The sequence below is a fragment of the Algoriphagus marincola DSM 16067 genome (genome assembly GCF_000429405.1).
GTDB classification, from domain to species: domain Bacteria; phylum Bacteroidota; class Bacteroidia; order Cytophagales; family Cyclobacteriaceae; genus Algoriphagus; species Algoriphagus marincola.
In genome coordinates this window covers 1-57,671 of sequence record NZ_AUBU01000002.1, presented here as the reverse complement: position 1 = coordinate 57,671, position 57,671 = coordinate 1, and the positions used below count along the sequence as shown (strand labels likewise).

At 43.0% G+C, this 57,671-nt stretch carries 40 protein-coding genes, 1 tRNA gene and 1 pseudogene; 23 read left to right on the top strand and 19 right to left on the bottom strand.

The annotated features are described in order from the left end of the window. Nucleotides 1–56: 56 nt before the first annotated feature. Together G457_RS0103215 and G457_RS0103210 are read right to left on the bottom strand one after the other, a co-directional pair. Nucleotides 57–139, bottom strand: a tRNA-Tyr gene (locus tag G457_RS0103215). A 143-nt stretch (nucleotides 140–282) separates the two neighbouring features. Continuing rightward, nucleotides 283–2,913 carry a M1 family metallopeptidase gene (locus G457_RS0103210; RefSeq protein WP_051260688.1) on the bottom strand — a complete coding sequence of 877 codons (2,631 nt, stop codon included), beginning with the start codon at nucleotides 2,911–2,913 and terminating at the stop codon, nucleotides 283–285. A 64-nt stretch (nucleotides 2,914–2,977) separates the two neighbouring features. Between G457_RS0103210 and G457_RS0103205 the strand changes: the two genes are divergently transcribed. The 3 genes from G457_RS0103205 (at nucleotide 2,978) to frr (ending at nucleotide 4,950) form a co-directional block, all read left to right on the top strand. Further along, on the top strand, nucleotides 2,978–3,472 hold the full coding sequence (locus G457_RS0103205) for an acetyl-CoA carboxylase biotin carboxyl carrier protein subunit (RefSeq protein WP_026945192.1): 495 nt from the start codon (nucleotides 2,978–2,980) through the stop codon (nucleotides 3,470–3,472). Nucleotides 3,473–3,670: 198 nt separating this feature from the next. Further along, nucleotides 3,671–4,381, top strand: a complete 711-nt coding sequence (pyrH, locus tag G457_RS0103195) for a UMP kinase (RefSeq protein WP_024284751.1) — start codon at nucleotides 3,671–3,673, stop codon at nucleotides 4,379–4,381. Between the two features lie 8 nt (nucleotides 4,382–4,389). Then, nucleotides 4,390–4,950 carry a ribosome recycling factor gene (gene frr / locus G457_RS0103190; protein WP_026945191.1) on the top strand — a complete coding sequence of 187 codons (561 nt, stop codon included), beginning with the start codon at nucleotides 4,390–4,392 and terminating at the stop codon, nucleotides 4,948–4,950. A 264-nt stretch (nucleotides 4,951–5,214) separates the two neighbouring features. Here frr and G457_RS0103180 read toward each other — a convergent pair whose 3' ends face one another. Further along, nucleotides 5,215–7,863, bottom strand: coding sequence for a DUF5686 and carboxypeptidase regulatory-like domain-containing protein (locus G457_RS0103180; RefSeq protein WP_026945189.1), 2,649 nt, complete (start codon nucleotides 7,861–7,863; stop codon nucleotides 5,215–5,217). Nucleotides 7,864–8,338: 475 nt separating this feature from the next. On the opposite strand from G457_RS0103180, the gene G457_RS0103175 reads away from it, so the two are divergent. From G457_RS0103175 to G457_RS0103140, 8 genes are all read left to right on the top strand, one after another. Then, entirely contained in the window at nucleotides 8,339–11,329 is a 2,991-nt protein-coding gene (locus G457_RS0103175) for a SusC/RagA family TonB-linked outer membrane protein (RefSeq protein ID WP_026945188.1), read from the top strand. Nucleotides 11,330–11,348: 19 nt separating this feature from the next. Continuing rightward, on the top strand, nucleotides 11,349–12,839 hold the full coding sequence (locus G457_RS0103170; RefSeq protein ID WP_026945187.1) for a RagB/SusD family nutrient uptake outer membrane protein: 1,491 nt from the start codon (nucleotides 11,349–11,351) through the stop codon (nucleotides 12,837–12,839). A gap of 62 nt (nucleotides 12,840–12,901) precedes the next feature. Continuing rightward, nucleotides 12,902–16,174, top strand: a complete 3,273-nt coding sequence (locus G457_RS0103165; protein ID WP_026945186.1) for a VCBS repeat-containing protein — start codon at nucleotides 12,902–12,904, stop codon at nucleotides 16,172–16,174. Then, entirely contained in the window at nucleotides 16,137–16,718 is a 582-nt protein-coding gene (locus G457_RS0103160; protein ID WP_026945185.1) for a hypothetical protein, read from the top strand. Before G457_RS0103165 ends, G457_RS0103160 begins: the two co-directional genes overlap by 38 nt. Next, nucleotides 16,715–20,014 (top strand): VCBS repeat-containing protein, encoded by a 3,300-nt coding sequence (locus G457_RS0103155; RefSeq protein ID WP_026945184.1) that lies wholly within the window; start codon nucleotides 16,715–16,717, stop codon nucleotides 20,012–20,014. The genes G457_RS0103160 and G457_RS0103155 overlap by 4 nt, the downstream gene beginning before the upstream one ends. Further along, complete coding sequence (locus G457_RS0103150; protein ID WP_026945183.1) at nucleotides 20,004–23,276, top strand: VCBS repeat-containing protein; 3,273 nt, start codon at nucleotides 20,004–20,006, stop codon at nucleotides 23,274–23,276. Before G457_RS0103155 ends, G457_RS0103150 begins: the two co-directional genes overlap by 11 nt. Before the next feature lie 122 nt (nucleotides 23,277–23,398). Beyond that, entirely contained in the window at nucleotides 23,399–24,739 is a 1,341-nt protein-coding gene (locus G457_RS20965; RefSeq protein WP_035483084.1) for a vanadium-dependent haloperoxidase, read from the top strand. Nucleotides 24,740–24,790: 51 nt separating this feature from the next. Beyond that, on the top strand, nucleotides 24,791–25,918 hold the full coding sequence (locus G457_RS0103140; RefSeq protein ID WP_026945182.1) for a sugar phosphate isomerase/epimerase family protein: 1,128 nt from the start codon (nucleotides 24,791–24,793) through the stop codon (nucleotides 25,916–25,918). A 75-nt stretch (nucleotides 25,919–25,993) separates the two neighbouring features. Here G457_RS0103140 and rnhA read toward each other — a convergent pair whose 3' ends face one another. From rnhA to aroQ, 4 genes are all read right to left on the bottom strand, one after another. Continuing rightward, on the bottom strand, nucleotides 25,994–26,446 hold the full coding sequence (gene rnhA / locus G457_RS0103135; protein WP_026945181.1) for a ribonuclease HI: 453 nt from the start codon (nucleotides 26,444–26,446) through the stop codon (nucleotides 25,994–25,996). 26 nt (nucleotides 26,447–26,472) lie between these two features. Then, nucleotides 26,473–27,054, bottom strand: coding sequence for a MarC family protein (locus G457_RS0103130; protein WP_026945180.1), 582 nt, complete (start codon nucleotides 27,052–27,054; stop codon nucleotides 26,473–26,475). Between the two features lie 403 nt (nucleotides 27,055–27,457). Then, on the bottom strand, nucleotides 27,458–28,513 hold the full coding sequence (locus G457_RS0103120; RefSeq protein ID WP_026945178.1) for an aminotransferase class V-fold PLP-dependent enzyme: 1,056 nt from the start codon (nucleotides 28,511–28,513) through the stop codon (nucleotides 27,458–27,460). Nucleotides 28,514–28,525: 12 nt separating this feature from the next. Next, on the bottom strand, nucleotides 28,526–28,939 hold the full coding sequence (gene aroQ / locus G457_RS0103115) for a type II 3-dehydroquinate dehydratase (protein ID WP_026945177.1): 414 nt from the start codon (nucleotides 28,937–28,939) through the stop codon (nucleotides 28,526–28,528). A 139-nt stretch (nucleotides 28,940–29,078) separates the two neighbouring features. On the opposite strand from aroQ, the gene rlmN reads away from it, so the two are divergent. The 3 genes from rlmN to G457_RS0103100 all read left to right on the top strand — a co-directional run bounded on the left by rlmN (nucleotide 29,079) and on the right by G457_RS0103100 (nucleotide 33,461). Further along, complete coding sequence (rlmN, locus tag G457_RS0103110) at nucleotides 29,079–30,143, top strand: 23S rRNA (adenine(2503)-C(2))-methyltransferase RlmN (protein ID WP_026945176.1); 1,065 nt, start codon at nucleotides 29,079–29,081, stop codon at nucleotides 30,141–30,143. Nucleotides 30,144–30,260: 117 nt separating this feature from the next. Continuing rightward, nucleotides 30,261–32,930, top strand: coding sequence for a TonB-dependent receptor plug domain-containing protein (locus G457_RS0103105; protein ID WP_026945175.1), 2,670 nt, complete (start codon nucleotides 30,261–30,263; stop codon nucleotides 32,928–32,930). Between the two features lie 54 nt (nucleotides 32,931–32,984). Next, nucleotides 32,985–33,461, top strand: a complete 477-nt coding sequence (locus G457_RS0103100) for a porin family protein (RefSeq protein WP_035483080.1) — start codon at nucleotides 32,985–32,987, stop codon at nucleotides 33,459–33,461. Here G457_RS0103100 and G457_RS0103095 read toward each other — a convergent pair whose 3' ends face one another. From G457_RS0103095 to G457_RS0103080, 4 genes are read right to left on the bottom strand one after another with little or no spacing between them, the layout of a single operon-like run. Next, nucleotides 33,462–34,403 (bottom strand): rhomboid family protein, encoded by a 942-nt coding sequence (locus tag G457_RS0103095; protein WP_026945173.1) that lies wholly within the window; start codon nucleotides 34,401–34,403, stop codon nucleotides 33,462–33,464. Between the two features lies 1 nt (nucleotide 34,404). After that, nucleotides 34,405–35,196: a rhomboid family intramembrane serine protease gene (locus G457_RS0103090; RefSeq protein ID WP_026945172.1), complete on the bottom strand. Its 792-nt coding sequence runs from the start codon at nucleotides 35,194–35,196 to the stop codon at nucleotides 34,405–34,407. A 6-nt stretch (nucleotides 35,197–35,202) separates the two neighbouring features. Continuing rightward, nucleotides 35,203–37,053, bottom strand: coding sequence for a DNA mismatch repair endonuclease MutL (gene mutL / locus G457_RS0103085; protein ID WP_026945171.1), 1,851 nt, complete (start codon nucleotides 37,051–37,053; stop codon nucleotides 35,203–35,205). Then, complete coding sequence (locus tag G457_RS0103080) at nucleotides 37,050–37,454, bottom strand: hypothetical protein (RefSeq protein ID WP_026945170.1); 405 nt, start codon at nucleotides 37,452–37,454, stop codon at nucleotides 37,050–37,052. Before G457_RS0103080 ends, mutL begins: the two co-directional genes overlap by 4 nt. A 255-nt stretch (nucleotides 37,455–37,709) precedes the next feature. Here G457_RS0103080 and G457_RS20960 point away from each other — a divergent pair, with 255 nt between their 5' ends. Continuing rightward, nucleotides 37,710–40,670 carry a glycoside hydrolase family 3 N-terminal domain-containing protein gene (locus tag G457_RS20960; RefSeq protein WP_035483079.1) on the top strand — a complete coding sequence of 987 codons (2,961 nt, stop codon included), beginning with the start codon at nucleotides 37,710–37,712 and terminating at the stop codon, nucleotides 40,668–40,670. Between the two features lie 173 nt (nucleotides 40,671–40,843). Here the strand turns inward: G457_RS20960 and G457_RS0103070 are convergent, their stop codons facing one another. Together G457_RS0103070 and G457_RS0103065 are read right to left on the bottom strand one after the other, a co-directional pair. Then, complete coding sequence (locus G457_RS0103070) at nucleotides 40,844–41,992, bottom strand: DUF4221 family protein (protein ID WP_026945169.1); 1,149 nt, start codon at nucleotides 41,990–41,992, stop codon at nucleotides 40,844–40,846. 73 nt (nucleotides 41,993–42,065) lie between these two features. Next, a complete protein-coding gene (locus G457_RS0103065; protein ID WP_026945168.1) occupies nucleotides 42,066–42,281 on the bottom strand; it encodes a hypothetical protein in 216 nt (71 codons plus the stop codon). 572 nt (nucleotides 42,282–42,853) lie between these two features. Between G457_RS0103065 and bshA the strand changes: the two genes are divergently transcribed. From bshA to G457_RS0103040, 4 genes are all read left to right on the top strand, one after another. After that, entirely contained in the window at nucleotides 42,854–43,993 is a 1,140-nt protein-coding gene (gene bshA / locus G457_RS0103055; protein WP_026945166.1) for an N-acetyl-alpha-D-glucosaminyl L-malate synthase BshA, read from the top strand. A gap of 101 nt (nucleotides 43,994–44,094) precedes the next feature. After that, entirely contained in the window at nucleotides 44,095–44,721 is a 627-nt protein-coding gene (locus G457_RS0103050) for a sterol desaturase family protein (protein WP_026945165.1), read from the top strand. Between the two features lie 42 nt (nucleotides 44,722–44,763). Next, nucleotides 44,764–45,597: an NAD(P)-binding domain-containing protein gene (locus tag G457_RS0103045; RefSeq protein WP_026945164.1), complete on the top strand. Its 834-nt coding sequence runs from the start codon at nucleotides 44,764–44,766 to the stop codon at nucleotides 45,595–45,597. A 25-nt stretch (nucleotides 45,598–45,622) separates the two neighbouring features. Continuing rightward, nucleotides 45,623–47,734, top strand: a complete 2,112-nt coding sequence (locus G457_RS0103040; RefSeq protein ID WP_026945163.1) for an outer membrane protein assembly factor BamB family protein — start codon at nucleotides 45,623–45,625, stop codon at nucleotides 47,732–47,734. Here G457_RS0103040 and G457_RS0103035 read toward each other — a convergent pair whose 3' ends face one another. Both G457_RS0103035 and G457_RS0103030 read right to left on the bottom strand, forming a co-directional pair. Then, nucleotides 47,735–48,022, bottom strand: a complete 288-nt coding sequence (locus tag G457_RS0103035; RefSeq protein ID WP_026945162.1) for a hypothetical protein — start codon at nucleotides 48,020–48,022, stop codon at nucleotides 47,735–47,737. It lies immediately after the preceding gene. A gap of 103 nt (nucleotides 48,023–48,125) precedes the next feature. Beyond that, on the bottom strand, nucleotides 48,126–50,057 hold the full coding sequence (locus G457_RS0103030; RefSeq protein ID WP_081701371.1) for a tetratricopeptide repeat-containing sensor histidine kinase: 1,932 nt from the start codon (nucleotides 50,055–50,057) through the stop codon (nucleotides 48,126–48,128). 295 nt (nucleotides 50,058–50,352) lie between these two features. Between G457_RS0103030 and G457_RS0103025 the strand changes: the two genes are divergently transcribed. Next, nucleotides 50,353–51,495: an acyl-CoA dehydrogenase family protein gene (locus tag G457_RS0103025; RefSeq protein ID WP_026945160.1), complete on the top strand. Its 1,143-nt coding sequence runs from the start codon at nucleotides 50,353–50,355 to the stop codon at nucleotides 51,493–51,495. 154 nt (nucleotides 51,496–51,649) lie between these two features. Here G457_RS0103025 and xerD read toward each other — a convergent pair whose 3' ends face one another. Beyond that, nucleotides 51,650–52,567: a site-specific tyrosine recombinase XerD gene (xerD, locus tag G457_RS0103020; protein ID WP_026945159.1), complete on the bottom strand. Its 918-nt coding sequence runs from the start codon at nucleotides 52,565–52,567 to the stop codon at nucleotides 51,650–51,652. A 188-nt stretch (nucleotides 52,568–52,755) separates the two neighbouring features. Next, nucleotides 52,756–53,238 carry a peptide deformylase gene (locus tag G457_RS0103015; protein WP_026945158.1) on the bottom strand — a complete coding sequence of 161 codons (483 nt, stop codon included), beginning with the start codon at nucleotides 53,236–53,238 and terminating at the stop codon, nucleotides 52,756–52,758. Nucleotides 53,239–53,418: 180 nt separating this feature from the next. On the opposite strand from G457_RS0103015, the gene G457_RS0103010 reads away from it, so the two are divergent. Next, entirely contained in the window at nucleotides 53,419–54,561 is a 1,143-nt protein-coding gene (locus G457_RS0103010; RefSeq protein ID WP_026945157.1) for a DUF4221 family protein, read from the top strand. Nucleotides 54,562–54,656: 95 nt separating this feature from the next. Here G457_RS0103010 and G457_RS23145 read toward each other — a convergent pair whose 3' ends face one another. Together G457_RS23145 and G457_RS0103000 are read right to left on the bottom strand one after the other, a co-directional pair. Beyond that, entirely contained in the window at nucleotides 54,657–54,854 is a 198-nt protein-coding gene (locus G457_RS23145; RefSeq protein ID WP_026945156.1) for a type II toxin-antitoxin system RelE/ParE family toxin, read from the bottom strand. Then, the gene (locus G457_RS0103000; protein WP_026945155.1) at nucleotides 54,845–55,072 is read right to left on the bottom strand and encodes a hypothetical protein; all 228 of its coding nucleotides are present in this window, start codon (nucleotides 55,070–55,072) and stop codon (nucleotides 54,845–54,847) included. Before G457_RS0103000 ends, G457_RS23145 begins: the two co-directional genes overlap by 10 nt. 311 nt (nucleotides 55,073–55,383) lie before the next feature. Here G457_RS0103000 and G457_RS0102990 point away from each other — a divergent pair, with 311 nt between their 5' ends. Together G457_RS0102990 and G457_RS23190 are read left to right on the top strand one after the other, a co-directional pair. After that, complete coding sequence (locus tag G457_RS0102990; RefSeq protein WP_026945154.1) at nucleotides 55,384–57,312, top strand: ABC-F family ATP-binding cassette domain-containing protein; 1,929 nt, start codon at nucleotides 55,384–55,386, stop codon at nucleotides 57,310–57,312. Nucleotides 57,313–57,507: 195 nt separating this feature from the next. Then, a pseudogene (locus tag G457_RS23190) lies at nucleotides 57,508–57,671 on the top strand (IS256 family transposase); the annotation flags it as partial.

The following is a 57,671-nucleotide window of genomic DNA, read 5'->3' as shown; positions in this document are numbered from 1 at the left end:
CTTCCTCTACTTTTTTGCCCTGCAAAACTAGGAAAAAATTTTACAATTCGGCAATGTGGGGGAAACAGGATTCGAACCTGTGAAGACATAAGTCAACGGATTTACAGTCCGTCCCAGTTGGCCGCTTTGGTATTCCCCCTTGTCTGCTTTTCAGTAAATTATGACCGCTATTCGTCATAACGGATGGCAAAATTATAGGCTTTTCACAAAGTTTCAAAGCATACAAAATATTTTTCCGAATATTTTATTGAAATAAGTTTTAATTCGCTTAAAATCAATGATTTAATTTTCGTCTCCAAAGCTCTGAAGGAAGTACTGAAAGTAATTTTTGATCTGGGAGTTCGTCTCTTTCGATGCAATTTCCTGCAATTGCTTCACCAAGGTCTCATCATCAGCAAATCCCAATAGCCCTTGAAATGCTCCCAATCGGACAAAAACCTGTGGATTATTTTGCATCTGATCCAACAAATAGGCCTTGGCTTCCTCGGCCCCTTCTTCCGGATTGGAGACAAAATACTCACTGAAATAACCCAAAAAATAATATAAACCTTCGCCACTCAGCACGGAAAGCTTGGAACGAAACCAATCTCCCTTACCCTGAATATCCTCATTGAGATAGTATTCTGCGACAGGTACGAGCATCCGATAATTCGTTTCCGATTCAAATCGCTCGAACAAGTCAGGATCAAGCCGCTCGGAAGAAACATTATTCATTGCCATCAAGGCAGAACTGACAATCAAAAAAGATGAATCATTCACATATCGGCTGAGATCAGGATAGTATTTGTCCGCATTTAACGAACCTAATACATCGATGGCTCCCGCCCGAACGGAATTTTTTTCATCCTTATCGGCAATAGTATAAATAGATTCCTCCATTCCTTCTGATATCCATTCTGGGTTGCTCTGAAGAATATTCAGCGTCAACTCCCGAATACTCCAAAAGGGATCTTTCAGACCTTCTGCCAACAAAGGTTTCAACTTATCCTCCTCTACTCTACTCACCAAGCTGTCCAACGCTTCATATCTCGCGATTCCCAACTGAGATTCCTGAAACTGCCGTACGTAATGATCAGTTGAAAACTCCCCTTTCCGCTTTGTCAGTAAGTCTTTACCCTCATCGAAATAGGCTTGTGTCAGGGGAAATTCATTTTCAAGCGCAAACTGCTGAAAGCCTTTCTCCAAAATAAATCGCCTACTCTTCTGCTCTTCCCCTTCGTACCAACTGATCTCGAAAGGCAATTTATACAGAGGGGAAAGCGTAAGATCCTGTGTTTGCTCTACTGTGATCAAAAGATTCTCAGGAATGGAGTAATCAATGGAGACCTTGAGCTCAGGGTGTCCCTTATCTAGAAACCACTGGTTGAAAAACCAATTCAGGTCTTCTCCGCTGACCTTTTCAAATGCCAACCTTAAATCATGCACTTCCACGCTTTGGAACGCATGAGTAGTAAGATAAAGATTGAGTCCTCTGAAAAATAACTCATCGCCTAGGTAGTTCCGAAGCATATGTAGGATCACCCCTCCTTTGGAATAACTATGCGCATCAAACATATCCTCAGGATCGGAATAGTCAAAGCGAATCAAATCCACCTGCTTGGTTTCAGCTTCCTGAAAATAAGTTTCCATCTCGACGATCAGCTTTAATTTGGCTAGGTCATCTCCATATTTATGCTCGTTCCATAAATATTCACTGTAGTTTGCAAATGCTTCATTCAGGGTCAGATTAGCCCAAGACTCTGTAGTCACTAAGTCTCCAAACCATTGGTGAAATAATTCATGTGCAATGATGTAATCCCACTCTGAATCGATGGCTTCACGCTCTGTCAATCGTAATTCTTCCATAAAAATGGAAGCTGTGGTATTTTCCATCGCACCAGAGACAAAGTCCCGCACGACAATCTGATCATATTTGGGCCAAGGATATTTTACCTGAAGCAAATCTTCGAAATAGCGGATCATTTCAGGGGTATGCTTAAATACTCTCGCTGCCCCAGCTCCATATCCTTTTTCTACATAGTAATTGATTGGCAAGCCATCCAAGTCTCTCTTCACGACATCAAACTCCCCAATCGCGACCGCAGCAAGGTAAGGAGCATGAGGCAAATCCATTCTCCAGGTATCTTTGCGCATTCCATCTGCAAGTGATTTTTGGGCAATCAGCTCTCCATTGCTGACGGTTGTAAGATTATCTTTCACTGTCAAATGGATGGTCTGAGTAAAGCGCTCATTAGGTTTGTCGATAGTCGGAAACCATTTACTGTTGTATTCAGTCTCCCCTTGAGTCCAAATCATTGTAGGCTTGCCCGGAACGGTATCCAAAGGATCAATAAAGTACAAACCCTTGGTGTCGGTAATAGCCAAGTTGTCCGAGCCTGAATTTCGCTCTGGAAAAGCTGTATATTTTACCCGAATAGAAAATGTATCGCTTAGGCTAACAGGCTTGGGAAGGTAAATCATCAACTGCTTGTAGTCATAGCGATAATTGGTGGAAGTCTCCTCTCCTTCATGAGAAAAATAAATGGATCCAGGCTCAAAATCTTTTGCATCCAAAACCAATATAGACTGAGCTTTGGCATAGGGAGTGATGGTCAAAATAGCTTCACCCATGACAGCCTGCTGCTCATAATCAAAGCGTAAATCCAGTTCGGTATCCAAAATATCAAACTCTCTGGTAGCTGCGGCCCGGTAGTTTGCAATTGCCGCCTCTTTTTGCCTTAAAAGCTGCATTGCCTTCAGTGAATCATCTGAATTAGAGTTATCACTTTCTATTTGAGGAATAGGTTCTATGATGCTGACAACTTCTTTCGGAGGCAGATCCTGGGTAGATTTACAGGCAGTGGTATAGATCAATAGGCCTGAAATCACCCAAATCAGATTCTTTCCCAAAATATTCTTTGGCTTCGTGTGCATTTATTGGATATTTGACAAATTTCAGAAAACTCAAAATAAATCTTGAAGGCCTAAATTAGCAGGAATGTTTTCAGCAACCATCAATGACAAAACCTTTTCGGTTGAAAAAAACGAAAAGGGCATCACCGTGGCAGATAAAGCACTCGATTGGGATATCAAACCCATCGATGGAAGGAAGTTTCATCTGATTAAAAATCATCAGTCCTATGAAGCTGAATTGGTGAGTATTGACAAACAATCCAAAACACTTCATATCAGACTGAATAAAAAACTGGTCGAGGTATCTCTAAAAGATCGCTTTGATCTCTTGCTTGAAGAAATGGGCATGGAAGACGTAGCCGGTTCGGCTGTTCAGGATATCAAAGCACCGATGCCAGGACTGATTTTGGATTTGAAAGTAAAGGCTGGAGATGAAGTCAAGAAAGGCGACGTAGTATTGATTCTTGAGGCCATGAAAATGGAAAATATCATCAAGTCTCCCGGAGATGGCGTGGTATCAGAGGTAAAGGTAAACCTCAAACAAAGTGTGGAGAAAAACCAGGTTTTGATTACTTTCTAAAGCTTCCTGACGGGAAACTCAAAAAATACTAGCATTCTGAGGGATAGAAATTATATTTGTCCGGTGATTTTTGAAAACAGTCCAAAAAAATCAAACTCAGTGCCTGCTTGGTCAAGATAAAGGTTTAAGCAAAATGAGTTTGGAAAATCAAGCTTCATCAAGAAGAGGTGACATTTTAAAAACAAAGGGAAATAAAAAATGAAGTACAAAAGAATCCTCCTCAAACTCAGCGGAGAGGCCCTAATGGGTGACAAAAACTACGGGATTGACCCCAATAGGCTACAGCAATACACTGCTGAGATCAAAAAAGTAAAAGATATGGGTGTGGAAATCGCCATTGTCATTGGAGGAGGAAATATTTTTAGAGGGGTTCAGGCTGAAAAATCCGGAATTGACCGAGTACAAGGTGATTATATGGGAATGCTAGCCACCCTGATCAATGCGATGGCATTGCAAAGCGCCTTGGAGCAAGCCGGACTTTACACCCGCTTGATGTCTGGTATCAAGGTAGAAAGTGTGTGTGAACCCTTTATTAGAAGAAGAGCAATCCGACACCTGGAAAAAGGTAGAATCGTAATCTTTGGAGCTGGGATTGGTAACCCTTATTTCACAACAGACTCTACAGCCAGTCTTCGAGCTATCGAAATTGAGGCAGATGTAGTCTTGAAAGGCACCCGAGTAGACGGCGTATATACAGCAGATCCTGAAAAAGATAAATCAGCCACCAAATATCAAACCATCTCTTTTCACGAAGTGTATGAAAAAAACCTCAATGTCATGGACATGACGGCTTTTACACTTTGCCAAGAAAACAATCTGCCTATCATTGTATTTGACATGAATAAAGCCGGTAATCTCAGCAAACTCGTAGAAGGAGAGAAAGTCGGCACACTAATCACATCAATCTAAGCAATCTCATGGAAGAAATAGAACTGTATCTCGAGGAAGCAAAGGAACTCATGCAAAAAGCCGTGGATCATACGGCTGCAGAATTAGTCAAAATCCGTGCAGGAAAGGCCATGCCTAACCTACTCGATGGAGTCATGGTCCCCTACTACGGCACCCCTACTCCTATTAATCAAGTATCTTCTGTCACTACACCGGATGCTCGGACATTGTCTATTCGCCCTTTCGAAAAAAACCTAATCTCTGAGATCGAAAAGGCCATCATCAACTCTGACCTTGGCCTAGCTCCTCAAAACAACGGAGAGGTAGTCATTCTTACCATTCCTACACTTACTGAAGAGCGCAGACAAGCTTTGGTCAAGCAAGCCAAGCATGAGTGTGAAAACGGAAAAATATCCATCCGTACCGTACGTAAAGACACCAATGATTCGCTGAAAAAACTTCAAAAAGAAGGTGCTTCAGAAGATGAGGTGAAGCGTGCTGAAGACAAGGTTCAAAAATTCACCGATCAATATTCCGCTAAAATCGATGAACTTCTCGTGAAAAAAGAAGCGGATATCATGAAGGTCTAAAAACAAGAAAGCACATTAACTTTCAAAAGCCACTTTCGGAAAGAGAGTGGCTTTTTGGATTTTAAATGGGAAGAATCCGATCAATTAGGGAGGTATCTTGAAAAATCTCAGAACCCAAAATTCATGTATTTAGCTAAATTTATGAAGTTCACTTTAGATACAATCAAGCCCCCTAAGATTTTCAGCCAAACCTATCCCAATTCCAGCTTTCAGGTAATCAGCCCGGATAATTTTTATGAATTATCTGATCTGAGATAAATACCACTACTGTATCTGAATAAAGGTCGCCACACCAAATCTCACACCTCCACGCAGATAATTCCCATTTTCAAACCCTGCACCGATTTCCACTCTAAAAATTCTAAACAAATTATCCAAAGAATAGCCCACTTCTACGTAGTGAGGGGAGTTTTCGGTTTTAAGATAGTTCAAGAAAACATTTTCCTGCACTCCTGAAAATCGAAGCATCGGAAGCTGTGTCAAGAGAAACTTCCTAAACTGATAATGGAAAATTCCTGACAAATAAGAGCTTGAAGTGCTGTATTTGTAATAGTCCATAAATCGGAAATTGGAAGCAGGACCAAAGTTTGAAAAGATGGTACGATTGCCCCCGAAGTGCTTGAAGTCTGGAAAATAAACCCGATTGGAATTCAAGAAAGTCCCGGCACTCACATTGAAATCGAACTTCCCACTGATTCCAAAGGTGTAGTCATGCTCCACCCCGACACGAATGTGGTCAAAGTCTGCTGCAAAATCTTGCTGTCGGGTCAGTTGTGGAATAGCTTTGATGTAATCAAACCGAATCAATGGCGCTCGATCCGAAATAGGGTATTTTCGACCATTTCGGATACCGTATTTAATTCCAGGCCTCCATTCTACACCTAGCTGAAGCTTAGCAATCTGATGGTCTTGAAATGCCTCATTACCGGTCTCTACGTTTTCAGGTCGATTTGGGGTATAAATCCGCTCACCTCGATTATAAAAACTGTAATTCGAGTTATTGAAAAGCTGATTTCGCTGCGCATAGGTGAAATTCACCCGGTAGGTAAAGCCATAATCTACCCGATGAGCCCAAAATGCCCGACCAAAGCTTTGCTCATAGAGCTTCATGTAATTTTGTCTGAACAAGAGCGAATACAAGGCATTCACTTGCTCATTGATAGGCTCTCCTCCATTAAATTGATAAATAAAACGCCCCCCTTCAAGTCCGTAAGAGTAGCCCGAGGTGGGTTTGGTACCTGACCAGCGCAAGGTAGATTTTCCATAAAATCGCTTGCTACTGAAACCATATCTGAGTTCGGGTTCGATATTGAAACTCTTCCGAAAGACATTGACACTATCTGCCATCGGTATTTCTTTCGCTTTCCGATAGAAACCTGACACACCAACTTTCAGTCCCTCCACGGTATTGAAAGATATTTTGGTCCAATTTTGATTGAATCCTATGCTCCTACCTTTTCCAAAACTGTAAGTAGCCCCGTTAAGAAAGTCTAAGGGTCGATATTTCCTTCTTGCCTTTTTGGCTACTGAGTCTACCTCACTCATTTTGGCAGCTTCCACCACTGCCAGACTATCATCCCGCTCATAGCCTTGAATCTCCTTTGCTGTCAAAGGAACAGGCCGGATGCTATCCCAATAGCTCAAGTCCCGCTTTTTCGCAAGACTGTCCACTGTGTAATTCCGTTCGATAATCACCTCTTCTTCCCGTTGCTCTTGGAGCATTTCCTTTTCATACTCATTGAGAAGTTTTCGGTATTCCTTACGCGTCTTGGGAGTTTCACTGCTTAGCTTTTCTAGAAGCCCCAGATCTTCGGCTTCTTTTGCCATTGCATCTTGAGGCTTTTCCTCAATTTTTTCATCGATAATCTCAGGAGTTTGGACAAGGTCAGGATTCAGCACTACCTCATAATCACGGGTAGAAGCGAGGTAATTAAACTCACCGGCAAAGCCGAAAATCTTTCCTGAAAAGCGGTAGGTATGTGTAAAGGGCATCCAAACATTCTCAGCCACAGGGGCGTATTGTTGCTTGGCTTCGATTTGAAAACCCAAAAGCGAAGACTTAAGATCCAGACTATGAATGGCCCAAAGATCCTCGATAATGTAAATGTACCCGTCAAAAATCCGCTCGCCACGCGACCGAGGGATTACCCGGATTTTATTGACCATGACATCTTCATCAAAAAAACTTCCTTCATAGCGAAAGCGATAATACTGAAAGGCTGCTCGAGATAGTGGAGAGATGATTTCATTGATTTTTTCTTCGTAAAAACTCGTCTGAATGTACGGAGCGGGTGAAGTGTTTTGATTATCCCCATTGGTACGGATTGAGATGACCTCTTCTTCCAATTTGTCAGGTAATGAAAACCGGATCTTGGAAACCGACTCTGAAGTGTAGGCTTCATTCAGGTTCAGTCCATCTTTTTCAAGCGTTTTTTTAAGAAAAAAGGGAGCATCCGTCAATTGACCTGTTCCCTTCAGGTAGACAGTCATCTCATACGATTGGAGCTGCAGTCGATGGTACTTTGCCTTAGAGATGGCTTTCCTCATGATAGTCAAAGCGGGATCTTCAGCACCTGCCCGAACTTCTACCTGCTCAAGGGTGTAAATCTGAGGCTCCAATCTTACATCAAAATCTGTCCAAGCCCCTTCCTTGACAACCAAGGTCTCGATGCGTGATTTATATCCCAAAATTTGAAAATAGACATCGTAGATTCCCTCCGGTAATTTCATTTCATAATAACCTTCATCATTGGCAGGCACTCCATCTCCAAGGTTCCTAATGAAGACTGAAGCGTAAGGCAAAGGCTCTCCATCATTAGAAAAAACCCGACCACGAATTCCCTGAGAAAAAGAAGAAAATGAAATGAATAAAAATGACAATATTAAGAGTGAAAAAGCTGCAGGATTTTTCATATAAAGTAGAGTAATAGAAATAATTAAATAAAATTACGAGGAATAGATTTCCAGAGTTGTAAAATGCTCACCAGTCCAAACAAGGGGCTTTTTGGGACCAAAAACAAGGCGAAAAGAAAGCAAAAAGACCAATTTTAATTTTTTTAGGAAAAAAGACTACTTTTTAAAATTTTTTAAAGATGTCATTTCTTGAAATAGAGGCACTTCCTCGAAAGCTTCAAAATTTTCATTTTTTTAAAAATATTTCAATTTTTTAAGTTTTAATAAAAGGAAAACGATTTCCGTTAAAAATATTTCAATTAACAATTCGATAATATATGGAATTATTAAAATATACTTTATTCTATTAAAAGGCGCTTTTCCAACATACTACTTTGCACTTTGTTAAATATTGCAAAATCAAAAATAATACAACACATTAGTTTCGAAATTAAGTACTCATACCTATTTCGCTTTTTAACTAACAAAAAACCCTATGAGAAATTATTTACAACAGTTCAAAACATTGGCTTTTGCACTGACCCTCCTATTTGGGGTGTCTTTCCTAGCCAATGCGCAAAACAGAACCATCACAGGTACCGTCCTGGATGCTTCTCTTGGTGACCCTGTTCCCGGTGCCACTGTGCTAGTCAAAGGCACCACCCGCGGGGTTGCAACGGATTTGGATGGAAAGTTTACTCTTGACATTCAATCAGGCGATCAAATCTTGGTAGTTTCCTTTGTAGGATACCTAACCCAAGAAGTAGAAATCGGAAACCAAAGTAGCTTTACCATCAATCTGGAGGAAGATATCCAGAGCTTGGAAGAGGCGGTGGTGATTGGTTACGGTTCACAGGACAAAAAGGAAATCACTTCAGCGGTAGTTGGTGTGAAACCTGAAGACTTCAACCGTGGTAACGTTGCCAATCCGGCTCAGTTGCTTCAAGGTAAAGTAGCAGGTCTTTCCATTACACGTCCAGGTGGCAACCCAAATGCTGGGTTCAATGTACGTCTTAGAGGTCTTTCCACCTTTGGTGCCAACTCCTCTCCACTTATCGTATTGGATGGTGTGATTGGTGCTTCATTGGAAAACGTCGATCCGAACGATATCCAGTCGATTGATGTATTGAAAGATGGTTCTGCAGCTGCGATTTACGGAGCTAGAGGGTCCTCAGGTGTGATTTTGATTACAACTACCAAGAAAGGTAGCAAAGATGGCCGTGCTGAAGTAAGCATTAACTCTTTCGGAACATTGGATCAAGCGACCAACCTAATTCCAGTGCTTTCTCCAGAAGAGTTTGTGGCTAGAGGAGGAACGGATTTTGGAAGTGAGACAGATTGGAGACAAGAGTTAATTAGAGACGCATACTCTTATACTACTAACGCAAGTGTATCAGGCGGTTTTAACAACACCAATTATTTGGCATCTGTCAATTACCGTAACAACAACGGTATCGTAAAAGGATCTTCCAATGAAAGATTGAATACCAGAGTAAACTTATCCCAAGGTGCTTTGGATAACAGATTGCGATTCAATGTCAACCTTTCATTCACGACAGTCGAAGCAAATTCAGTGAACGATGCTGCATTTAGATATGCAACTATCTACAATCCAACTGCTCCTATCTTTGAAGATACAGAGACAGCAAATCAGCGGTTCGGAGGTTATTTCCAGCGTGACCTATTTGACTTCTTCAACCCAGTAGCATTGATCAATCAGCAAAAATTTCTAAACGAAATTAAGACTGCATTGACTTCATACCGAGTAGAGTATGACTTCCTACCAAACTTGACACTATCTGCTCAATATTCAGAAGACAGAAGAAATGAATTGATTGGTGGTTTCTGGTCTATTCAGGATTTCCAAGTAGGATTTGGTGCAACTGGATCTGCCGAGCGAATCACCAACGACCGGGTTCAAAGAATCTTCGAATCTACCCTTCGATATGAAGTAGATTTGTTTGACGGATTGAATCTTGCGCTATTGGGTGGTGTCGGTACGCAGACTACCAAAAACCAAGGATTCGGTGCACGGTCAAGACAATTCCTATTTGATACAGGATGGGATAACCTAGGAGCAGGTGCGCTTCGAATCGGTAACTTCACCAATATGTATTCTTATGCCAATCAGGATCAATTGAATTCTGTATTTGGTCGAGCTAACTTCAATTACAATAACTTCTTGTTCTTCTCTGCGTCTGTCAGAGCGGAAACTTACTCAGGATTTGGACCAGAAAATCAAACGGGTGTATTCCCAGCCTTCTCTTTGGGTTCTGACTTTACCCAGATTTTCGACATGGGAGTATTCTCTCAGTTCAAGCCAAGAGTATCTTACGGTGTGACTGGTAACCTTCCTCCATCTCCTACCCTTGCTTTGGGTGTATTTGGAAATGGTAACCGAATTGACTTGGATGGTGATCCTTTGAGTACGGATGATATCTATGTAGGTATTGTTCAAAACTCCAACCCAAACAGATTCTTGAAGTGGGAGACTAAGAAAGAATTCAACGTTGGGGTTGATTTCGGTATCTGGGATAACAAAGTAACTGGTAGCATGGACTACTACACCAGAAATATCTCCGACCTACTATTCAATGTACCTGTAGGTGGTGGACCAAACATCTTCGATCCAGGACGATTCAACACAGTGGGTAGTACTTGGGTTAACCTAGCTGATTTGAGTAATGCAGGTTTTGAATTCGCTGTAGCAGTAAATGGCTTGAATTTGGGTGAAGTGCTTTGGACACCTAGCGGTAACTTTACCATCTATCAAAGAACTCAAATCGAAAGCTTATCAGCTTCTGGTCTTGGATTTGATGAATTACGATTTGCAACTCCAGGTTCTCCAGGACAGAACAACAACCCAATTATCTACAATAGAGTAGGTCAGACATTGGGTGATATCTATGGACCAAGACTATTGGGACTTTCTGAGTCAGGAGAATATATCTTATCTACTACCAACCCAGATGAATTCGAAAGACTTGGTAATGGTCTTCCAAAAGGTGAGTTTGGTTTTGCCAACAACTTTGCTTGGAGAAACTGGACATTGAACTTCTTCTTAAGAGGTGTGTGGGGTCATGACCTTTACAACTCTTACAGAGGATTTTACGAAAACGCGGATGGAGCTTCTGTAACTTGGAACTCTGTGATTACAGACAAGACTCCAACCAATCCGGTGGTGACCTCAACCCCAACCTTCAATAGCTCGTATGTAGAAAATGCAAGCTTTGTTCGTTTGGATAACATGGAGTTAGGTTACAATTTCAGAACTAATTCTCCACATATTGGTTCTTTTAGAGTGTACTTCGCTGCTCAAAACCTGTTTACCATCACCAACTACACTGGTATCGATCCAGAGGCTAGAGTAACTGATGCTGAAAACGGTGATGGATTTACCACAGCACTTTCTCCAGGTATCGAGCGAAGAAATACATACTTCCAAACACGTTCCTTCACTTTGGGACTTTCTTTGAACTTCAAATAATCAATCAAAACACAGAGATATGTTTAAATCAATTCGAAAAACCTTTCTTTTGATCCCTGCGACATTGATGCTGGGATCATGCTGGGAGTTGGATCAAGAGGTGCTGGATGGGATTACACAGGAAGAGGTGAATAATAGCAACAATCCGGTATTGATTGATGTCTTGAAAGCCTCTGCTTACTCAAGAATTGTAGGTAGCTGGGGTGGTCACAACAGTATTTGGTCCATCTATGAGGTCTCCTCTGATGAGATGGCTATTCCTCAAAAAGGTGCTGACTGGGAAGATGGTGGCCTTTGGCTACGTGCTCACAGACACACTTGGCAAGCTTCCGATGAAGCCTTCAACAACTCTTGGGCTTATTGCTACACTGCAATCGGTGAAATCAACAACTTGATCGTTTCTTATAGAGATGTTCAAGCTCTGACTGCTGAACTTAGAGTACTTAGAGCATTGGTATATTCTTGGCTTATTGACAGCTTCGGAAATGTTCCAATCGTAACCGAAGATGACTTAGAGGGTAATCCTACCAACAATTCCCGTCAGGAGGTATTTAACTTTATCGAGCAGTCTATCTTAGAAAACGTGGATTTGCTTCCTAAAACTGATACCAAGACGACTTTAAACTACTATTCAGCTCATGCCATCTTAGCTAAGCTGTATTTGAATGCTGAAGTTTATACTGGAACGGCTCGATGGGCTGATGCGGAAGCTGCAGCTAACGTAGTCATCAATAGTGGTCTTTATTCACTTTCATCTAACTTCTTTAGCAATTTTGCTACTAGGAATGGAGGGTCAACAGAAAACATTCTAACGCTTCCATATGATGAAAATAATGCCGGTGGATTCAACTTGGTGCAGATGACACTTCACTACTCCAGTCAGGCTACCTATAACCTACAGGAGCAGCCATGGAACGGATACGCTTCTTTGGAAGAGTTTTACAACTCGTTTGATGACAATGATGTCAGAAAGAATTCCTTCTTGGTAGGTCCGCAGTTTGCCGCGGATGGTACTCGCTTAATTGATATTTCTGCTGAAGCAGATGATCCAGATGGACAGCCTTTGACCTTCACTCCAGAAATCAACATGTTGGCTCCAAATGCATTTCGTCAAGCAGGTGTTCGGGTAGGAAAATTTGAGTTTGCTTCAGGTGCGGCTTCATCTTTAAGCAATGATTATCCATTGTTCAGATTAGCAGATATGTATCTGACTAAAGGAGAAGCGGCTTTCCGTCAAGGAAAAACTGGTGATGCACTTGCAGCCATCAACATGGTGAGAGAAAGAGCTGGTATGCCTGCTTTCACTTCTTTAACCCTCGAAGACATCTATGATGAGCGAGGAAGAGAAATGTTTGCAGAAGCTTCCAGAAGAACTGATCAGATCCGTTTCGGTACCTGGAATGATCCATGGTGGGAAAAAGGACAGTCTGAACCATTCAGAGCTTTATTCCCTATTCCATTGCAGCAAATCAATGCTAACCCTAGCTTGGTACAGAACCCAGGTTACTAATCACATATTAATTTGAATCAAAAAGGAAGTGTACATTCGTGCACTTCCTTTTTTTTACAAACATGAAGAAGTCAGCTTCTTTCCTTTTTATTCTTTTTTCCATACTCGCCTCCTGCCAGAAAAAAGGAGAAAGCGAGCAAATACTTTTTGAAAAAATAAAGCCTGAGGAGTCAGGCATAACATTCAGAAATGACCTGAACTATACCGAGTCAGTTAACCCTTATACTTTTCGAAACTTCTACAATGGGGCTGGAGTCGGTTTAGGAGATTTAAATAATGACGGACTGATTGATATTGTTTTCTCAGGAAATCAGAGCCCCAACAAAATCTATCTCAACCAAGGAAACTTCAAATTCAAAGACATTACGGATTCCGCCGGGATTATTTCCCAAAATGAATGGAATACCGGAGTAAGCCTAGCAGATGTGAATCAGGACGGTTTACTCGATATTTATTTTTGTAAATCTGGCCCTCTCAACAGTGCCAATCGAGCCAATGAGCTCTATATCAATCTTGGAAATCTACAATTTGAGAATCAAGCAAAAGCATATGGCTTGGATGAAGTTGGACTCTCCCAACATGCGGTTTTTTTTGATTTTGACAAAGACGGAGATTTAGATTTATACCTTCTGAGTAATTCCGCCCGCTCGGTGGGTGTATTTGATCTCAGGGAAGGGCAACGTGAAATCCGAGATCCCGAAGGTGGGAATAAGCTTTTCAGAAACGATGGAGAAAAATTCACCGATATCAGCGAGCAAGCAGGGATTTATGGTAGCGTGATTGGCTATGGACTCGGGGTAACGGTCGCAGACCTCAACGAAGACTTTTGGCCTGATCTATACGTTTCCAATGACTTTTTCGAGCGGGATTACCTCTATCTCAATAATCAAGATGGAACTTTCCGGGAGGTTCTCCCTGATCTTTTACCCGAAATCAGCATGGGTTCTATGGGAGCTGATATTGCTGACCTCAATAATGACGGGCTTCCCGAGATATTTGTCACTGAAATGCTTCCGGCTGATCTAGCGCGTGCCAAAACCAAAACTCCATTTGAGGAATGGGACAAGTATCAATCTAATCTGAAGGCTGGTTACCACCGACAATTTACTCGAAATACCCTCCAAAGAAACTTGGGGAAAAACCCAAATTCTGATTTACCCCTGTTTACGGAGATAGCCCGAATGGCTGGCGTGCATGCTACCGATTGGAGTTGGGGAGCTCTGATCTTTGATGCCAACTTGGATGGTTTGAAAGATGTTTTCGTAGCCAATGGCATCGTGAAGGACCTGACTGACTTTGATTTCGTAGATTTTTACATGAACAATCAGGAGAAGATCGAGGATTATCGGGCAGATTCCATTTTGGTCACCAAGATGATCGACGCCTTTCCTTCCAATCCACAGGTCAATTTTTGGTTCAAAAACCAAGGGAACTGGTCATTTGAAAATCAGGCAGAAACGAGTGGATTGGATCAAGCGACCTTTAGTACGGGGGCAGCCTACGGTGATCTAGATAATGACGGAGACTTGGATCTGGTGGTAAACAACCTCAATGATGAAGCAGGAGTCTATCGAAATACCAGCATTGAGCATGGGAAGAACAATTTTATAGGTTTGGACCTCAGCGGATACTTTGGAGCCAAAGTAAGAGTCACGACCCCTTCAAAAATACAAGTTCAAGAGTACCATCCAGTCAAAGGGTATATGTCCTCTGTGGATCCCCGTTTGGCCTTTGGATTGGGAGATGAATCTTCCATTGAGGAAATCCAAGTAATTTGGCCTGATTTGAGTGAGACTATTCTCAAAAATATTTCCGCAAATCAATACCTAAAGCTCTCCCCTTTAGAAAAGGAGCTTTTAAAGGATCAGAAAGACTTGGTTTCTCCACTCTTTGAAGAGCTCCCACTTCCCGAAAGTATCAAGCATCAAGAAAGTCCTTTTGTGGATTTCGATCGGGATAGACTTCGGTTTTGGTCCATCAGTAATGAAGGGCCGAGAATAGCATCCAATACAGAAGCGGATGAATCGCTGATTTTTCTTCCGGGAGCAAAGGGCTATCCTTCCCAACTATTCAGAATAGATCAGGCTGGAAAAACCAAGGAAGAAAGTGAGCGATTGGTAGGGCAAAATCCAGAAATGGAAATCGTAGGAGCTGCATTTTTCGATGCCAACGGAGATGGACGGCAAGATTTACTCACATGGTCCGGAGGAATAGAATTCCCGGCTCGCAGTCCTCAATATCGTGATCAACTTTTCATCCAAAACGAACAAGGAGAGTTCATTTTAAGTGAACAAGAATTCGATTCCCGACCCACCGCTTTCGCCCTTTCGTATGATCTGGACCAAGATGGGGACGAGGACTTGATCTTTGGATACCGTGCCCAGCCTTTTGCCTATGGAGTACCGGAAGGATTGGGTATTTGGGAAAATGATGGAAAAGGGAACTTCAAAGACATTTCCGAATCCTATGGAGAGTCTATTGTCAACCTAGGTATGTTGACAGATGGGGCATTGGCCGACTTGGATGGAGATGGCATTAGCGAGCTAATTGTGGCGGGAGAATGGATGGCTATTCAGATCTTTTCATTGGATGAAAAACTATCAAACCGTACTACCGAATTTGGATTTGCAGAAAGTACAGGTCTTTGGAATCGACTTTTGGTGAAAGATATTGATAGAGATGGATACCCGGAAATACTAGCAGGAAACAGTGGAACCAATTCCCGTCTTCACTTCAAAAATCATTCAAAGCTTCGCATGTATATCAATGATTTCGATCAAAATGGAAGTTTGGACCCGATTCTTTGCGAGTTTGATGGGGAGAAATCAATTCCTTGGGTGATGAAAAACGCCCTACTCAAGCAAATCCCATCACTTCGAAAAAACCTAGTTCGCTATTCAGACTATCAGGATAAAAGCATGGAGGAGCTTTTCCCTGCCAATTCCCTTTCAAACTCCTTAATTTTGGAGGCTGAAAATCTGGAAACTACCCTTTGGAAAAATGAGAATGGGAAGCGATTTACCAAGTCAGAATTGCCGCAGGAAGTACAGCAAGCTCCGGTATTTGCGATTCATTCGCTTGAGACGGCAGCTGGCCAATACCTCATCTTGGGAGGCAATCAGAGTCGTATCAAACCAGAACTTGGAACGCAACTAGCTTCCTATGGATGGGTTTTACAAAAAGACAATTCAGGAAAATGGAAGGCTATGATGCCTGTCGAAAGTGGAATGGCAATTCCAGGAGAAATCCGGGATATCCTAGCCATCCAAAACAATCAATATTTAATCGTAAGTAAAAATGATGATAAACCGGTTCTATTTAAGATTCGTCCTTAGCTGTACCATGCTATCGAGTTTGATTTCTTGCCAAAGCGAATATCAAAAAATAGAGCAAGAGGAACTTTCCTCAGGCGAGATCAATAATGAGCTCTTTCTGGATTTGGAATTAGGAATGGTAAGAAAGGACTTCTTCCAGACTTGTTGGGATTGGAATAAAAAAGGAGTGCTGAGCAATGGCCCCACCGAGCTTTCCGTTGAATACAATGTAACCCTACCTTCCGGAAAAGAAGCTAAAATGCGGTTCTACCCCAAATTTGAAGATGATAAGATCTACCTGATGCCGGTGGAATTCACCTATGAGGGATGGGCTCCATGGAATGAAGAGCTAAGCGTGGAAAACCTCCGAGAAGATGTCGTAGCTCAATTTGAAGAGTGGTACGGACCTGGATTCTTTGAAGTCAGTAATGAAGATCGAAGTCTGATAGCCTTTGTGAAAATCGATGGTAATCGCAGAGTTCGGGTTTTCAAAAAAAGCCTCTCCGTAGTAAGGGCTGAGATAGCCGACTTAAACATTTTGAAAAGCCTAGAAGAAAACGAATGAGAAATTACTCTTACATAGCACTCAGTTTAATCTTGGCTTTTTCCTGTAAGCAAAAGGAGGAGAAGGCTCCCACTCTTTTTCAGGAATTAGACCCCGCAGTCTCTGGAGTAAACTTTAGCAATGACCTATCCTTTGACGAGGATTTCAATATTTTCACTTACAGAAATTATTACAACGGAGGTGGAGTAGCTCTAGGGGATGTCAATCAAGACGGACTACTCGACATCTACCTCACCGCCAACCTGGGACCGAACAAACTTTATCTAAACCGAGGAAATTTAAAATTTGAGGATGTCACGGAGCAGGCAGGAGTTGCCGGGACCCGTGCATGGTCTACAGGTGTCGCGATGGCTGATGTGAACGGTGATGGACTGCTGGATATCTATGTTTGCAACTCCGGGGATATTTCCGGCGACAATAAGCAAAATGAGCTTTTCATCAATCAGGGTAATGGGAATTTCTCAGAAGAGGCCGAAAAATATGGCCTAGCTGATGAGGGGTTTTCTACGCACGCCGTGTTTTTCGACTATGACAAGGATGGTGACCTAGACGTCTACCTTCTAAACAATAGCTATCAGGCCATTGGTAGCTTCAATAAAATGCAAAATGAGCGCCCCAAGCGAGACCCGGTTGGTGGTGACAAGCTCTTCCGAAATGATGGGGAAAGCTTCACAGATGTCAGCGAAGAGGCGGGAATTTACGGATCGATTATTGGTTTTGGGCTAGGCATCACGATCGGAGATGTGAATCAGGATACTTGGCCGGACATTTTCATCTCCAATGATTTTTTTGAAAAGGACTATCTATACATCAACAATCAGGACGGAACCTTCACTGAATCTTTGGAGTCCTCTATGCGATCCATTTCCGCGGCTTCCATGGGTGCGGATATTGCAGATATAAACGGAGATGGCTTATTGGACATTTTTGTCACAGATATGCTCCCTGAACCCTTGGAGAGACTGAAGCAGGTAACCACTTTCGAAAATTGGGATAAGTTTCAATTCAATAAAAATCACGGCTACCATTATCAGTTTTCGAGAAATATGCTCCATCTGAACAATGGGGATGGAAGCTTTAGCGAAGTCGGCCGGCTTGCCAACGTGGAAGCTACCGATTGGAGTTGGGGAGCCCTGATTTTCGACATGGATAGCGATGGCAAGCGGGACCTTTTCGTAGCCAATGGCATTTATCAAGATATTACCGACTTGGATTACCTGAACTTCATCGATGATGAAGACACTAAAGTAAAAATTATTACGGGAGAGGGTGTAGATTACCGGGCATTGATAGATCCCATTCCGATCACTCCAGTTCCAAACTATGCCTATCAGAATCAAGGCAACCTGAAGTTTGTCAATCAAGCTGATGCCTGGGGATTGGGAGAAGCCATCCATTCTAATGGAGCTGCTTATGGGGACCTCAACAACGATGGATACCCTGATTTGGTCATCAACAATGTAAATCGTCCTGCACAGCTTTTCATCAATCAGGCCGACAGTTTGTTGAGCGAAAAAAACAACTTGCAAATCCAGCTAGAAGGAAAAGGTAAAAACACCTATGCGATTGGAACTCAAATTCAAATCAAGGCTGGAGAGGAGATTTTCTATCAGGAGCAAATGCCCAATCGGGGCTTTCAATCCTCTGTCGACCCAAAAATCACGATCGGACTTGGAAGCATAATCAAACTTGATGAAATCCGCATCACTTGGCCTGACAACAGGGAAACCATCCTCAAGGATCAAGACGTCAACCAATTAATTTCCCTGAAATGGGAGGATGCAAAAGAAGCCATTGAGCGTCCTTCTTCTGATTCTGATTTTGGGACTTTCAAAAAAGAGAATAAAGATCAGCTCGCCTTCGAGCACCGGGAAAACATCTTCGTGGATTTTGATCGGGATAGATTGACGTATCACCTGTTTTCTACCGAGGGGCCGGCCATGGCCACAGCCGATGTGAATGGAGATGGGCTGGAGGACTTTTACTTTGGAGGATCAAAGGATGCAGCAGGACAGATTTTCTTAGGCACTTCTACCGGCAAGTTTAAATTCAGTTCGCAGGAAGCCTTCGAAGGAGATAAAAATTCAGAGGATACCGATGCGGTATTTTTCGACGCCAATGGAGATGGATCTTTGGATCTCTTTGTAAGCTCCGGAGGAAATGAATTCCCGCTAAATGCCCTAGATCTTGCTGACCGACTTTACCTAAATGACGGCAAGGGAAATTTCACCAAATCCGAAAACAGTGGCTTGCAAAGCCTTCGTGGCAGCAGCTCAGTAGTCGTCCCGATAGACATCAATGAAGATGGTGCAATGGACTTGTTTATCGGTGACCGTTTGGTTCCTTTCGTTTATGGCGCTCCTGCCAGCAGTCATATTTGGATCAATGATGGAAGCGGGCGATTCACCGAACAAACACAAAACTATGCACCAGAACTGCTAGAAATCGGCATGGTCACCGATGCTGCCAAGCTTGACTGGGATGGAGATGGAAAGGAAGATTTGGTCCTAGTTGGAGATTGGATGGCCCCAACCTTTTTCAGAAATACCGGTGGAAAGCTGGAAAAAATCAGCATGCCTGAAATGGAAAGCAAAAAAGGCTGGTACCGAAGTCTCAAAGTAGCTGACCTCAACAAGGATCAAAAACCGGATTTGATTTTAGGAAATCAAGGGCTAAATACCCGATTCAAAGCATCTGAGGAACAGCCTGTCCGCTTGTACTTAAATGATTTTGATCAAAACGGCTCCATTGAGCAGCTTTTCACCACCGTCCGAAACGGAGTCGCTATTCCATACACGCTCAAACACGAACTGGAAAAGCAGGTCCCAAGTATCAAAAAGAAATACATCCGCTACAGCAATTACAATAATCAAACGCTGGAGCAGATTTTTGATCAAGAAACCATCGGAAAATCCATTATCAGCGAAGTCAATCATTTGGAATCAGGGGTATTGATGAATCAAGGGTCAGGGAAATTTGAATGGAAATCCCTCCCGATTGAAGCACAGCGGTCCATGATTTTTGCGATTGAAACAGCTGATCTGGACGGTGATGGTATTCTGGATCTGATCTTAGGAGGAAATCTTTATGGGATCAAACCCGAAATCGGAAAATCGGATGCCAGCTATGGTGAAGTGCTGCTTGGGAATGGGGATGGAACGTTCCGCTTTATTCCTAATCGCATTCATTCGATGCAATTGCAGGGAGAAGTTCGTCATTTCAAATGGCTAAGTGATTCAAGGCTGCTAGTAATCAAAAACAACGCGGCGGCAGAAATTTGGAAGTATGAGGAGTAGAATCAAAAGCAGATTAATTCTCGGTATTCTCGGCCTATCACTCTCTTTTTATTCATGTGAAAAAAGAAAAAAAGAGAAAAGCCTCTTTGAGCTCATTCCTGCAGAGAAGTCCGGTGTAACATTTGAAAATTCACTTCAATCCACGGACTCATTGAATATCCTGGAGTACCTCTATTTCTACAATGGAGGAGGAGTTGCAGCTGGAGACATTAATAATGATGGTCTGGTAGATTTATTTTTTACGGGAAATCAGGTTCCCAACAAGCTGTACCTAAATAAGGGCAATCTTCAGTTTGAAGATATCAGTGAATCCTCAGGAGTTCAATCTGTCAAAGGCTGGTCCAATGGGGTCATTTTCGGTGATGTAAATGGAGATGGCTTTTTGGACATTTATATCAGCCAAGTGGGTGATTACAAGGGGATCCAAGGTCATAACCGACTTCTCATCAATCAAGGAAATCTGACATTTGAAGAAAAATCAGGGCAATACGGGGTTGATTTCAAAGGGTTTGGGACTCATGCGGCATTTTTTGATTTTGACAGAGATGGAGACCTCGACCTTTACTTGCTGAATCATGGTGTGAAGTCCCCGGAGGTTTTTGCCCAATCAGAAAACCGATATAAAGCAGATGAAGGGGGAGATCGACTATTGAAAAACTTATCCGTAGAAGGAGAAGATCGCTTTGTGGATGTCACTGAGTCTGCCGGAATTTACTCTAGTATTCTAGGCTTTGGCCTGGGTGTAGCTGTCGAGGATTTCAATGGAGATGGCTGGCCGGACCTTTACGTTTCGAATGATTTTACAGAAAACGATTACCTCTACCTAAATCAGCAAGACGGGACTTTTAAAGAATCCCTTGAATCTCTGATTGCCAACACTTCTCGCTATTCCATGGGAAATGATGCCGCCGATCTCAATGGAGATGGAAGGCCCGATATCATAACCACCGATATGCTACCGGAAGACCCGGAAATCTGGATGAAATCAGTTGGGGAGGACAAAGTAGAGGTTTACTCGATCAAAAAGCAGTTCAATTATGGAGACCAATATGTCAGAAATCACCTTCAGCTAAATCAGGGCAAAAAGGGTTTCAGTGAAATTGCGCTTTATGCCGGTACTTTTGCTTCAGACTGGAGTTGGTCCCCTTTAATTTTTGATATGGACAATGATGGCTTGATGGACATCCACATCACCAATGGTATAGTCAAAAGACCGAATGATCTGGACTTTATCCAATATTCTCAGGAGGCTGACCCTAACATGACTTTCTCGGAGCTTCGCAAAAGACAAATCGACATGCTCCCAAGCGTTAAGCTTCCAAATTACGCTTTTCAAAATCAGGGTAATCTAAAATTTGAACAGGTACAATCAAGCTGGGGACTTGATCAGGAGTCCTATTCCAATGGCAGTACTTATGCCGATTTGGACAATGATGGGGATTTGGATCTCATTATCAATAATCTGGATCAACTAGCTTTCATCTACCAAAATCAAAGTGAAAGGCTAAATAGAAATTTTGTCCAAATCAGTCTTTCCTCAAGCAGCAAAAACCCATTTGGGATTGGGGCAGAAGTCCAGGTTTTTGCCGGAAAAAGAGTTTTCCGTCAATTCCTCAGTACCTCGAGAGGATTTCAATCTGGCACGTCTACTGTCCTGACTTTTGGGTTGGGCGAAATCGACGCTATTGACTCCGTACAAGTAAGTTGGCCAGAAGGAGAACAAGAGACCCACAAAAACATCCAAATAAACACCCTACAAAAGCTCCAAAAAGGGAATGGTGAATTAAGTGAAAGTAAACTGACAGTTGAGGAGGAAATTCTGCCTGAAAGTCCCTTCAACTGGATACATCAAGAAAAAAACAGCATCAAAGAGAGTGATAGGGAATACCTCATCCCAAGAAGTTATGCCATTTCTGGACCCGCAGTAGCGGTAGCAGATGTGAATGGAGATGGGCTGGAGGATGTGTATTTGGGAGGTGCTAAGGATCAGGCTGGAGAATTGCATTTGCAACAGGCAGATGGATCATTTGAAAAAATTGAAAACCCAACCTTCAACCAATTGGCCCGGGCAGAAGATATCGTTGCCACTTTTGCTGACTTGAATGGAGATGGTGCATTAGATCTCTACGTAGCAAGTGGGGGAAATGAACTCGAGCAAGGAAATCTATTTCTTTTTGATCGGGTGTTTTTGGGCAATGGTACCGGTCAGTTTACTTTCTTCCCGAATGCTTTGCCTCCAATCGGCGAAAATACGGCAGCGATAGCACCCTCAGATGTAAATGGGGATGGTGCCTTAGACCTCTTTATCGGAGCTTCTAATGTGGCAGGTGATTATGGAGCAAGCCCCAAAAGCTACCTGCTAATCAATAATGGAAATGGACAATTTCGAGAGCAAACCGAAGAATGGTTTGGAGAAGATATTGATTTCGGAATGGTCAATTCAGCCAAGTGGAACGATTTGGATCAGGATGGGACTGATGAACTCCTACTTTCAGGGGAATGGCAAAAAGTCCGTGTTTTCAAGAAAACTGATGGCAAGCTCGTAGAATTTTTCCCTGAGGGTTTGGAGAATTCGTCCGGATGGATCAATGACCTACAGCTAGCAGACATTAATGGAGATGGTCTTTTGGACATTCTCACCGGAAATTTGGGATTGAACTCCAAGCTAAAAGCCAGCCCGGAAAAACCAGTCTATCTCTATCACCATGATTTCGACGAAAATGGGCAGGCAGATCCGCTAATCTTTCATTTTATGGGTGAAAAATTGGTACCATTTGCTACCCGGGATGACTTGATCAAGCAAATACCCGGAATCAAACGTAAGCATCCGAACTATCAGGAATATGCCCAAATTAAAAGTCCCGAGGACCTTTTCCCTGAAAATACCCTTGACCAAGTGACACCCAAAAAAGCGGTGGAATTCCGTTCGGGTGTTTACTTTCAAAACCAAGACGGAAGCTTTACATTTGAACCATTTCCTTGGGAAGCTCAGCTAAGCCCGATATTTGCCATCCATTGGAACGAGGATACCAAAACCCTAATTTTGGGAGGTAATTTCTCAGGATACCGAGTGGATTTGGGAAAAGCAACTGCATCTTCCCTTTCTGCATGGAAATGGGAGGAGAACCAATGGAAAAAGGTCGAATTAGATGAAAATCTACCCCTTCATGCAGAGGTGAGAGCTTTGTTTGAGATCAAGAAACAGGTATTTGCATTGACGCATAATGGCCCCATTTATCCCCTAGAACAAATACAGGAATGATAAATATCATAGGCTGTTTTCATAAATTAACCTAGCTTTGTCCCTATCGTACAAAGTAACAGGGAGTTGATTAACTCCACGACGAAAAAATCAAAGCTTTAATAGATTAAAATTACCCGATTATGCGTAGCATACGTCTACTTATCTTATCCATTTTCCTGATTACTGTTTCCTGCCAAGAGCCTGTAGATTACAGTCAGGTCATCACAGATGGAAGCTATATTTCCAGAGCACAAGACCGGATCACAGAGGTGATCATTCATGATATTTTCTCCCCTCCGGTGGCAGCTCGGATCTACTCCTATTCATCCTTGGCAGCTTACGAAGTTGCTGCAGCCTCAGACCCTGCCTACCAGTCTCTTTTGGGGCAGTTGAAGGGTTCCGAATCAGTGAGTTTTACCATTCCAGAAAAAGTCTACCCACCACTTGCCTCTTTGGCAGCCTATTACACAACAGGGACGGCACTCATTTTCTCGGAGGACATGGTCAATGCCCATCGGGATGGGATTTATGAAGAATTACGGGAAAAAGGAATCCCGGATGATGTATTTGAAGCATCTTTGGAGTTTGGTCAAGAGGTTGCAGATGCTGTGATTGCTTATTCCAAAAAAGACAATTACCACGAAAGCCGCTCATTCCCAAAATACACGGTAACAAATCTTCCGGGTACCTGGGAACCTACACCTCCTGCATATATGGAGGGAATCGAACCCCATTGGAATAAGATCAGAACATTTGTGATCGATTCAGCTGCTCAATTTAAGGTATCTCCTCCCCCACCTTTTTCCACAGATCCAAATTCAGAATTTTATAAACTGGCTTACGAAGTCTATGAAACAGTAAATAAAGCCAAGCAGGAAGAATTAGATATTGCGATGTTTTGGGATTGTAATCCATACAAGATGAATGTCAAAGGTCACGTGATGTTTGCCGAGAAAAAGATTACTCCCGGAGGGCATTGGATGAGTATTGCTGCCATCGCTTCCAAAACCGCAAATGCAGATTGGAAAAAGACCGCCGAAGCCTTGGCTTTGACCGGAGTATCCCTGCATGATGCCTTTGTGGCTTGCTGGGATGAGAAATATCGAAGCGTTTTAATTCGCCCAGAAACATACATCAATCAATACATTGATGAAGAATGGTTGCCTATTCTACAGACACCTCCATTTCCTGAGCATACCAGCGGACATAGCGTCGCCTCCACCGCTGCTGCCTATACCTTGACTCAGATCTTTGGTGAGGAATTTCATTTTGTGGACAGTTCAGAGGTAAATTATGGGCTTCCTGTTAGAGAATATGATTCATTTTTGGAAGCCTCTTCCGAAGCAGCGATTTCCAGATTGTATGGCGGTATTCACTACATGCCTGCTATTGAGGAGGGAGTATGGCAAGGAAGACAAGTGGGTGAGTTGATCTGGAAACGAATCAGCACCAAGCCAAAAAATTTAGCAGAAAACAATTAATTTAAGCAGCCCGAAAGGGCTGTTTTTTTTACCCAAAAAACCTAAAGACAAATGGCTAATCCGATATGGATCATGACTTCAGCTTTCGATCAGCTGAATTTGGAGCAAACTATCACCAAAGCAACTGAAATTGGCGTGCAGGGCTTGGACCTTTGCGTCTTTCGAAGGGATGGCACAAGGGATGATTTTGTAGCCACACACTTGGACTATGAAAGTTTTGGCCCTGAAGATGCTCATCGGATTATTGAGCAATTCAACCAAGCTTCTCTTCGTCTTTCGATCGGAGCCTTTGAAAATTTGATCGGAGGTGATCCCATTCAGCGTGTCAAAAATCAGAACCATTTACTCCGACTCATCCGAATGGCCCACCTCCTCGGAGGGGATGAGAATGATGTGAAAGTTGGCACTTTTGTCGGTTACAATCATGAATTGGGAAATCAAGAAGGTGGGTTTGAAAAGAATCTACTTGAATATCAAAAGATCTTTTCTCCAATTATTCAATATGCAGCCGACTTAGGAGTCAGCATACTCTATGAGAACTGCCCAATGGAAGGCTGGAGAAGTTCAGGTCAGTTTAGTACTTACAACAACTTGCCTGGGGTACTAGCAGCACGTAAACTCATGTATGAATTGATTCCTGCCAAGAATCATGGGGAAATCTACGACCCTTCCCACGATATCTGGCAGCACACAGATCCTGTGGAAGTGATCAAAAATACGGATTTGAGTCGCCTGAAGCGTATCCATGTCAAATCCACCCGCAACAACCCTGATCCTTTCTGGGGTAATATGTATCCCATGCATCAGATTCCTGAAGATTGGGCCAAAAAGGCCGGAATCCCATCCAGCTCCAATCCTTGGGACAGACATCATTATGAGGCTACGCTTCCAGGATTTGGTCTGGGTGATCATTTGGACTGGCGGGCTTTTGTAAATGTTTTGAAGGAAAAAGGCTTTTCAGGACCTTTTGAAATAGAAAATGAAGCAGTTCTATCCAAACAAACCGGAAAAATGGGTGCAATCGTTCAAGGCTGTAAAGCTGCTGTCCAAAATTTAGCGCCACTTCTCTATGAATTGACTGATGAAGGCTGGGTATATCCACAAGCTGAGTATCAAGCTCTGAAAGATATCAATCGAAAAGACATACCATTGGTGACAATGGAGGACTTGCAAGCCTAGAGTTTATATTGGCTGTAAATAAAAGTTTATACTGGTAAAATAAACTTGGATATGGGATAATTCAGGATTGGGGAATTACTTTCCTGACTCATAGCCTTGATCTACCTTGAAGTCTGGACCTTCCGCAGCTTCTACCGCTAGCTGATCGCATCGCTCATTTTCTATATTTCCCGCATGGCCTTTCACCCAGACAAACTTGGGCTTATACTTCAGATGAAGCGGAATGTACCGAAGCCAGAGATCAGGGTTTTTTTTGTCCTTAAAGCCCTTTTTCTGCCACCCCCAAAGCCAACCTTTTTCGACAGCATCCACGACATACTTGCTATCTGAGTAGATCGTCACGGGAATTCCCGTAAGCTTTAACTCCTGCAAAGCTCGGATCACTGCCAAAAGCTCCATGCGATTGTTGGTGGTCAGGCGAAACCCTTCGGAAAGCTCTTTTCGGTGCTTATTAAACTTCAGAACCGCTCCATAGCCACCGGGACCCGGATTGCCTTTGGCAGCTCCATCTGTGTAAATGGTAATCATGATGTAAAGAAAGGGAATTTGCCCTGTTAGACAATTTCCATGGGGAAGGCATTGCTTTTGAAAATTTTCACAGCGATGGAAAGCAAAATAATCCCAAAGATCCTTCTGAGTACATCCAGGCCTGTTTTGCCAAGTTTACGCTCCAGCCAAGAGGTACTTTTCAATACCACATAAACCAAGATCAAATTCAGGACAATCCCGATGGCGATATTTACCTGATCAAACTCGGCCTTCAAAGTCAAGATAGTGGTCAAAGTACCAGCACCGGCTATCAAAGGGAAGGCAATAGGAACAATAGATGCCCCTGTGGAAGCTTCTGGATCCGGCTTAAAAAGCTCAATTCCCAAAATCATCTCAGCCCCCAAAGCAAAAATGATCAAAGCACCAGCGATGGCGAAGTCCTCTACCCCGATACCAAAGAGGGATAAGATGGTTTTTCCTCCCAGAAGAAAAAGAATCATCAAGACACCTGCCGCCAGGGTGGCTTTTTCGGACTGAATGTGTCCGGCTTTTTTACGCAAATTGATGATGATCGGTATAGATCCGAGTATATCTATCACCGAAAAGAGGATCAATGAAACCGACAGTATTTGCTTGAGGTCAATCATGCCGCAAAAGTAGACATTTCTTTGCCGGAAAAGAAAGAAGGCCGGATTATGAAATTATTACTCAGAGGGAAAACCTGAGTTCATCTAATTCTAGCCTAAGAATCAGTTCTTGAAAAAGTACTCAAATCCAAAAAACGCTAGAATCACCAAGGTAGCAAGTAAAGGAATACTCATCCGGACTAGGAATTCCTTTCCCCTTCCTTCCTTACGATAAAGATTATAGATGAATCCCTGGGTCAAAATAGTAAAGCCAAATAGTACCAATAACAAAACGTTCCATCCTAGCGCTATAGAGATAACTAGTAGCGGAAGAATTGGAAGGAATAATATTCGTTCCCATTTCTTTACTTCCGATGACCTATTTGGAATTCCCTCAAAATTCATTCAGGAAAATATTAAAGAATTAATATTTACGCAAGAAACTCATTAGCTTATTCATTTCCTCATCCGTAATAGCAGGGAAATTAGCGATCCGAAAAGAGGTGGGTTTCAATGGGCCATAGCCACTTCCCAATTGCATTCCCTCTGCTTCAGCTGCTTTTTTCACTTCGCTGATAAGGCTTTCTGTTCCAGTCACACCCAAAACGGTCTTGCTTCGGGTTTCCGAATTGGAAACCAACAATCTCAAATTTGATGTCTGAATGATGCACTGCTCGAGCTGGTGCATGCGATCATTGAGTCTACTGGAAATATGCTGGATTTCAGGAATATCCTGTAAAACCCGCTTCAGCAAGTAGATTCCCAAGACATTGGGCGTGTAATGTGTTTGGAATGAGCGGGCATTTTCCAACATGAAATTCAGGCTGTTGTATCGACCTTTTTCACCCTTTCGCTCCGTCTGCTCCACGGCTCGGGGAGACAAGATTAATACTCCCAGACCAGCCGGCATTCCGAAGCATTTTTGAACGGAAGCGTACCAAATGTCCCCCAGACTAAAATTCAAAGCTATTCCCCCCATACTAGAGGTCGTATCAACCGCTATAAGCTTTTCGGGATATTTATCTCGTATTTCCTCCAAGACTTCCATCGGAACTTGCGTCGCATTGGAGGTTTCATTTTGGGTGATCGCAATCAGGTCAAACTTCTCCGCTATATTCAAATTAGCCACATCAATGGCTTGATCAGCCTCGATTTTTAGCCCTTCCGTTTCGGGATTGATATGCTGGGCAAAGTTGATCCACTTCTTCCCAAAAGATCCCGAGTAAATATGATAGCTCGCAGATTCTACAATGGACTGCGTTATTATTTCCCAGTTTTCGGTTGCTGAGGATGTAAATAGCAGCTGATAATCCTCAGGCATGTGTAGCTTTTCACAGAAGAGCTGATGAACTTCCCGATAGAGATTCATAAAAGCTGCACTCCGGTGATTGGCACTCAGGATACCTTCTTCATAAGCATCCTGTAAATATTGAGGCATGGAATCGTAAACCTTGGAAGGTCCTGCTGAGAAAGTTAGCATAAGTAAGAGAATTTATAGAAAATAACGGATGCCCAATTCGTAGCCCTTCAGACCCAATCCAGAAATCATTCCGACACAGGCCTGGGAGATGATACTTTTATGACGAAACTCCTCGCGCTTGTAAATATTGGAGATATGAACTTCCAGCACAGGAGTAGTCACCCCGGCAATGGCATCGGAGATGGCTACCGAGGTATGGGTGTAGCCACCTGCATTCAGCAAAATGGCATCAAAATCAAAGCCCACTTCATGAATTTTATTGATCAACTCCCCCTCCACATTGCTCTGAAAGTAGTGTAGATCGATATGAGGAAATTGCCTTTTCAGCTCCTCGAAATATTCTCCGAATGATGTGCTGCCGTAAACTTCAGGCTCGCGCTTTCCCAGGAGGTTGAGATTGGGTCCGTTGATGATCTGTATTTTCAAAACTGGAAGGACTTTTGGTCTGAGAGATCAAAGTTAAAAACTAGGCAGATAAATAAATCATTTTCGAAAGATTTGAAGGCTTTATTTTCAGCTTTTTAGAAAAGAAAAATCTAACCAATCAAATCCGTACCTTTGCAGCATGGAAGAGATCCAAAAAAGGGACATACGAAAACTGAGCTTGGAAGAGCTGGAGGAGTTTTTCCTATCTGTGGGAGATAAGAAGTTTCGGGCCAAACAGGTCTACGAATGGCTTTGGAACAAGTCGCTGAAAAACTTCGACGAAATGACCAATATTTCCCTCGCTACTCGTGAGATGCTCAAAAAGCATTTTGAAATCAATCACATCTTAGTCGATCTCATGCAGCACTCCCAGGATGGCACGATCAAAAATGCCGTCAAACTCTACGATAATAAAATCGTCGAGTCTGTTTTGATCCCTACTTCCAAGCGGATTACTGCCTGTGTTTCTTCCCAAGTCGGCTGTAGCCTAGATTGCAACTTCTGCGCTACTGCCCGACTCAAGCGCATGCGGAATCTAAACCCTGACGAAATCTATGATCAGGTCGTAGCTATCAAAGATGAAGCAGAAACCTACTTTCAGCGTCCATTGACCAATATTGTATTTATGGGAATGGGAGAGCCTTTGCTGAACTACAACAATGTACTTTCTGCCATCGAAAAAATCACCGCTCCGGAAGGCTTGGGAATGGCACCGAGACGGATTACCCTCTCGACCGTAGGTATCCCCAAAATGATCAAGAAACTGGCAGATGATGAAGTCCGATTCAACTTAGCGATCTCTCTACACTCCGCCATCAATGAAACGCGCTCCCGACTGATGCCGATCAATGATTCCAGCCCTTTGGAAGATCTAGCGGAAGCCTTAAAATATTGGTACCAAAAAACTAAGCGAAAAGTCACCTACGAATATGTCATCTGGGAAGGCATCAATGATGATGAGCGGCATGCGAGGGCTTTGGCCAAGTTTTGTAAGATCATCCCATCCAAAGTCAATATCATCCAGTACAATCCCATCGATGAGGGTGAATTCCGACAGGCAAAGCAGGAAGCCGTGGATCTCTATGTCCGCATCTTAGAGCAAAATGGTATCGTAGCAAAAGTACGCAAATCCAGAGGTCAGGACATCGATGCTGCTTGCGGACAACTAGCCAACAAAAATGAAGTAGCAGACCTAATCCAATAATTAAGATTTTTTCACTTTTAAATTTGCTGATTATTTAGTTTTATTACGATCTCTTAAGATTAAACCAAAAGGTTTTCTTTTCGTCAAAATACAGATAGTACTAAACCAACTCTTTTTATGCGAAAAATAATTATTGGGGCCATTATTCTTTTTTCTTTTGGTCTCTCAGGCTTTGCGCAAGAAGGACTACCAAGTCAAATCCAATCCTTTTTTGACACTTACCAAAAAGAAAGTCCACCTGAAAAGGCTCACTTGCATTTCGACAAACACACCTACACACTTGGAGAGGATGTTTGGTTCAGTGCCTATTTGGTAGCTGGAAGTTCGCAGATTCTATCCCCTCTCAGTGCCACGCTTTATGTAGACCTTTTTGACGGTGACGGCTTATTACTGGAGCAACGCATCGTACAATTGGAGAATGGACGCGGAAAAGGGGATTTTTCTTTGCCTCGATTTGGAAAGGCAGGAACCTATCAAGTCAAAGCCTACACGGCTTGGATGCGGAATTTCGGAGAAGAGTTTTTCTTCAACACAAGCCTTCAGGTCATTGATGGAGATGCGGGGAGCTTTCTTCCAAACCTTGAAATCAAGCAAATCACCACCGCAGGAGGAAAAGTAAGCTATCAATCTGAGTTGACAGCAATCAACGATAAGGGGAATCCCCTTTCTTCAGAATCAGTCGAGCTTCTGATTTTCGGGTCCGGAGAGCAGTTGTACAAGCAAGACTTACTTCTCAATGCCGACGGACAGGCTTCTTTCTCTTTTTCAATTCCTGAAGAGCCCTATGAAAGGCTCCATGCTGAATTGATTTTCATGGAAAATGAAAACTATCCTGTAAGCAAAAAACTAGGATTGCCATACAGCTTAAGTTTGGCAGACATTCAATTCCTCCCAGAAGGTGGTAATTGGCTGATTGGGAAAAAGTCAACTATAGCATTTCGGGCTGTGGCACCTAATGGCGAACCCTATCAACTCCAAGGAGAGATTTCAGGGGAGGAAGTAGCTTTTGAAAGCAATTTTGCCGGTTTGGGGAAATTTGAATTGACCCCTACTAAAAAGGAGTATCAGGCTGTATTAACAGATCCCAAAACACAAGAGAGTAGAACTATTCCCCTTCCGGAGCCACTTGAAAATGGCATGGTGCTCCAGGTAGTAAACAATCCTGAAGCAAGCTACGTGACGGCATTTGTGCAAGGCAATATCCCGGCAGAGGGACTGCTTTTGGTGAGTCAGACTCGTGGGATTGTGAATTACATGATTCAAGGTGGACTCAACAATGGCGTTTGGGGTGTACGAATTCCGAAAGAAAATCTGATCGCAGGTATCAATCAGATCAGTATTTTGGATGCTACTGGAAAACCACTTTTAGAGCGACTTATATTTATCCATCCCGAAGACTACCTTGATCTTAGCCTGAGTATGAAGGGGTCAATGCAACCTCGGGAAAAACTCAGCTTAGAGCTTCAAAATTCATTAAATGGACAGGTCCAACCCGGTACCTTTTCGATAGCTGTTCTGGATGCTGATCAGGTAGAAGACGAGCGTGATATTTACGGTACGATTGCATCTCAACTCCTCTTGAGTTCGGACCTTCCAGGCAAAATTTATTTACCAGGTTATTATTTCAAGGACAATTCACCAGAAACCTTAGCCGCGATGGATTTGGTCATGTTGACCCATGGCTGGAGACGATTTACTTGGGAGGAGGTTTTGGAACAGGAAATCCCAAAAGTTGACTATTTCATCGAGCGGGGAATCAATATCGAAGGTCAAATCACCGATCAAGAAGATACCCGAAAAGGTCTGGCTGGAGGAAAAATCACGGCACTAGTCGGCGAAGGAATCGAAATCGTCACCTCTGAGTATGGACCCAACGGTCGGTTTATTTTTAGGGATTTGGTTTATCAGGACTCTGCCAAGGTGACCATCACCGCCGAAGACAACAGATTAAAAACCTTTATTGATGTCGAGGTGATTCGTCCAGAGCCGGTTTTCTCAAAAATCACAGGTGAATATGTCAAGGAAATCCAATGGCCTGAGGGATTGGCTGAGAGTTTTCAGGCTCGAAATCTGATGAAACAAATGAACGAAGACCCAGATTTAGTGGATTTGGAAGAGGTCACAGTAGAAGGACAAACCATCGAGCGGGAAGAAGAGGAAGTTCGCAAGATCTATGGAAGTGGTGATGTGACTATCACTCCTGACAAGATCCCTTCATCGGTCGGCTTCACCAATGTTTTTCAACTGATTCAAGGTCGGGTCTCCGGGGTACAGGTTTTCGTCAGCGGTTTGGACGTAGCTGTTACTATCCGAGGTGTGGGTTCGGTGAACTCAGGCACTACACCGCTATTCCTTTTGGACAATATCCCTGTGGATGCAGCAACTCTACTTCAGATTAGCCCTCGGGATGTGGCAAGTGTGGATGTCTTCAAGGATCCGGCGAGAGCGGCCATTTTTGGTGCTCAAGGAGCCAACGGAGTAATTGCTGTATATACCAAACAGGGAGCTGGATTCACCCCAAGTGTGGGTGGAACCCTAGTCACGACCTACGGTGGCTACTCTATTGCCCGGGAGTTTTATCAGCCTGATTACTCTGAAAAATCCATGGAAACGGCTCTCACTGATCAACGGGCCACCATTTACTGGAATCCGCTGGTGAATGTGGGCGAGTCCGGCAAAATCTCCATGGAGTACTACAATACCGATCAGGCAAAACGACAACTGATCATCGTGGAAGGAATGGATGAAAGCGGTCGAATAGGACTGTTCTCAAAAATTTTCGAATAAGAATATTGTTTTCTTCACCAAAGCCCTCTAATTTCTCAGCATAAACGATTGACTATGAAGAAGGCTTTGGTGATTTGTTTTTTGGGTCTACTAATGGCACTGCCCTCCTACTCCCAAACACAGGAGCAAGGAGATGCTCGGGTTCACGCTTTTGGAACCTATGGCCTTCGATGGCAAGAGTTTGGAATAGGTGGGGGTGTAGAGTATTTTTTCTTGGAGCACTTTGCCTTAATGCCCAGCTTTACCTATCATTTTCCCAACATAGGAAATCGAACAAACTTCAGTTTTGATCTACGCTACTATGTTTCTGAAGGGCCATCCCAACTCTACTTCATGGCAGGATACAGTCAAGATTGGGAAAATACCCAGCCTGGAGATCCCGGAGTGAGGAGGACATTCAATGGTGCCAACATGGGTGTGGGTGCCTACATTGCTATTGTAGATTGGGTAGGGTTAAGTACCGAATTCAAATTCCAAAGTCAAAACAGAAGGGAATTGGGATTTCGGGTTGGATTGGCTTTTCCGCTCTGATTACTTTTTGCTGAACTCAAATAATTTGCGCTTCTCATCCTTTGACAGGGCATCATAGCCTTTGTCAGCAATCTTGTCTAGAATTCGGTCGATTTCTTCCTGCGTAGCCTCCGAGCCACCTTTTACAGGCGTAGTCTTACTACTGCTTGCAGACTTATTAAATGAACTGAAGCTACCACTTTTGTTTTGCGTTTTGCGGAAACTGACTTTTACTCGAGGGCGGTTGGACCCAAAAAGGTTTTCAAAGAAAATTCCAACCTTCTGAATCGGCACTCCCCAGTCATTTCCTTTTCGGAGCTGGGTTACATATAAAAATCCCATCAAGGCTCCACCCAGATGCGCCAGTTCTCCACCGGCATTTGCTCCTGCACTATTGGCAAAGGACAACACCACGTAGAAAATCGCGATGTACTTGATCTTCACCGGTCCGAGTAGGATCAGGAAAAAGGTGGTATTGGGTGACAAAGTAGCAGCACCAACGACAATAGCGAAAACTCCCGCACTTGCACCTAGCATCATGGAGGAATCAACAGAATTGCTGAAATAGGGAGCCAAATTATAGATCAACAAATAGAAAAGACCACCTGCCAAACCACCCAAAATGTAGAGGTTTGCGAGTTTTCTACTACCTAGGTACTGATGAATCAGCAAACCGAACCAGTAGAGAAATAGCATATTGAACAGGATGTGAAAAATCCCCTCATGCAAAAACATGTAGGTAAAAATACTCCAAGGCTGAATGGCCAATTTGGGTAAAGAGGCCGGCATCATAAACCAGGAAATCAGCGAGCCATAAGTATCCCCGATTCCACCGATGGTCATCACTACGCGCAATACCATAAATACTGCCCAAACGATGAGATTGATGGCGATCAGCTTGTAAAGGCTGTTGTCTCCATGCTTGAAGGCGTTCTTAAGATTTTCCCAAAAATTTCCGTACATATCAATAAAAACTATTTCGGTCTTTTTTCCACTTATACACCAATGCTCCACCAATAATCAAACCACTCAGGTGGGCAAAATGCGCCACGTTGTCGAGGGGATTATTTACCAATACGTTGTAAATCGTATAAAGCCCATAAAAGAGAACCAGATACTTAGCCTTTACAGGCATCGGCGGAAAGAGCAAGAATAGCTGCGTATTGGGAAACAACATGGCGAAGGCAATCAAAATTCCAAACAAGGCTCCAGAAGCTCCTACCATCGGAATATTCGACTGAATATCGATGATGGCGTTTAGGGTCTGCTTGGCCTGATTGATTTTCGCCGGGTCTCCAGGGTTTCGGCTGTATTCATCTACAAAATCAAAGACAGATCGCTGAAAAAATCCTCGATTATCCAGCACAATTCGATTGAAAACTTCTGGATCCGGATTATTGACAAAGGTCTCTACTTTGCTCTCGAGTTGATTGACCCGATAAATATTGTAGCCGGAGTAAAGCACACCCGATCCAACCCCACAAATCATCCAAAGGGTAAGAAGCTTTTTGGGACCGAGAAACTGTTCCAAGAGCGGTCCAAAGATCAATAGCCCAAACATATTGCTGAACAGATGCCAAAAATCGGCATGCATAAACATGTAAGTCAAAAACTGAAAAGGCTTGAAATACTGACTACCGATGTAATAAAGCGCAAACCATTCATTCAACTGAGGCAAGACAAAGCCACTTACCAAAAAAAGGACGATGTTGATTAAAAGTAAATTCTGTACGACTGGCGTGATATTTCTAAACATAAGATTCTATTTCCCAAAGAAGGAGTGGATGCTGCTTAAATCCAATTTTACAAAGGTTTTGTTCCCGGAAAGCCCATAATTCGCATTTTGACAGGCGAAAAGTTGTCCTACTAGGGTTTCCATTTCCTGATCGTTGAGCTTTTGACCTCTTTTCAAAGAAGACTTTCTGGCTAAAGAACGGGCCAAATTTTCCCGCGTATCCAATGACAATTCGTTTTTGAAGTTTTTGAATTGCTCGATCAAGCCTTCAAAAAGCTCTTTTTCATTTCTGACCTGAATATCTGCAGGAACTCCCTGCACTACTACAGCCTGATTCCCAAAAACAGAAATCATGAAACCCAGACTATGCAACTCAGGAAGTAAGCCCGACACCAATTCAAAGTCACTCGGGCTCAGCTCGATCACTGGAGGAAATAAGCTTTGCTGAGAAGGTCCTTGGGCCAATTTGAGCTGCTTCAGGTAACGCTCATACAAAATCCGCTCATGAGCTGCCTGCTGATCCACGATCAAAAGACCCGTTGACATCTGGGCTACGATGTAATTTAGCTCGACTTGAAAGGTCGTCCCGGTATTCTCAAGCATCTCTTTTGAATTGAGAATGCTCAGTTCGCTCTCGGGATTGGCCCGGGATGAGAAAGTCAAGACTTCCGTATCATCCTCATTGGACTTGTGTGAGGTGACTGCTGGCCCTCCCTTAAAATCCCCCTCAAATAACTTTTCCCAACCTGAAGCACTGGACTTTTTAAACTCCGGTGTATTGAAGGTCTTATAGCTGTATTCTTGATCTACTTTGATTTTATTTTCCGGATCTTGATCCCACTTATCATTGAAGTTGACATCCAATGAAAAGTCCAAGGACGGCACCACGTGATGGGCTCCCAAAGCTTGTCTTACCGCTGCCCGAACCACGGCATAGACCGTCCGCTCATCGTCAAACTTGATCTCAGTCTTGGTCGGGTGGACATTGATATCGATATGCGAGGGATCTATCTCCAAGAAAAGCACGTAAAACGGATGCTGATCTGTCTGAATCATCCCTTCAAAGGCGGTGCTTACCGCATGATGCAGGTAGGAGCTTTTGATATAGCGATTGTTGACGAAAAAGAACTGCTCACCACGGGTTTTCTTCGCGGATTCAGGTTTTCCGATATATCCGTTGACGTTCACATGAGGAGTCAGTTCCTCGCAAGGCACTAATTGGCTTTGATAGTTTTTACCAAAGAGGCCGACAATACGCTGACTGAGTTTGCCGGCATGCAAGCGAAACAATTCCATATCATTTTGCATCAGCGTAAATGCAATCTCAGGATAGGACAAAGCCACTCGCTGAAATTCCTCCACGATATGTCGCATCTCGACAGGATTGGATTTGAGGAAATTTCGTCTGGCGGGGACATTGAAAAAGAGATTTTTCATTGCCACGGATGTGCCCGGTGTGGTAGCTATCGGCTCTTGCTTTTTGACTTCTGAGCCCTCTATTTGGATTAAAGTCCCTAGTTCCTCGCTTTCCTGCCGCGTTTTGAGTTCTACCTGTGCTACGGCGGCAATGGAGGCCAAAGCTTCTCCTCTAAATCCGAATGTCCGAATGGAAAACAGGTCCTGACTATTGCGTATCTTGGAAGTGGCATGTCGCTCAAAGGACATTCTGGCATCGGTAGGACTCATCCCCCGTCCGTCATCCACGACCTGAATCATTTGCTTTCCTGCTTCTTTGACAATCACCTGAACCTTTGTCGCCCCAGCATCGATCGCATTTTCCAATAGCTCCTTTAGGGCAGACGCAGGACGCTGCACCACTTCGCCGGCAGCAATTTGGTTGGCAATGGCATCAGGCAAAAGCTGAATCAAATCACTCATCGTTTGGATTTATTTTTCAGCTTAGAGAAGAAATATCCAACTGCAATGATCAAAACGATGTAAAGCAAGTATTCAAAAATCACAGGACCGAAATAAATATATCCTGCCAAGCCTCCGACGAGAATTAAAAAAATCAAGGTTCGAAGCATGGCTGTAGAGGCAAGTACAGAAGTTGCTCTGGGGCGAATCCCCTGATGATGTGCAAAAGCTCCTCTGATTCCTGTCTCATAATGCCTTAAGCGGTCGGCCTCGTCCAAATCTCCCAGCTTTCCTTCAGCCTCTAATTCTTTTTTAATACGGGAGGTTCGCTGCTCCAATTCCTCCTTGACTGGATCATAGTATCTAGGCTTAATATCAAATCGGTTCGGACTGGCTGTACGAAAGATGGAAGGAAACTTCATGCGTTAAGTTTTTGACTCAGGGAGCAGGTTTGAAAGGCAGATCAGATTACGAACATGCCAACTATCAAATTTATATTATTTAAACCCAAATCCATGCTCAAATGTTGACTGGACTTTAGTATCTTCAATTTAATTAAGTCCAATTGGATTTAATTTAGCCCTGTTTGAAGCAATTTTCAGAATTCTTCGTTTTTAAAACTACAGGGTGATGACACAAATTTATCTCAAAAATTAAGGATAAAAAATCAAGCTCGAATGCATAAACTGCTGTCGAAAATAGTTCTAATCTGTTTATTCACATTTTTTTGGACCAGCCAGTCGAACAGCTGGAGTTCTGTCAATTCGACGGATCCACTCGACGTGGAAAATATGGATATGGCCAATTGGGTAGACTCCGTATTCAATGCACTAAGCCCAGATCAGCGACTCGGTCAGCTTTTTATGGTAGCAGCCTATTCCAATCAAGGACAAGATCATGTCAATCAGATTGCCAACTTGGTCGAGCAGGAAAACCTAGGAGGGTTGATCTTTTTCCAAGGTGGTCCAAAAAGACAGGCACGCTTGACAAATTATTATCAGGCTAAGGCAAAAACACCGCTGTTGATTGCCATGGACGCCGAATGGGGTATTGGCATGCGGCTCGACTCCATTCCTGATTTTCCCAAAGCCATGACCTTGGGAGCAATCCCTGATACTCAACTGATCTATGAAATGGGAGAAGAAATTGCCCGGCAGTTTAAGGAACTGGGCATGCACATCAATTTTGCTCCGGTCGTAGATGTAAACTCCAACCCGGATAATCCCGTGATCGGATATCGCTCATTTGGTGAAAATCCACAAGCTGTTGCCAAGCGCTCAGTCGCATATATGAAAGGAATGCAGGACCACGGGATCATTGCCAATGCCAAGCATTTCCCGGGGCATGGTGACACGGAGGCTGATAGCCACTATGCGCTTCCTTTGATTCGTCATCCTGAGAATCGGATTTGGGAAGTGGATCTCTATCCCTATCAGGAGCTTTTCAAGGAAAACCTGAAATCCGTCATGGTTGCCCATCTGAATATCCCCAGCTTGGGAGAAAGTGGAAATCGCCCGACCAGTTTGAGCAAAAAAGTAGTAACTGAACTCCTGCAAGAACGAATGAAATTCAAAGGGCTGATCTTCACCGATGCCCTGAATATGCAGGGAGTCACCAAATCCTACAGCCCTGGAGAAGTCGATGTAGAAGCCTTAATTGCCGGAAATGACGTATTGCTTTATTCGCAAAATGTCCCCAAAGCAAAGGAGCTGATCAAGAAAGCGGTAGCTGAAGGAAAAATAGAACAATCAGAAATAGATCGCAGAATCAAAAAAATCCTCAAGTCAAAATATGAGGTAGGTTTAAACCAATATCGACCAATTGACACTTACCGTCTTGTTGAGCGAATCGTCACTCCCACCACTCATGAGATCCTCGAAAAGCTCTATGCCAGCGCTATCACCGTGGCATCCAATAAAGCTGATCTGATTCCTTTCAGGCAATTGGATACCAAGCGTTTTGCCAGCTTGACCATAGGGGATGATGGAAAAGAATTCCAGAAGGGGCTTGACAAATACGCCAAATTTGAACACTTCAATATCGGCAAAGCCAGTAGTGAATCCGAGCATTACAATCTGCTGAAGAAACTGGAGGATTTTGACGTCATCGTCGTGGGAGTGATGGGAATTTCCAATAGCCCCCGTCGGGCTTTTGGGATAGCCCCGGGGGATGTGGCTTTGCTCAGAAAGCTTCAGCAGAGACAAAAAACCGTCAATGTGCTTTTTGGAAATGCTTACTCCAGTAAGTTTTTCGAAGGGATCGACCACTTGGTGATGGCTTACGAAAATGTGGACTGGACCCAAAGCATCGTTCCCCAGATTCTCTTTGGTGGCAGACCTGCTCAAGGCATCCTACCTGTCAGTACTGGAGGACAGTTTACTTACGGCGTAGGAGGTTTCCTGAGTGGACTAAATAGGCTTTCCTATGGAACTCCCGAAAGTGTAGGACTAAACAGCAAAACCCTGGATAAGATCGATTCCGTCGTCGATCGAGCGATCAAAATCCAAGCTACGCCCGGAGCAAATGTATTGGTGGTAAAAGACGGAAAAGTGGTTTTTGAGCGATCCTATGGGCAATTGGAATACCGAAACAGTCCGAAAGTAAATTCCGAGACCGTTTATGACTTGGCCTCCATCACTAAGGTGCTTGCGACTACCCAAGCGGTCATGTTTTTGAATAGTCGTGGAGAATTGGATATGAACAAAACTTTGTCGGACTATCTTCCTGAGCTCCGTGGCACCAACAAGGCAAACTTGGTACTCAAGGATGTGATGGCTCATGAGGCGGGTCTCAAAGCATTTATTCCACACTATGCCAAGACCGTGGAAAGCGGACAATGGAAGTCGGAGTTTTACCAAGAAAACTCCAGTCCTGGATTCAGCCGTCCGATCTCCAATCGCATGTATGCCAAAGAATCTCTTCGGGATAGCATTTGGAAGTGGACGGTAGAGTCCGAACTACTACCCAAGCGGGCGGGGAGAAATCGCTATGTTTATTCCGACCTGACCATGCACTTTATGCAGGCGGTCGTGGAGCGAATCGTCAATCAGCCCTTGGATGAATTTTTAGACCAAAATTTTTACGAGCCATTGGGACTTCATACGCTTACCTTTAAGCCGCATGAAAAAATGCCATTGAATAATATTGCCCCGACAGAAAATGATGTAGTCTTTCGGAAAAGGCAGGTACAAGGCTATGTGCATGACCCCGGGGCTGCCATGTACGGAGGAGTAGCTGGACATGCCGGGCTTTTTGGCAAGGCCAATGACCTAGCCGTGATGATGCAGCTCATGCTGAATAAAGGCTATTATGGGGATGTCAGCTTGATGAAACCCGGTACCGTCAGCGCCTTTACTGCCCGTCAATCCACGCAAAGTAGGCGAGGCTGGGGCTGGGACAAGCCCGAACCTGAGGAAGGCGAAGGGGGTTCGGCCGGAAAGCTCGCTCCCAAATCTACTTTTGGACATACGGGATTCACGGGAACCTGCGTATGGGCAGATCCTGAAAACAACTTGATTTATGTTTTTCTATCCAATCGGGTGTATCCAGAAGCTGAGAATACCAGATTATTGAAAGAAGGTATAAGGACGGATATTCACGATATTATATATCAGGCCTTGGCTAATAAGAACAGTTAGGAGCACTAATTTTTTTCCTATCATTTGTTCTGTTCAACTTCCCTCAAGAATCTATCCTTATGATTCATGGAATTTAATCTTTGGGGTTTTTGTCATTTTTTTCCTTGTGCTGCTTCTGGAGAAGCAGGAGAGTGAGAAATATCCAATTATGGGTTTTATAAGTTTTAATTCAACTATCTCAAACTAGCAAAATTGAAGGTGTGAAATACCAGTTTATCTTCTTCAAAAGAAGGATTATCGGGATGCATCGGAAATAAATTCAAGCCTTTTTCATTAATAAAATAATGATGGCTTAAATATGTGTTTCTAGGAAGAGTAAGCTCTTTTATCAAAGTGTAGTCTTTTCCATCATAAATACTAATGATGAAATATCTAGGTGTATATCCGAATTTCATAGCATCTTCATCGTTTGAAATATCCTCTCCAGGCCATCCAAAGCGAAACAAAAGATTATTATAAGGATCAAATACTACACCTAAGTTTATTGAGCTCTTATACAAAAGGTTTATATTTTCAGAGGGTGATTGAGACATTCTAGGAGCATTCCAATACTCGTTAGAAAAATTCTGAATCAGATCAGATTTCAAGGTAAATTCTTTGTAGTCAAACCCATTAAAATCAATTTCAAATAAAGTATTACTCTGATCATTTATAAGAAGTAGGGAATTAGAAGTGGCAGCTAAACCAAAATCTATTGAGTTATTAAATCTCAAAAGGGATTTTGGGGCTTTAAATTCTAAATAATCAAATTCTTCTTTTTTCTGATTAAACGAGAAAATTGGCGGATAATTCTTTAGTGCTTCTTCATTCAACTCAGAAGGTAAAATGTTTTTTAAGTCCCCCATTAGAAAGAAATACTCACCATTTCCATCTGTTTGTACAGTATTCGAGAACCTAGTCATGGAAACAAAAACCCCACCTAGCTTTGAATCATTGAAATAATCATATTGACTAAGCTTTCTTCCTTCTCCGTTTATCAATGCAAATTGATATGCCATGGTAGGAATATAAATACTGTCATTATTGACAACAAAGAACCCAAGAGGCATTCCCAGTCCATTTGGACCTTCCTGCTCTAATTTTATTGATTTCTTTATAGTTTTCTTAGAAAGATCGAAGATTGAAATAGTTTGACGGTTGGCATTCCACCAATATAAATCTCCATCTAAATACTGCATTGTTCTTGTGTAAGGATCAACTTTTAAGTCAATGGAGATTGAGGCCGTATCAGTAATATAATCTAAGGGATTATCAGAAGCTGTTTTAGTTTCAGAACAAGAAAAGTGTCCTAAAGCTAGAAGGAATAATAACTTTTTTTTCATTGACTATTTCGATTCAAAGAAAATCAGGCCTCGTTTAATCTTTCAAACAAGACCTGATTGAGAAATTTTAGAATTAAAGTCCTGATTCTTCAACTACAGGATAGGTTGTAGAACAATCAGCACCTCCATAAGCACAATAACCGTCTGGGGCTGACATTAAACAAAACTGAACCTCTTCGGACCAGCTACACAGTTTAACATTGTTCTGAGCCATCGATGTACTTGCCAAAGCACCTAAAAAAAGAATCATAAAAGAGCTGGCAATAAGTTTTTTAATGAAATTTTTCATTTTTTCAAAGATTTAAAGTTAAACGATTTATTAAAAAGCTCTTAGGCCTGAAAAGCTGAACTAAAAGTAGCGCCCCCCCCATGAGAAAAACAAGATTTTCCTAAATATTTTTTACTGCTTTAGCCAAATTTAGTTAATAATTTCTAAGTAATACTGGTCTAAAGGAGTCTGCGCTTTCCTTTGATTCCTTTATTCTAGGTTTATGGCTGAATTTCAGATCATGTGTCAGCTGCGCTAACCTTTGGGGTTTTTGAAACCCCGAAGGTTTTTGTCAATTTTTCGCTGTGCTACTTCAGGAGAATCAAGAGAAAAAGAAATTTTCCTTGTACTGCTTCTGGAAAAGCAGCACAGCAGCATACATTTTCTTTTGAATGGAAGATGGTAGGAAATCGGAAAGGAATTAGTTATAGTCAGTCTCAGAGGTACATTTTTTGACCAAACACCTTGAAATCAAAGGTATAGCAGCTTCGAATAGTGGAGATAAAATCTGGATATCCGATTAATTCCTTTTATTTTGAACAAAACTTGCGTTTATGCGTGTTTTAGACGCTGATAAGCTCAATAGCCTGAAAATGAAAATAGGAATTGTTTGTTACCCTACCTTCGGTGGTAGTGGGGTCGTCGCAACAGAACTTGGCAAAGGGCTGGCGAAAGTCGGTCATGAAGTTCATTTTATAACCTACCGACAACCGACAAGACTGGATTTTTTTAGTGAAAATCTGTTTTATCACGAAGTAGATATCAAAAGCTATCCACTTTTTGAGCATGCGCCATACGAATTGGCATTAGCAAGCAAGATGGTCTCTGTAGTCAAATATGAAAACCTGGATCTCTTGCACGTTCATTATGCCATCCCGCACGCCTCTTCGGCCTACATGGCCAAGATGATCCTTGCCGAACAAGGAATTCACATTCCGGTAGTGACGACCCTTCACGGTACGGACATTACCCTAGTAGGAAAAGACCCAAGCTATGAGCCGGTGGTCACTTTCAGTATCAATCACAGCGATGGCGTGACGGCAGTTTCCCAGGACCTAAAGGAGGAGACCTACGCTTATTTTGGTGTCAAGCGTGACATTGAGGTGATTCCCAACTTCATCGACTTGGAGCGGTTTAAAAAGCAGAAGAAAGAACATTTTAAACTTGCAATCTGTCCGGATGGTGAGAAGCTACTGGTACACACTTCCAACTTCCGAAAGGTAAAACGCGTTGAGGATGTGATTCGGGTATTCTACGAACTCCGAAAAGAAATCCCCGCCAAACTGCTTCTCGTAGGAGATGGCCCCGAGCGGGACAAAATGGAGCGGCTTTGCCGGGAATTGGGCACCTGTAATGACATCCGTTTCCTTGGTAAGCTGGATGCAGTGGAAGAGGTTCTTTCAGTTTCGGACTTATTTATCATGCCTTCGGAAAAGGAAAGCTTTGGATTGGCTGCCCTGGAGGCTATGGCCTGCGAAGTACCTATTTTGACTTCCGACGCGGGAGGTATTCCCGAACTAAACATTGATGGAAAAACAGGGTTTGTTTGTGCAGTGGGAGATATTCAGGATATGAAGGAGAAGGCTAAAATCATCTTAGATGACCAAAACCTCCAAACTTTCAAAGACAATGCGCTGGCAAGAGCCAAGGAATTTGACATTTCAAACATTCTCCCTCGATATGTAAAATACTATGAAGAAACCATCGAAAAGTCGATGGCGAAATCTCTCTAATTCAAGCAAAAAGAAAAAATCTGACAAAAATCAATAAGGTTTAGAATCATAATTAGTTAATTTTGCAAGCGATGAGACCAACTATTGCAACCCACAGTCCCATGAAAAAGATAGGAAGACTGGATAGACCGGATAATAACGGTTCTGCCAAAATGTTTGAGAATCCGATCTTGGAACGAATTTCAAGAACCCATATCTCTATCCCCATTACCATGTTCCTTGTTTTTGCAGGGATATCCATTTATTATGGAATAACCACTACGGTAATTTCTTGGCCTTTGGCTATCGGACTATTTTTTATTGGATATATCTCCTTCACTTTCGTGGAATACATGATGCATAAGCATTTCTTCCACATGGAGCCGGATACGCCCTTGAAGGACAAATTGCAGTATTCCATTCACGGGGTTCATCATGACTACCCCAAAGACAAGGATCGATTAGCCATGCCTCCTTTTGTGAGTGCTGCTTATGCTGCGATTTTCTATTTGGTGTTCAAATTGATCATGGGCAATTTCGCCTTTTATTTCCTGCCCGGATTTTTATTTGGATATGCAAGTTATTTGGGTGTACACTATATCGTACATGCATTCAACCCTCCCAAAAACTTCTTGAAGATCCTTTGGGTCAACCATGCCATCCACCACTACAAGGACCCTGATGTGGCTTTCGGAGTAAGTACCCCACTTTGGGATTACATTCTGGGCACTCTCCCGAAAAAAGATTAAACTTCAAACCTCCTCAAAAGGGAGGTTTTTTTATTTTCACGTATGCAAAAAATATCCATTATCGGTTTGGGTTGGATCGGTTTGCCCTTAGCAAAAATCCTTCAGGAAAAAGGTCATCAGGTTATCGGCAGCACAACCACAGCCGAAAAAGCCAATCTGCTGCTAAAGGAAGGAATCAATGCCATCCAATTTTCACTCGACCCCTATCCCTCAGGTGTGGGCTTTCAGCAGCTATTCCAATCAGAAACTCTAGTGATCAATATCCCTCCGAGAAGCCGCTATGATGGAGGAGAAAAATACTTGGAGCAATTAAAGTTTTTGAAAGACTTACTTTTAACCTCAGCGATCAAAAAGGTGGTCTACGTGAGTTCGACAGGAGTTTATCCGGACGAAAATAATCAATCGGGATACACCGAAAATGATATTCTAAATGCTGAAAACTCTGGGAACCTCAACCTTTGGAAGGCAGAGAAATACCTACAAGAAAACCTCAGTCAAAAGCTGAGCATTATCCGCTTTGGGGGACTGTTGGGTGATGATCGAATCCCGGGGAAATATTTCTCAGGAAAGGAAAACGTAACAGGCCATACTGGGGTCAACTTCATCTACCGACTGGATGCGGCTCGCTTGATTGCCTATGTCATCGAAAAGGAACTCTGGGGAGAAACTTTCAATGGTGTAGCCCCAAAACATCCACTTCGCAAGGAAATCTATGAAAAGAATGCCCGAGAATTGGGGATCGATCCTCCACTTAGCTATGCCCATGAAAAAGAGAATGATCAGCGAATCATTTCTGGTCAGAAAATCTTGGAAAAAGCCTTTGATTTTCTCTATCCGGACCCGCTAGATTTTCCGTATTCTTATCCAAATCAGTAATTTCCTACCCTCAAACCAAAACCCAATGAAAAGTAGAATTACCCTTTGGGCTGCCATTATTTTGATTTCCGCTTGCAAGTCCGAACCAAAAGAAATCGATTATACCGATTGGTCGTATTACGGAGGCCCGGAAGATGGAAGCCGGTATTCTGCTTTGACTCAAATCACCCGAGAAAATGTGGAGCAGCTTTCCGTAGCCTGGACCTACCAAACTGGCGATGCCACCGAGCGATCTCAGATCCAATGTCAACCTATTGTCAAAAATGGATTTCTTTACGCAACCACGCCCGGCTTGGATGTTTTTGCTTTGGACGCAGCCAGTGGAGAGGAAATTTGGCGTTTTGATCCCTTTGAGATTTTAGGAGGGGAAAACTCCTGGGCAGGAACAAATCGGGGTGTAAGCTATTGGGAAAAAGGAGAAGATAAACGGATCCTCTTTGGGGCAGGAAACTGGCTCATGGCGGTGGACGCACTGACAGGAGCACCTATTCCAAGCTTTGGAGATGGCGGAAAAATAGATCTACGAAAAGGACTGGATGATAAACGAGAGGATTTTTTGATCGTGGCCAATGCACCCGGCGTGGTTTTCGAAGATCTTTTAATCATCGGAATGCGACTATCCGAAGGCCTGGATGCTGCACCGGGACATATTCGGGCTTATCATATCCCTTCTGGGAAAATGGAGTGGATATTTCATACGATTCCTAAGGAAAATGAATTCGGCTTTGACACCTGGGATCCCAGCTATGTTTCCCAAATCGGTGGTGCCAATAATTGGGCAGGAATGGTGGTCGATTACCAGCGGGGAATGGTATTTATCCCCACGGGGTCAGCCACTTATGACTTTTGGGGAGGCTACCGTCACGGAGACAATCTCTTTGCCAATTCACTTTTGGCTATGGATGCCAAAACCGGGGAGCGAATCTGGCATTTTCAAGGAGTTCATCATGATGTTTGGGATCGGGATTTCCCTTCCCCTCCTACCCTTATTCGCGTGAATCATGATGGCAAATGGATCGATGCTGTCGCCCAAACTTCCAAACAAGGTTTCACTTTTGTCTTCGATAGGGAAAGTGGAGAGCCCCTCTGGCCCATAGAAGAGCGAGCTGTCCCACAGAGCAGTTTACCAGGTGAGAAAAGCAGTTCTACTCAACCATTTCCGACACTGCCTGAGCCTTTTATGAATTTGGTTTTTGAAGAAAAAGATATCCTAAACCTCAAACCCGAATGGGAGGCTGATATTCGCGATCAGCTTCAAAATTCACTTTATGGAGACATGTGGTACCCTCCAAATGCTGAGAAGCCTCTTGTACTTTTCCCAGGAATGGATGGCGGAGCAGAATGGGGCGGAGCAGCTTTTGATCCAGAGACGCAGACATTCTATGTCAATGCCAATCAAATCCCATGGATGATTGAAATGACCCCTAATTCAGATTTTGAAAATGTCGGTAAATCAGTTTACACCAATTACTGTGGCAATTGCCATGGTCTAGAGCGAAAAGGCAACCTCCCGGCTATTCCCGCTCTCTTGAACCTAGACGCGAAATACAGTCCTGATTCCCTCACTGCTTTACTGAAAAAGGGACGAGGTGCCATGCCTGCCTTTGACTATCTCTCCGAAGAGCAGCGGGATGTTTTAGTCGATTATTTGCTGGGCAAAAGTCAGGAAGGAGACAAAAAGGAACTGGAAGCAGAAAATGCGGCCCTCAATCCTCGATACTACATGAATGGCTACAAAAAGCTCGTCACAAAAGATGGGCTCTACGGGTCCAACCCACCTTGGGGAGTTTTGACAGCTATCGATATGCAATCCGGACTACGCAAATGGCAGGTGCCCTTGGGGGAAATTGACTCCTTGAGTCAGCAAGGCTTTGCGCCAACAGGGACAGAAAACTATGGAGGACCAGTAGTCACAGCCGGAGGATTGCTCTTCATTGCCGCAACTAAAGACGAGAAAATACGGGCCTTTGACAAGGAAACGGGCGAGCTTCTGTGGCAGGCTGAGCTCCCCGCCTCGGGTCATGCTACCCCGGCGATGTATGAGCAAAATGGAAGGCAGTTTTTGGTGATTGCATGCGGTGGAGGAAAGGGCACCAAAAGTGGGGATAGCTATGTGGCTTTTGCCTTGCCGGATTGATCAGAGCTTAGCCTCACCCGAATTTTTATCCAAAGACTTTATCTGAAGACGGATCAGCTCCAATCGTTGATCCGTCTTCTTTTTTATTTTTTTCAAAATCGTACTGCTTTGATCCAAATTCCGTGAGCGCTGTATCTCTTCCTGCACCAGAATTTCCAAGTCCTCCAATCGCTTTTTTTGAATCCGCTTCTGCTTGGCATACTCGCGAATGAGCAAAAAGTGAAATGCTGCCAGGACAAAGAAGATCAAAAAGATCAATACAGAAAGAGTCAGATCGGATAGAGGCATTGCGACAAAATCAGAGGAAAAGTCAATTCAGGCTTTTCTTCAAAATTAAATCGAAACACATCGCTTCGAAATACGACAAATCACCTATTTAACCTTGGAAACACTACAGCGAAAGTAATAGGCTAATTTCAGTTCCTCGCCCGGTTTCGGATTTCACAGATAGACTGGCCTCGATTTCATCAGCTCTTTTTTGCATATTTCCTAAGCCATTCCCCGCTTTGACCTTTTCCAAATCAAAGCCCTTACCATTATCTATGACCTGAAATTGAAGCTGATTTTCACCGAGAGAAAAAATCACTTGAATTTGGCTTGCATCGGCGTATTTGACAGCATTTTGAACAGCTTCCTGCAAAATTCTTAAGATTTGAATACTATTTGCCGAGCTGATTTTCTTCGAAAGGTCCAGCCCCTCCTCCTGTACAAAATCGAGTTTGACATCTGTTGATTGTTTTCCCTGTTGAATGAAATTTTTGACCCTACCGACCAAATCTTCCAAAGTAACAGCCCCGCTATTCATTGCCCAGATAGTATCCCGGAGTTCGCGGATCGTCTGCTTCGTGAAATTGGCAATCGACTCATAGCGAGGAGTCAGGCTTTCCTTGATGGGTTCAAAATATTTGAGGTTTTCGATCGACGAAATAATAAAGGTCAATTGCGCCCCAATATTATCATGCAAGTCGCGGGCGATCAAAAGCCTTTGTTCCTGCAGTTTATTTTGAGTCTCGATTTGAGCCAAAGCCTCCTTGAGTTCTACCTCCTGTTCCAATTGTCGGTTTTTCAGCTTTTGCTGCTTGTAAAGAAGGTAGCCCACCAGTCCGAGCACCAAGGCCATAAGAAGCGAACCATAAAGTTGAAAGTTTTTATTGCGGATTTGCAGTTGCTGCTCCGAAATTTGACTGTCCTTGAGGGCTGTTTGATATTTGGTCTCCAGTTCGGCAGTCAGTTCCTTTGCAGCTTTTTCTTCCTTGCTTCGCAGGGTGGATTGATAGAGGTTTACATAATACCTCGAACTGTCGGCATCTCCTAGTGCGGCAAAGCTTGTGATCAACTCCAAATAAGGCCCGAACACATCATCCTCGGCACCTTGGCTCACAAACTTTTCAGCTGCCGATTCTAGGTAGTCTTTCGCCTTTTTGTAGTTCTTTTTTGTGTTTTCGACCACTCCCAAAGCATACTCCATGGTAGCTTCCTCATAGAGTGCATTGACAGCTTTGGCAGCTTCGAGACCTTTTTGAGCAACCTCTTCTAGTCGACTCATGTCTCCTTTTTCTTGAAGAAAAAAGGCATACATCCGATAGGAAACCGCCAAATTGAGAGGATCATCTTCCCGAATTGCCAAGTCAATGGCTTTCTGAAAATATTCCTCAGCCAGTTCAAAATCACCCAGATACTTGTAAGCCGTCCCCAGATTGGCATAGCTCCCAATCAGATTCCTGAAATCCTTTTGAGCCTCTCGCATGACAGCAGCCCGTTCGTAAAACTCTATGGCCTTGGGATAATTGGACATGTTTTGGTAGATCACCCCGATATTATTCAGAATAGTAGCGGCATTGAGCAGCGCCCCTTCCTTCTCGAAAATGGGTAGGGCTTTCAAAAAATAAGTGATCGCAGAATCTGATTCGTACTTCCGCTGAAGGATAAAGCCCAAGGCATTGTAAACTTTTGCCATTCCGAGCGAATCCCGATTTGCCTCTCGAATTTCAAGGGATTTTAGATATACCTCACCTGCCTCCTGAAGCTGACCTTTTTGCAGGTATCCACTGCCCAAATCACTGTAAGATTGTGCCAAGAGCGTCTCATCTCCTGTTTTCTCAGACAGTTCGACCGCCAGTTGACCATAGTAGATCGCTGAATCCAAATTAATAGCGGCATAGGTCCAGCCCAATTCCCCATAGATCGCAGCGAGAGTTTCATCAGTGTTTTCCTGCTGTGCGCTATTCAGCAAACTGTCGACAATCTGTCGAGGAGATTGTCCAAATACGTATGAACTAAGTACTAAAAAAAGGAGAAAGCTAGACCAAACTCGAAGTTTCATATGATTATAATTTTTTATAAGGCCAGATAGCTTGTCCCGAGAATCGGGAGAATCTCTGCTGTAGGCAGGCTCGATTTCATGACAGTAGATTTTTTTAGGAAGGTAATAGACAAATAAAAACCCAAGCAGAGCAATATTTCATAGCAATTAAATAATAAAAAGAGATTTTTTGTAGAAAAAAAAGTATCCTTTTTGGAAAAGAACACAATCTTCTATGGAATTGGACGATTTGCTTGAACCAAACTTATTCTGAATCTTAGGGTTTGATATACAGCATATAAACCCAAAGAATACCATGAATTTCAACATGAATGAGAATCAACGGATGATCGCCGAGATGATCCAGGATTTCGGAGCAAAGGAGATCACTCCTTTTCGCAAAGAATGGGATGATAAGCAGCATTTCCCCTTAGAACTTTTCAAAAAACTTGGAGAATTAGGACTGATGGGCGTATTGGTCCCTACCGAATACGGAGGTTCCGGATTTGGCTATTTTGAATACGTCACAGCCATCGCAGAACTTTCTAAATTAGACCCTTCCGTAGGTCTATCAATGGCCGCCCACAATTCCCTTTGTACCGGACATATCATGATGTTTGGTAATGAGGAGCAAAAGAAAAAGTACCTGCCCAAACTCGCTACCTGCGAATGGTTGGGCGCTTGGGGGTTGACTGAACCAAATACCGGTTCGGATGCCGGAAATATGCGAACTGTCGCCAAAAAAGAAGGAGAATATTACATCATCAATGGAGCGAAAAACTTCATTACCCATGGTGTTTCGGGAGATGTGGCCGTTGTCATTGCCCGAACAGGTGAAGTTGGGGATTCACATGGAATGACTGCTTTTGTGGTCGAAAAAGGCACTCCTGGATTCAAAGGAGGCAGAAAAGAAGACAAACTCGGTATGCGGGCTTCTGAGACTGCAGAGATGATTTTTGAGGATTGTAAGGTTCACGAAAGTCAAATCTTGGGAGAAGTCGGGGAAGGCTTTATTCAATCCATGAAAATTCTGGATGGAGGTAGAATTTCCATTGCAGCATTATCTTTAGGCATAGCTCAGGGAGCGCTTGAGGCTTCTATCCAATACTCCCAAGAAAGACAGCAATTCAATCAGCCGATCAGTAGATTCCAGGGCATTTCTTTTAAACTAGCCGATATGGCTACCCAAGTGGAAGCGGCCAGCTTATTGACTTTTAAAGCTGCAGACTTGAAAAACAAGGGTGAGAAAGTAACGCTTGCCGGAGCTCAGGCAAAATACTATGCTTCTGAAGTAGCCGTATCCGTATCCAATGAGGCGGTTCAGATTTTCGGAGGCTATGGATTTACCAAAGACTATCCTGTGGAGAAATATTACCGAGACTCTAAGCTCTGCACCATTGGTGAAGGTACATCTGAAATTCAGAAGTTGGTGATTTCGAGAGAGGTGTTAAAGAAATGATGCTTTAAGTCCGGTGTCGGATGTCCGATGAACTTAAATTTTCATCTGGATTCTAAACTTCCCTGGGGATTTTCTCGGGGATTTTTTTATTTCAATCAGTTCCTAACTATCCTGATTTATTGTTTTATGTACAATTGGTGAATACAATCACCGATTATGCGTTTTTCTGATTTCTCGGATGAAAGTCCGTCAGTACTTGCCTGAGGTAATCCCGGTCTAAATGAGTGTAAATTTCAGTGGTGGTGATACTTTCATGACCCAACATTTCCTGCACTGCACGAAGGTCAGCGCCTCCCTCGATTAGATGTGTAGCAAAGGAATGCCGAAAAGTATGAGGGCTGACATTTTTTTGAATCCCAACTCGTTCCACTGCCTCCTTAATAATCATAAAAATCATCACGCGGCTTAACTTTTTCCCTCGTCGGTTGAGAAAAACATATTCCTCATGACCGCGGGCGATTGTCTGGTGATTACGCACTTCCTCTTGGTATATTTTCAGGTATTTCAGCGCATCCTTTCCAAAGGGAACCAATCGCTCCTTATTACCCTTTCCCACGATTCGCAGAAAGCTGATTTCTTCGAAAATCTGCCCCTTTTTTAAGTTAATCAATTCCGAAACACGCAAACCACTGCTGTAGAGCAACTCCAACATTGCCCGATTACGATGACCTTGGGCCTCTCCTAAAGGAACCCCTTCCAAGATTTGATTAATTTCTTCGAAGCTTAAGGTATCTGGTAATTTTCTCCCCAATCGAGGTGTTTCCAGCAGCTGAGCAGGATCTTTTTTGACCAAATCCTCATAAACCAGAAAGCGATAAAAAGCTTTAATACCCGAGATCATCCGGGCCTGTGTAAATTCGGAAAGCTCAAGCTCCCCTATCGTTCTTACAAAAGCCTGAAGCTCTTTGGAGCTAAGTTCCAAGGGACTCAAACCCTGAAAATCCAAATCCACAAACTCTGCCAATCGCTGCACATCCCGGCAATAGGCCTCGATGGAATTATCACTTAGCGAGCGCTCTATCTTTAGGTAATGCCGAAACTGCTTGATATAGGTTTCCCAAGTTTTGGACATGAATTAAAATTTATGGGAGAAGATCAAAAATGGAGCCATACAATTAAATAAGATAGCTATGCAGATAAAATGAAGATAGGATAGCAAAGGCTACCCAGGTAAATCTGAAGGTTTAAACCTTCCCATATCTTGCGAAGCATATCTTGGCGACCAAAGGGAGCCCTATCTGCAAGGCTATCTTTCAGATTTTACCTCCATTTAAAACTTTTCTCATCTATCGCCCGCATCGTGCAAAGTACCCCATCAAGATGATCGTATTCGTGTTGGATCAGTTCGGAGATAGCTCCATCTACTTGCCAGCTTTGCTTTTCCCAGTTTTCATCCAGGTATTCCAGAGTCAGGCTTTGATGCCGCTCTACTTTCACAAATAGATTGGGGAAAGACATGCAATCATCCCAGAGTTCGAATTTCTCACTACTTAGATTTTTCAGTTCCGGATTGATTATCACATAAGGCTGGTCGAGATTGAGATAAAATAGCCGCTTCATGATCCCCAATTGGGGAGCCGCTATTCCCCTTCCAAATCCATAGACTCGGCGGATATCCTCCATCGCCTCATGAAGCTGCTCAGTCCAGTCAGCAACTTGAGGGATTTCCGAACGGAGTACCGGTTCACAAGTCTGATACAGTCTAGGGTCACCGAGTTTGAGAATGTCATGAATGGTTTTCATAAAGGTAAATCGGTTAAGGTACTTCGAAGATAGCTTAGCGAGCTGCCATTTGAAAAGAATTAGCCTGAATGAAAAAAATCTCAGGGTGATCAGACTGTTTTGGTTTCATTGGAATTAAAAGAAAAAATTAAATCTTCCAATTAATCCTTTTTTTTTACTGGCAACCTCTTAGTTTTAATCATGCGTTATTTCAAAAGTTTTTGCCTTTTTTCACTCCTATTTGTCCTGTTCATCACAATTGCATGCAGGGAATCCACAAAGCATAATGAAAGCATTAAGCTCCAGGCCAGCGGAGAAATCCTCCGTATCCCCATCGACAGTCTGACCGCCAATATCAGCACCGGATTGGTTCGATACGAAGACTATTTGGTCAATGTCAACTGGAATACCAATTCCCTGCAGTTTTATAATCTAAACTCCGAAAAACTAAGCAAAGAAATATTTTACCAATATGAGGGACCACAGGGAGTGGGAAGTATTTTTGGAATTCATATCCACAGCCTTGACAGCATTTTTCTATTTACTCAAATGGTCCCTGTCATTACCCTAACCGATACCACTGGAATCATCAAAAACCGAATCCAATACACCAAACCAGAAGGCCATACGAATGCCTTTGTACACAATGCCTATTTTGGAAGCACTCCTACCTTGCAAAATGGAAAAATGCTGGTAAAAACACATGCAGAGGGGAATTACAGACAAATGACGGAAGAGCGTCTCCATAAATCCTTGCTTGCTTATCGAATTAATCTTGAGGATGGAACCCATCAGTCCACAGAACTAATCTACCCTGAAGGCTATTTAAATTCGGGATTAAAATTTTTCGAGCCAAGCCTCGTTTTTCAGCCAGAATACACCGTTTACTCTCTCTTTGGCGACCATAGACTTTACAAACAAATTCGCTTTGGGGACTTAGAAATTTTTGACGGCAAAAGCCAATACTTGGATGAAACACTCCCCTATTTTCCGGTAGATGGGGAGCGCTTTGACACCCAAAAATACCTGACCGCTTCCTCCCGCTATGAGACCCTAGTTTACGATGAATATCGGGAAGTATATTATCGCTTTGCCTACCCCACTTTGACCATTGAAAAAGAAGAAGAATTACTCGCTTTGCGGGAAAATCCAGGACCTTTTGTGATTCAGGTATTTAATAAAGATCTCACATTGATCACCGAAAGCTATTTTGAAGGGGGAATTTATTTCCCCAACAATCATTTTATCACCGAAAAAGGCCTTTATCTCTCTGCAAACAACCCTGAAAACCCCGAGGCAGAGGAGGATGCTTTTCGGTTTGAGTTGATTGAATTGGTTGATTAAAGCTTAGCTATCTGATTCACGAGCAGCTCTTATAGATAAAAGTTGTATTTGCTTTTTCCGAGGTTGATATCGATAAACTACCACGGTGTATTTATTTAAAGGACCTCTATAAAGATTTTTTTTGAGGAACTTTTGGGTAGTAATTCGGGATGCGCTTTAATCATTTCAAAAAATCTAGATGCATCATTTAGAAATCGTTTCTTTTCCTTGTCTGAAAAATGGATTTCCAAATAATTGAGAATCCTTTCAAAACCCTTGATGGCTTGAGGGGTCCATAAAATTTCTAAGTCCATTTTTGATACTTGCTCATTACATCTTTATGTTTGGTTAGGTCGCCTCCTTCGGCTTGATTCATTCCAATTTCAATTTCCTCCCGTTCTTCATTCGATAGATTCTCCCACCAATCCTGTCCAGAATTCTCTTTTAAAGCAATCAATTCTTTCAAAATCCTGACATCTTCAAGGCCTGCAAGCCATTCGATCAATTTTATTTTTTCCAATGCGATATCCATAGTCAAAATTATATTAATTTAAATTAGCTATTCTGGATCACAGATTCAAGCATCGCTTTTTCCAATCAATTTAAGCAGGAAATTTTTGGATCAATTCCAATCAACTTGGTGTTGATACGGCTCATCATACGTAATAAATGAGCCGTATTTCTAAACTTTTTGAGCCGAATCAAATCTGTTTCCATACTATTTCACCCGACGAAGGAGGGTGTGTTTTATTGTATTTCCACAGTGTTTCAGCCTCCGAAGGATGCCCTATTTCTATTGTACTTCCATCGTATTTCCCCAGTATTTTCCCGTACTTTTGCCCCATGAATTACCTTTCAGTTGAGAATCTCAGCAAAGCCTTTGGCGAGCGTAAGCTTTTTTCCAATATATCATTCGGTATCTCCCAGGGACAAAAAATAGCTCTAGTCGGCATCAACGGAGCTGGCAAATCCACCCTGATGAAAATCATCATGGGATTGGAAATCCCGGATACCGGACAAGTGGCGCTCAACAATGCCGTCAAAATCGCCTATGTGCATCAAAACCCTGTTTTCGATTCGAATCTGAGCATTTATCAAACGATTTTTGATCAAAGCAATTCGGAAGTACTTCGGGTTATCGAAGAGTATCACAAAGCCATGTTGGACTCAGAGCGCGGGATAGACAATTCCGATAAAATGGCTAAGCTTTTTGAGCAGATGGATGCGCTGCAGGCTTGGGATTTTGAATATCAAGTGAAAGAAGTTTTGGGCAAACTCGGCCTTCACGACACGGATTTGCCTGTGGGAAACCTCTCAGGAGGTCAGCGAAAGCGGGTAGCTTTGGCGAAAGCCATTCTCGAAAAACCGGATTTACTTTTGCTCGACGAACCTACTAACCACCTGGATCTCGAAACCATAGAATGGCTTGAGGATTACCTAGCCAAAGCCAATCTAGCCATCTTTATGGTGACTCACGACCGGTATTTTTTGGAAAAAGTCACCAATGAAATCCTCGAACTCGATCAGGGAAAAATTCATCGCTATCAGGGGAATTACGGTTATTTTCTGGACAAGAAAGCGGAGCGGATGCAGATCGAGGACATCGAGATCGAAAAGGCCAAAAGTTTATACAAAAAGGAACTGGACTGGATCCGTCGACAACCCAAAGCACGTGGAACCAAGGCGAAGTATCGTGTGGATGCTTTCGAAGAGACAAAGGAAAAGGCCTTTACCAAGCGGGAAGAGCGAGATATTGAGTTGTCCGTATCTACGCAGCGCTTGGGTAATAAAATCCTTGAAATCGATAAAATCAGCAAGTCTTATGGAGAGAAGAAACTGATCGAGGACTTCTCCTATATCTTCAAGAAAAAGGATCGCATTGGGATCGTAGGCCCCAATGGAGCCGGAAAGACGACATTTCTGCAGATGATTACAGGGCTTATCGAACCCGATCAGGGGAAAGTTACTCAAGGGCAAACCACTTTATTTGGCTACTACAGACAGGAAGAGGACCGATTTGATGAGGAAAAACGACTCATTGATGTGGTGAAGGAAGTCGCAGAAGTGGTGACACTCAACAAAGGACAAACCATCACCGTCGGACAGTTTCTAAATCAATTTGGCTTTCCTCCCAAACAGCAGTTTACCCCCATCGGGAAAATGAGCGGAGGGGAACGTCGAAGACTGCAATTGCTGATGGTTCTGATCAAGAATCCCAACTTCCTGATACTGGATGAGCCAACCAATGACTTGGATCTGATGACCTTGAATATTTTGGAGGAATTTCTCGATACGTTTCCAGGCTGCCTGATCATCGTTTCGCACGATCGATACTTTATGGACAGATTGGTGGAGCACCTCTTTGTGTTTGAGGGAGAAGGAGTGATTCGGGACTTTCCTGGGAATTATACAGATTTTAGGGAGTGGGAAAAGGAAGAGAGTACAAAGTCTCAAGTACCAAGTACCAAGACGATAGAAGCGAGAGATAAGAGTCAAGAGACAAAAGAAGAAAAAAAGGTTGAGGAGGCAGAGAAGTCTGTGTCAAAAATCAAGGCAAGCTACAAGCAGAAGCAGGAGTTCAAAAAGACGAATGAGCAGATTGCAAAGCTAGAGGGAGAGAAGGAAATAATCACCGCGCAAATCGCAGCTGGCATCGAAGACCACGAGGAGCTTTTAAAGCTTTCGAATCGGATCGCTGAAATTGACTCCCAACTGGAAGAATTGGAAATGACTTGGTTGGAATTGAGTGAATTGGAGGGGATTGAAGACTAAAGTCTTGAAATATGGTGGATATTCTTCCCGATAAATCGGGGCGGAACAAGACTCCCTTCGGTCGCCGAAATATGGTAGTGTCCCGATAAGTGTGTAAATGGTAGGAAAAGTTATTCTGGAATTTTTGGGCCCTTTGAAAGGCCAGGAAAAATTACGGAAATAACTTTTTCGGGGTACCTTCACACACTTAAAGCTATGAAAAAAGAAGATGCATTCAGCGAGGAATTCCTCAAGCAGTTCAAAAACGGAGAAGAGCTCTATGCTTTTCTCGGCCAACTTCAAAAACGGGGCGTAGAAGCCATCCTCGAAGGAGAGATGGATAATCACCTGGGCTATGAAAAACACGGGGAGTCCACCGG

Excerpts from the sequence above, each read along its gene's own strand:
- G457_RS0103210 (WP_051260688.1), bottom strand. The coding sequence starts at position 2,913 with ATGCACACGAAGCCAAAGAATATTTTGGGAAAGAATCTGATTTGGGTG.
- G457_RS0103205 (WP_026945192.1), top strand. The coding sequence starts at position 2,978 with ATGTTTTCAGCAACCATCAATGACAAAACCTTTTCGGTTGAAAAAAAC.
- pyrH (WP_024284751.1), top strand. The coding sequence starts at position 3,671 with ATGAAGTACAAAAGAATCCTCCTCAAACTCAGCGGAGAGGCCCTAATG.
- frr (WP_026945191.1), top strand. The coding sequence starts at position 4,390 with ATGGAAGAAATAGAACTGTATCTCGAGGAAGCAAAGGAACTCATGCAA.
- G457_RS0103180 (WP_026945189.1), bottom strand. The coding sequence starts at position 7,863 with ATGAAAAATCCTGCAGCTTTTTCACTCTTAATATTGTCATTTTTATTC.
- G457_RS0103175 (WP_026945188.1), top strand. The coding sequence starts at position 8,339 with ATGAGAAATTATTTACAACAGTTCAAAACATTGGCTTTTGCACTGACC.
- G457_RS0103170 (WP_026945187.1), top strand. The coding sequence starts at position 11,349 with ATGTTTAAATCAATTCGAAAAACCTTTCTTTTGATCCCTGCGACATTG.
- G457_RS0103165 (WP_026945186.1), top strand. The coding sequence starts at position 12,902 with ATGAAGAAGTCAGCTTCTTTCCTTTTTATTCTTTTTTCCATACTCGCC.
- G457_RS0103160 (WP_026945185.1), top strand. The coding sequence starts at position 16,137 with ATGATGATAAACCGGTTCTATTTAAGATTCGTCCTTAGCTGTACCATG.
- G457_RS0103155 (WP_026945184.1), top strand. The coding sequence starts at position 16,715 with ATGAGAAATTACTCTTACATAGCACTCAGTTTAATCTTGGCTTTTTCC.
- G457_RS0103150 (WP_026945183.1), top strand. The coding sequence starts at position 20,004 with ATGAGGAGTAGAATCAAAAGCAGATTAATTCTCGGTATTCTCGGCCTA.
- G457_RS20965 (WP_035483084.1), top strand. The coding sequence starts at position 23,399 with ATGCGTAGCATACGTCTACTTATCTTATCCATTTTCCTGATTACTGTT.
- G457_RS0103140 (WP_026945182.1), top strand. The coding sequence starts at position 24,791 with ATGGCTAATCCGATATGGATCATGACTTCAGCTTTCGATCAGCTGAAT.
- rnhA (WP_026945181.1), bottom strand. The coding sequence starts at position 26,446 with ATGATTACCATTTACACAGATGGAGCTGCCAAAGGCAATCCGGGTCCC.
- G457_RS0103130 (WP_026945180.1), bottom strand. The coding sequence starts at position 27,054 with ATGATTGACCTCAAGCAAATACTGTCGGTTTCATTGATCCTCTTTTCG.
- G457_RS0103120 (WP_026945178.1), bottom strand. The coding sequence starts at position 28,513 with ATGCTAACTTTCTCAGCAGGACCTTCCAAGGTTTACGATTCCATGCCT.
- rlmN (WP_026945176.1), top strand. The coding sequence starts at position 29,079 with ATGGAAGAGATCCAAAAAAGGGACATACGAAAACTGAGCTTGGAAGAG.
- G457_RS0103105 (WP_026945175.1), top strand. The coding sequence starts at position 30,261 with ATGCGAAAAATAATTATTGGGGCCATTATTCTTTTTTCTTTTGGTCTC.
- G457_RS0103100 (WP_035483080.1), top strand. The coding sequence starts at position 32,985 with ATGAAGAAGGCTTTGGTGATTTGTTTTTTGGGTCTACTAATGGCACTG.
- G457_RS0103095 (WP_026945173.1), bottom strand. The coding sequence starts at position 34,403 with ATGTACGGAAATTTTTGGGAAAATCTTAAGAACGCCTTCAAGCATGGA.
- G457_RS0103090 (WP_026945172.1), bottom strand. The coding sequence starts at position 35,196 with ATGTTTAGAAATATCACGCCAGTCGTACAGAATTTACTTTTAATCAAC.
- mutL (WP_026945171.1), bottom strand. The coding sequence starts at position 37,053 with ATGAGTGATTTGATTCAGCTTTTGCCTGATGCCATTGCCAACCAAATT.
- G457_RS0103080 (WP_026945170.1), bottom strand. The coding sequence starts at position 37,454 with ATGAAGTTTCCTTCCATCTTTCGTACAGCCAGTCCGAACCGATTTGAT.
- G457_RS20960 (WP_035483079.1), top strand. The coding sequence starts at position 37,710 with ATGCATAAACTGCTGTCGAAAATAGTTCTAATCTGTTTATTCACATTT.
- G457_RS0103070 (WP_026945169.1), bottom strand. The coding sequence starts at position 41,992 with ATGAAAAAAAAGTTATTATTCCTTCTAGCTTTAGGACACTTTTCTTGT.
- G457_RS0103065 (WP_026945168.1), bottom strand. The coding sequence starts at position 42,281 with ATGAAAAATTTCATTAAAAAACTTATTGCCAGCTCTTTTATGATTCTT.
- bshA (WP_026945166.1), top strand. The coding sequence starts at position 42,854 with ATGAAAATAGGAATTGTTTGTTACCCTACCTTCGGTGGTAGTGGGGTC.
- G457_RS0103050 (WP_026945165.1), top strand. The coding sequence starts at position 44,095 with ATGAAAAAGATAGGAAGACTGGATAGACCGGATAATAACGGTTCTGCC.
- G457_RS0103045 (WP_026945164.1), top strand. The coding sequence starts at position 44,764 with ATGCAAAAAATATCCATTATCGGTTTGGGTTGGATCGGTTTGCCCTTA.
- G457_RS0103040 (WP_026945163.1), top strand. The coding sequence starts at position 45,623 with ATGAAAAGTAGAATTACCCTTTGGGCTGCCATTATTTTGATTTCCGCT.
- G457_RS0103035 (WP_026945162.1), bottom strand. The coding sequence starts at position 48,022 with ATGCCTCTATCCGATCTGACTCTTTCTGTATTGATCTTTTTGATCTTC.
- G457_RS0103030 (WP_081701371.1), bottom strand. The coding sequence starts at position 50,057 with ATGAAACTTCGAGTTTGGTCTAGCTTTCTCCTTTTTTTAGTACTTAGT.
- G457_RS0103025 (WP_026945160.1), top strand. The coding sequence starts at position 50,353 with ATGAATTTCAACATGAATGAGAATCAACGGATGATCGCCGAGATGATC.
- xerD (WP_026945159.1), bottom strand. The coding sequence starts at position 52,567 with ATGTCCAAAACTTGGGAAACCTATATCAAGCAGTTTCGGCATTACCTA.
- G457_RS0103015 (WP_026945158.1), bottom strand. The coding sequence starts at position 53,238 with ATGAAAACCATTCATGACATTCTCAAACTCGGTGACCCTAGACTGTAT.
- G457_RS0103010 (WP_026945157.1), top strand. The coding sequence starts at position 53,419 with ATGCGTTATTTCAAAAGTTTTTGCCTTTTTTCACTCCTATTTGTCCTG.
- G457_RS23145 (WP_026945156.1), bottom strand. The coding sequence starts at position 54,854 with ATGGACTTAGAAATTTTATGGACCCCTCAAGCCATCAAGGGTTTTGAA.
- G457_RS0103000 (WP_026945155.1), bottom strand. The coding sequence starts at position 55,072 with ATGGATATCGCATTGGAAAAAATAAAATTGATCGAATGGCTTGCAGGC.
- G457_RS0102990 (WP_026945154.1), top strand. The coding sequence starts at position 55,384 with ATGAATTACCTTTCAGTTGAGAATCTCAGCAAAGCCTTTGGCGAGCGT.